Consider the following 54117-nt stretch of genomic DNA (forward strand, 5'->3'; position numbering starts at 1 on the left):
CGTAGGACTTCCCGTCCTGCGGCTCGGCGCCGTAGTGCGAGGGGTGCAGATCCTCCCCGCCGGAGAGCACCAGCCCGTCGAGCCGATCGAGGACCTCGTCGACACCGGCGGTCGGAGGCAGCAGCACGACGGCGCCGCCGGCGGCCTCGATCGGCGTGGCGTACTCGGCGCCGAGGGTGTGCGCGGGGCGACCCGTGCCGAGGTCGGTGTCGATGGCGCGGCGCCAGGTGGTGATGCCGATGAGCGGGCGGGTCACGACAGCTCGATCCACGTGGTCTTCAGGTCGGTGAACTTCTCCATCGCGTGCAGACTCTTGTCGCGACCGAAGCCGGAGCCCTTGACCCCGCCGAAGGGGATGGTCATGTCGCCTTCCTCGAAGCAGTTGACCCAGACGACACCCGCCCGCAGCCGGCGGGAGAGGGTGTGCACGGCGTTGAGGTCGGTGCTCCACAGTGCGGCGGCGAGGCCGTACTCGGTGCCGTTGGCGATGGCGAGGGCGTCCTCGACGTCGTCGTACGCGATGACCGACAGCACGGGGCCGAAGACCTCGCGCTGCGCCACCTCGTGCGCGGGGGTCACGCCGAGCACGGCGGGGGCGAAGTAGCTGCCGCCGTCGACGGCGGAGAACCGTTCGGTGCTGCCGGCCGCGAGCGCGGCGCCGTCGGCCACCGCGCGCTCGACGAACCCCGCGATCCCGGCGAGCTGCTTCTCGCTGACGATCGCCCCCATCGACGTGGACACGTCGAACGGGTCGGCCGGGAGAGCCCTACGGGCGACGTCGGCGGCGATCTCCAGGGCCCTGTCGTACTGCGCGCGGGGGACGAGCAGCCGGGACGAGGCCGTGCACATCTGCCCCTGGTTGTAGAAGCAGCCGTCGGCCGTGGCGCGGACCGCCCGCTCCAGATCGGCGTCCGGCAACACGAGGCTCGCGGTCTTGCCGCCGAGCTCCGGCCACACACGCTTGCCGTTCGACGCCGCGGCGTATCCGAGGAACCGGCGGCCGACCTCAGGCGAGCCCGTGAACGTGACGACGTCGACATCGGGGTGCTCGCCGAGTGCGCGGCCGGCGACGTGGCCGGCGCCGGGGGTGACGTTCAGCACGCCGGCCGGGATGCCGGCCTCGTGGGCGAGCTCGGCCAGGCGCAGGGCGGAGAAGGTGGTGTGCTCGGCGGGCTTGAGGACGACGCTGTTGCCGACGGCGAGAGCGGGGGCGAGCTTCCACGCCGTCATCGTGAGCGGGAAGTTCCACGGCACGACCGCGGCGACGACGCCGGCCGGCTCCCTGGTGACGAGGGCGAGGCTGCCCGGCGCGGTGACCGGGAGCTCGTCGAGCACCTTGTCGGCCGCCTCTCCGTACCAGCGGAAGCAGTTCACGACCGCGCGCAGCTCCGTCTGGAGCGCCTCTCGCACCGGCTTGCCCATCTCGAGCGAGATCGTGAGGGCCAGCTCTTCGGCGTGGTCGTGGATGCGCTGCGCGAAGGCGATCAGGCGCTGACCGCGCTCGCGCGGGGCGATGCGCGACCACACGCCGGAGTCGAACGCGGCACGGGCGGAGCGGACCGCGCGGTCGATGTCGGCGGCGGAGGCGGCCGCGATCCGGGGCAGTGCCCGGCCGTCGCGGGGACTGATCGGTGCGAGGGGCTCGGCGGTCCCGGCCTCCCAGGAGCCGTCGATGAACATGCGGGTGTGCAGCGACAGCGCCGCCGCGCGGTCCGCCCAGTCGTCTCCAGTTGCCGTGAACACGGTCGTCCTCTCCAGGGGTGAAGGCCCTGGAAGGGATACTCGCTCTATTTCGCCATTGCGTCAAGGCAATGCGAACGATCTCGCCATTTCTTTACACGTCCGTAACAGAATCGGTCTACAAGCGAATAGCACCCGTCGGCATGTCCTGCGCCAGCGCCGCCGGCGCCTCGTCCACGATCAGCGAGCCGCGCAGCACGGGCGTGATCACGACGAGCGACTCCACGACCTCCAGCCCGTCGTGGCCGGCGACCGCGGGACCGGTGAGGAAGTCGTAGAACTCGTCCGCGTCGCGCACGAGCACGTTCATGAGGAGCTGGGACGTCCCCGTCGTCGCGACGATGAACTTCACCTCGGGGGCGGCGGCGAGGGCGGATCCCACCTTCTCCAGCCGGTCCATCGGCACGCGCAGCCACACCAGAGCCTCCAGCCCGAGGCCGAAGAGGCTCGGCACGATCTCCGTGCGCGGGTGCATGAGCCCGCGGCGGTTGAGCGATTCCATCCGTCGGCGCGTCGTGGTGACGTTCAGTCCGAGCGCGCGGGCGAGCTGTGCGACGGGCATCCGTCCGTCCTTCAGCAGGAGTCGGATCAGCGCCTCCTCGTCCTCGCTCAAGGCGTCCGCCGGGTCGACCTCGGACCCGGAGGACTCGTCCAGCATCCGAACCTGCTCGTCGGACAGCACCCCCACCCGCCAGTCGTGTCCGGAGCGGAAGAACTTCAGCACGGTGGTGACGTTGATCGACGCGATGCCCTCCACCTCGGGGAAGTCGGTGAAGAGCAGTTCGCGGATCGATGCGTCGTCGTGGGGGAGGAGCATGCCGGCGATGTCGCTGCTGCCCTCGAGGACCGACACGGACGACGCGTCGGCACGACGGGCCAGGGTGCGGGCGACGTGCCAGAGCGCATGCGGTTCGGTCGTGATCCGGAACAGGACGGCGCGGGCATGGAGCACGCGGGCGGGGTCGACGTAGGTCGAGACGCGCACGAGGCCGCGGTCCAGAAGACGCTGTCCGCGGCGGGCGACCGTCCGCTCGGGGAGGTCGACCACACGGGCGATCTCCCCCCAGGACGCGCGGCCGTTCACCTGCAGGGCCGCCGCGACGATCCGATCGGTCTCATCGGCCAGGGCATCGTTCGCGGGCACGGGTTCTCCTTCGCGGGTCGGGCACGTGAAGGTTATCCCAGACCCGGAGGGACCGACGCATGGTGCGAGCCCCGATCCCGGGGGAGACGGCACGGGCGCCGCCGGGAGGACCGGCGGCGCCCGTGGAGGGAGGAGCGGGCTACTCGGCGTCCGTCGTCTCGACCACCGCGGTCGCACGCCGGCGCCGCATCGCGAACAGCCCGAGGCCGGCGGCGAGCAGCACGACCGCTCCGATGAGGAAGGGCATGCTGTCGGCACCGGTCGTCGCGAGGTCGCCGTCGGTCGACGCACCGGGCCTGCTCTCAATCTCACCGGGGACGACCGCTCCGCCGCCGGCCGCCGCGGTCACGGTGAGGGAGGCCGTCACCTCCGTGCCGTCGGGGAGGATCACGGCGAGCGTGTGCGTGCCCGCCGGGGTGCCCGCGGGGATGGTGACGGTGCGCGAGAACGTGCCGTCGGCCGCGACCGTGACCGTACCGAGCGAGACCGGGTCGGACCGCAGTTCGAGCGCGAGCTCCGCGTCGGCCGTGAAGCCGCTGCCCGACACCGCGAGCGTGCCGCCGGCGGCGACCGAGGACGCGCCCAGCTCGACGGCCGCCGGCTTCTCGGGCTCCGGCTCCTCGGTGACCGGCGGGGTGACGCCGGCCTCGGTGACCCACTTCTCGCCCGCGTCGGACTTCGTCACGGTGAACGTGTCGTAGACCGCGCCGAGGGGGAGGTCGGTCGAGGCGCCTGCGGTCTTCTCCGCGAGGTAGGAGCGGTAGACGAGCTGGTTCTTCGACACGTCGATGACCTGGTACGTCGTGACGCCCTCGCCGCGCAGCACCTGAGTGGCGCCGTTGTTGGTCCAGACGTTCTTCTCGGGGGTCTCCAGGTCGTAGTGCTTCGCGCCGGAGTTCGACACGACATACACCGGGCCCGTCGTGAGACCGGGGGTCTCGGTCGCATCCGTGTTCACGTATCCGCGGGCGTACGTGTGGTCGTGGCCCATGAGCACGAGGTCGATGTCGTTGCGCTGGAAGACCGGCAGCCACTCGGCGCGGAGCACCGGCTCGTCACGACCGGCCGAGGCCGAGAAGACCGGCTGGTGGAACGTGACGACGTTCCACTTCGACGGGCTGTTCTGCAGCAGCAGGTCGAGCCAGGCGGCCTGGAAGCGCGTCCACAGGGTGCCGATCTGCGAGGAGGGGCAGTCCGCCCCCGTGCAGGACGGGAGCCCGGCCGGGGTGAGGAAGGTCGTGTCGCGGGTCGCGTTCAGGGTGATGAAACGGACGCCCTGGTAGTCGGTGTAGTACGCGGTCTCGGCGGCGAACGAGCTCCAGTGGTCGAAGAACGCGCGGTACTGCTGCGCGACCTCGGAGTCGCCCTTCGCGAGGTTCGCCAGCTCGCCGATGGAGCTCGTCGACGGGTTGTTGTGCGGGTACTCGAACGCGGCCTTCCACGCCGTGAGCAGCTTGTCGCCGGAGTACTCATGGTTGCCGGGGGCGGCCATCACGTTGGTGCGCACGGCCGAGTCCTTCATGCCCTGGAACCAGTTCAGCCACTCGTTCTCGTTGCTGGAGGTGTTGATCAGGTCGCCCGCGTGCACGGAGCCGATCGAGCGGGGAGCCTGCGCCTCGGCCTGCTTCACGACGCTCGGCCACGTGGTGTCCAGGCCGATCTGGGCGTCGCCGTAGTAGATGAACTGGAAGTCGCTCGCCTTCGGGTCCGCCGTGCGGAACTCGTACCAGTCGCTCCAGCTCCCGGGGAGACCCACGCGGTAGCGGTAGGCCGTGGCGGGGGTGAGGTCGGTGACCGTGGCCGAGAAGTGCTTGTTCGGGTTGCCGTTCACCACTCCGGCGTCGTAGGCATCGACCGTGCGGGTGGCGCCGCCGACGGCAGGGCCGATCTCGACCTGGCCGACCGTGTGCGAGGCGTCGCCCGCGAGCCAGGAGAACGACTGCGACACCTCCGGCTTCTCGGTCGGGGTGAGGATGACGCGGGTCGGCGCGGCGACGACGGGGGTGCCGGGGTCGGAGGCCTTCACGAGGGTGAGCGACGACATGTCGAAGTAGATGTCGGAGCTCGACGCGCGGTCCTGGAACAGCGACACGGCGATCGTGTTCGTGCCGTCGCGGAGCAGGTCGCCCTCGGCGCTGAACGTGCTCGTGAGGGGGTCGCCGTTGGAGTCGCCGGCATACTCGACGTTGGTGGTGTCGGTGATCCGGCCGTCGACGTAGCGGGCCACCTCTTCGCCGTTGATCCACACGATGATCGCGTCGTCGAAGGTGACGGTGCTCTGCAGGGCGGCGACCTGCTCGGCGACGCCGGCCTCCAGCTCGAACGTCGAGCGGAAGAAGTAGGTCGGCACGGTCGGGGCCGCCGAGCCGTCGAGGTAGTGGTTGAGGAGCGTCTTCGGGGTGTGCGGCCCGACGGGGGCGAGCTTCCCGCTCTTCGCGCCGAACGAGCCGGGCGCGGTCTTCCACGCGCTGTCGTCGTAGGTGGGCAGGGTCCAGTCGCGCAGCGCGGCCGGGGCCGGTGACGGGTCGGAGCCGTCGTCGAGGTAGTGCCAGGGCGTGTCGCCGGTGACGAGCGATCCGGTCGGCACCTCGGGGTCGGGCGCGGCGAGGGCCGCGGGGGCGACGACGGCGCCGCCGAGCACGGCGAGCAGCGCGACGGACGTCAGTCCGCGACGCCGCCACCGCACCGCAGGGGTGGGGGAGGTCATGTCTGTCCTTCGTGGGTGGGTGTCCGTGCTCAGCCGCACGGGGCGCCCCCAGCCCAGCGGAGCCGGATGACCGCGGTCTGACATCGAGGCGACGGGGAGGTGAACGCGGGCCCGTCAGGGGGCGGCCGGTACGCTGGAACCCATGCTCAACATGGCCGACGGCCTCGCGCGTCTCGGCGCGCTCGCCGAGAATCCCGTCGTCCGCACCCTCGCGGAGGCCTTCGACGAAGCCGGTTTCGAGCTGGCCGTCGTGGGCGGCCCGGTCCGCGATGCCCTGCTCGGCCGGGAGACGCACGACCTCGACTTCACGACGAGCGCCTCGCCGGACGAGATCCTCGCGATCGTGAAGCCCGTCGCCTCCGCCCACTGGGACATCGGCCGGGCCTTCGGGACCATCGGCGCCCGGGTGCGCGGCGAGCAGGTCGAGATCACGACCTATCGCGCCGACAGCTACGACGGCGTGACGCGGAAGCCGACCGTGGAGTTCGGCGACTCGATCGACGGCGACCTCGTCCGCCGCGACTTCACGGTCAACGCGATGGCCCTCCAGGTGCCCGCGGTGAAGCTCGTCGATCCGACCGGCGGTGTGGAGGACCTCGTGGCGGGGGTGCTGCGGACACCGGCGGATCCCCGGGTGTCGTTCGGCGACGACCCGCTGCGGATGCTGCGCGCCGCCCGGTTCAGCGCGCAGCTCGGCTTCACGGTGGAGGAGGACACGGAGCGGGCGATCACCGAGCTCCGCGAGACCCTGACGATCGTGAGTCCCGAGCGCGTGCAGTCCGAGCTCGTGCGCCTCATGCAGACCGACGACCCCGTCCGCGGCATCCGGGTGCTGGTGGAGACCGGACTCATCGACGAGTTCCTCCCCGAGGTCAGCGCCCTCAAGCTCGAGGTCGACGAGCACCACCACCACAAGGACGTCTACGAGCACTCCCTCACGGTGCTCAGCCAGGCCATCGCGCTCGAGCACGCCAGGAACCCCGGGGCCGCGCCGGACGTGCCGCTGCGGATCGCGGCTCTGCTGCACGACATCGGAAAGCCCCGCACGCGCAAGCTGGAGCCGGGCGGTGCGGTGACGTTCCACCACCACGACGTCGTCGGCGCCCGGATGGCCCGCAAGCGGCTGCAGGCGCTGCGCTTCGACACGGCGACCACGGATGCCGTCTCCACCCTCATCGAGCTGCATCTGCGGTTCTTCGGCTATGCGGAGGGGGCGTGGACGGATGCCGCCGTGCGCCGCTACGTCCGCGACGCCGGCGACCTGCTGGAGCGGCTGCACATCCTCACCCGTGCCGACGTCACGACGCGGAACAAGCGCAAGGCCGCTCGGCTCGCCGCCGCCTACGACGACATCGAGTCCCGGATCGCGGCGCTCCGCGAGCAGGAGGAGCTCGACGCGATCCGTCCCGAGCTCGACGGCAACCGCATCCAGGAGGTCCTCGGCATCTCTCCGGGCCGGGAGGTCGGGGAGGCGTACAGGTTCCTCCTCGATCTGCGCCTCGACGAGGGCGTGCTCGGCGAGGCCGTCGCGGAGCAGCGTCTCCGCGAGTGGTGGGCTTCGCGCGGTTGATTCCTGCCGACCCACCCCTTTCCGCGCGTCCCGGCCCCTCACGGCCTCAGTCGATGATGGCGGCGGCGTCCGGGGGGAGAGTCAGGGACGCGGGGGTGCGCGATGCCGGGGTTGTCGTGAGGAGGATCCGGGACGAGGGGGGGACGGGGAAGGACGCGGGGGTGGGGGAGAGGTTCACGAGCACCGACACTCCTCCGCGATCGATGCGGTAGACACGGTGCTCGGGGCGGCCGTCCGTCTCGCGGACCTCGACCGCCGTGTGCGCGGAGTCCGGGTCGGTGAGCTCCGGTCGCGCTCGCCGCAGTCGTGCGAGGTCGCGGTACAGCGCCAGGAGCCGGGCGTGCGCCGGCGCCTCGGCCTCGGTCCAGTCGAGGTGCGAGCGGTGGAAGGTCGCGGGGTCCTGGGGGTCGGGGACCGCATCCGGGTCCCAGCCCATGCGGGCGAACTCCGCCGTGCGACCCTCGGCGACCGCGCGGCCGAGTTCGGGCTCGGCGTGGGAGGTGAAGAACTGCCACGGTGTCGTCGCGCCCCACTCCTCGCCCATGAAGAGCATCGGGGTGCCCGGCCCCGTCAGCGTGAGCACGGCGGCCACCGCGAGGCGGTCGGGGGACAGCGCGGCGGAGAGTCGATCCCCGGCCGCGCGGTTCCCGATCTGATCGTGATCCTGCGCGAAGGTCACCAGCCGCCAGCTCGGCACCTCGGCCGGGATCGGGGCCCCGTGCGGACGGTCGCGGAAGGACGAGAAGGTGCCGTCGTGGAAGAACCCGCCCTCCGTCACCTTGGCCACCGCCTCGGCCGCGGCGAAGTCGGCGTAGTACCCGGCGGTCTCTCCCGTGAGCGCGACGTGCACCGCGTGGTGCCAGTCGTCCGACCACTGCGCCGTGAGTCCGTATCCCCCGGCTTCCCGCGGCAGGATGAGCGTCGGGTCGTTGAGGTCGGACTCGGCGATGAGGGTCAGCGGCCGGTTCTGCTGCGCGGAGAGGGCGTCCACCCGTTCGGAGAGCTCTCGCAGCAGGTGCACGGGCCGCCGGTCGTGCAGGGCGTGCACGGCGTCGAGGCGGAGTCCGTCGACGTGGAAGTCGCGCAGCCACATCAGGGCGTTGTCGAGGATGTACTCCCGCACCGCGTCCTCGTCGAGGTTCACCGAGTCGCCCCAGGTGGTGCTCTCGCCCTCGCGCAGGTACGGGCCGAAGAGGGGGAGGTAGTTGCCGCTCGGGCCGAGGTGGTTGTAGACGACGTCCTGCACGACGGCGAGCCCGTGCGCGTGGGCGGCGTCGACGAAGCGCTGGTACGCCGCGGGGCCGCCGTACTCTTCCTGCACCGCATACCAGAGCACGCCGTCGTATCCCCAGTTCCAGGCGCCGTTGAAGGCGTTGACGGGCAGCAGCTCGACGTGGGTGACGCCGAGGTCGACGAGATGCGCCAGGCGGCCGATCGCCGCGTCCAGCGTGCCCTCCGGCGTGAAGGTGCCGAGGTGCAGCTCGTAGATCAGCCCGCCCGCGAGCTGCCGTCCGGTCCAGGAGGCGTCGGTCCAGGCGAAGGCTGCGGGGTCGAACGCCGCCGAGGCCCCGTGCACGCCGTCCGGCTGTCGCCGCGACCGCGGATCGGGTCGCAGGACATCACCGTCGTCGAGCAGGAAGCCGTAGCGCTCACCGTCCGCGAGGACGAGGTCGGCGGTCCAGTGCCCCTCAGCGGTCGCCGTGAGCTCGCGCTCCTCCACGGTCGCGCCCGCGTCGTCGAGGCGTCGTACCCGCACTCGGGCGGCCCGCGGCGCCCACACCGAGATCATCGGGCCAGCTCGATCAGGGCGACGGGGTAGGTGTCGAGCAGCTCTGCCAGCCGCACGGGTCCCGGCGGGATCCGCCGACCGGTGAGGAGGTCGGTCCCCGGCAGCTCGGGGCGCATCATGACGGTGTCGCCCCAGCCGCCGCGGCGCGCCAGCCCGACCGGCAGCCGCGTGGCCACGGCGGTCGCGCCGCCGCGATGCACGGCGACGGCGTGGTCGGCGGCCGCACCCTCGACGACGGCCGGCCGGTAGAAGCGGAACAGCTCCGGATTGTCCCGCCGCAGTCGCAGGGCCCGCGAGGTCACCAGGAGCTTCGCGGCACCGGAGTCGTCGATCAGGGGGAGCACACCGCGAGCGTGGTCCGCGTCGAGCTCCCGCAGCATCCGGACGCGCAGAGCGAAGTCGACGGGTCGACGGTTGTCGGGGTCGACGAGCGAGAGGTCCCACAGCTCGGTGCCCTGGTAGACGTCGGGCACGCCGGGACCGGTGAGCTGCAGCAGTTTGGCGGAGAGGGAGTTGGAACGGCCCGCATCGACGATCTCGGCCACGAAACGGTCGAGGATCGGCGCGGCCTCACCCTCGACGGACCGCGCGATCGCGGCCAGGCCCTCCTCGAAGGTCGCGTCCGGATGCTGCCAGGTGGTCCGCTCGGCGGCCTCGCGGGCGGCCTTCGTGGCGTAGGCGAGGAGCCGTTCGGAGGGGAGCGGCCAGGCTCCGACGGCGGCCTGCCAGATCAGCGCGTCGAGGGGACCGTGTCCGGTGGTCGCGACGGCACGCAGCTCGGCCAGCACCTCGCCCCAGCGCTCCGGGATCTCCGAGAGCACGGACAGGCGCGCCCGTACGTCCTCCGACCGCTTCGTGTCGTGCGTGGAGAGCGTCGTCATCGAGTGCGGCCATGCCGCCAGTCGTGCCCGCTGCGCGTCGTGGAACTCCTCGACCGACAGGGCGGGGATCGACGGGTCGGCGCCGACCTCGGTCAGCGTTCCGAGGCGGGTGAACCGGTAGAACGCGGTGTCCTCCACACCCTTCGCCATCACCGCGCCGCTCACCTGGGGGAACCGCTGCGCGACCTCGAGGGCGGGGTCGACCAGGAGCGGTTCGAGCGCGGTGAAAGCGGCGGAGAGGTCGGGGCGTCGGCGACGGGCCTCCGCGAAGGCGGCGCGCAGGTGCTCGCGGCCCTCCGGGAGATAGGAGCGGTACACGGGGAAGCAGGCGAGGAGTTCGGCGAGGGCGTCGTCGGCGTGCACGATCCCGTGGGGGAGTGTGCGGACCAGGCGGCGCACCTCGGCGGCCAGGAGCGTGTCGGCGATCATCCGCTTCGTGTCGTGGATGAGGTCGTGCCAGGGGAGCGCGTCCGGGAGGCCGGTCTCCGCACGGAGCCGGGCGTCCAGCCGGTCCAGCGCCGCCACGCCCTCCGCGTCGACGAACAGACGGTCGAGCTCGGCCAGCGCGTCGTATCCGGTCGTGCCGTCGGTCCGCCACCAGGCCGGCAGGGCCTCGCCGGGCTCCAGGATCTTCTCCACGAGCGTGTACGCGCGCCCGGTCGCGTCGGCGAGCTGCTCCAGATACGCACCGGGGTCGACGAGGCCGTCCGGGTGGTCCACCCGCAGCCCGTCCGCGAGTCCGGTCCGGAGCCAGCGGAGGATCTCCCGATGCGACTCCGCGAAGACCTCGGGGCGCTCCACCCGGATGCCGGCGAGCTCGGAGACCGCGAAGAACCGGCGGTAGGTGAGATCGGTGTTCTGGTCCTGCCAGAACCGCAGCTCGTAGTTCTGGGCGGCCAGGAGCGCCGGGAGGTCGTCGGCCAGCGCTGCGGTGCCGGGTGCGAGCGGAAGTTCGTGCTCGAAGTAGCGCAGCACGCCGTCCGGTGCATCGGCGGCCGGTGTCGTGTCGACGACGAGCTCGCCGTTCGCGACGACCTCCTCCGGGGTCCCGCCCAACAGCGGGAGCAGGAGGCGTCCGCCGCCCGCTGCCCAGTCGATGTCGAACGCCGCGGCGCGGCGGGTCTCCCGGCCGAGTCGCAGCACCTCCCACCACCACGGGTTCTGCCGCGGCACGGCGACCCCGACGTGGTTGGGCACGATGTCGGCGAGGATGCCGAGGCCCGCCGTGCGCGCCGCCGAGGCGAACCGCACGAGGCCTTGCTCGCCCCCTCGATCCGGATCGATGCGCCCGTGGTCGACCACGTCGTAGCCGTGGTTCGAACCGCGGGTCGCCGCCAGCAGCGGCGACAGATACGCCCACGATGCGCCGAGCTCGGCGAGGTAGCCGACCACATCGGCCGCCGCTTCGAGGGGGAAGCTGCCGCTGATCTGGAGGCGATAGGTCGACAGCGGCCTGTCGGTCATGAGGCGGCCGCCTCGCTCTGCGCGCGGAGCGAGGCGTCGACGGAGTCGTCGGTGTCGACGGGCTCGCCGTCGATCTCCTGCAGCACGAGCATGGCCTTGCCCTCGAGCGGCACGGTGTCGCGGGCGCGGAGGTTCCGGTCGCCCAGCTCGCCGGCGGTGTCCACCGCGACGAGCCAGTCCGTGCCGTGGCGGTCGTCGGGAAGCGCCAGATCGACGGGCTCGTCGCCGCTGTTGAAGTAGACGAGGAAGTTCACGTCCTCCACGGGACGCCCTCGCCGGTCGTTCTCGCGGATGCCGCGGCCGTTCAGGAACATGCCCACGGAGCGCCCGAAGCCCGAGTCCCAGTCCTCCGGGGTCATGCGGGCGCCGTCCGGTCGCAGCCACACGACGTCGGGGATGCGCTCGCCGTCCTCGTCCGCGACCGGGCGTCCGTCGAAGAAGCGGCTGCGGCGGAAGGTGGGATGCTCGTGCCGGAGCCGTGCCACCGCCGCCGTGAACTCCACGAGCGGCAGGTCGGCGGCCTCCCAGTCGATCCAGGTGAGCTCGTTGTCCTGCGCGTAGCCGTTGTTGTTGCCGTGCTGCGTGCGGCCGAGCTCGTCGCCGTGGGAGATCATCGGCACGCCCTGCGAGAGCAGCAGCGTCGCGAGGAAGTTCCGCTGCTGACGCGCGCGCCGCCGGTTGATGTCGATGTCGTCGGTCGGCCCCTCGGCGCCCATGTTGTCGGAGCGGTTGTGGGATTCGCCGTCGTTGTTGTCCTCGCCGTTGTCCTCGTTGTGCTTCTCGTTGTAGGAGACGAGGTCGCGCAGCGTGAAGCCGTCGTGCGCGGTGACGAAGTTGATGGAGGCGACAGGGCGCCGGCCGGAGTGCTCGTACAGGTCGGCGGAGCCGGTGAGGCGGGAGGCGAACTCGCCGAGCGCCTGCGGCTCACCGCGCCAGAAGTCGCGCACGGTGTCGCGGTACTTGCCGTTCCACTCCGTCCACTGCGGCGGGAAGTTGCCCACCTGATAGCCGCCGGGTCCGATGTCCCACGGCTCGGCGATGAGCTTCACCTGCGAGACGATCGGGTCCTGCTGCACGAGCTCGAAGAACGCCGCGAGGCGGTCCACGTCGTAGAACTCGCGGGCGAGCGTCGCCGCGAGGTCGAAGCGGAAGCCGTCGACGTGCATCTCGGTCACCCAGTACCGCAGCGAGTCCATGAGCAGTTGCAGGGCGTGCGGGTTGCCCGCGTTCAGGCTGTTGCCCGTGCCGGTGTAGTCCGTGTAGTAGCGCTTGTCCTCTTCGAGTCGGTAGTACGCCTCGTTGTCGATCCCGCGCATCGAGAGCGTCGGACCGAGGTGGTTGCCCTCCGCGGTGTGGTTGTAGACGACGTCGAGGATGACCTCGATGCCGGCCTCGTGGAGCGCGCGCACCATGGCGCGGAACTCCTGCACCTGCTGGCCGTCCTGGCCGCCGGCGGCGTACGCGTTGTGGGGGGCGAAGAACCCGAGGGTGTTGTAGCCCCAGTAGTTCGACAGGCCCTTGTCCTGCAGCACCGAGTCGTTCACGAACTGGTGCACCGGCATCAGCTCCAGCGCGGTGACGCCGAGGCGCTGGAGGTGCTCGACGACCGCCGGGTGCGCGATGCCGGCGTAGGTCCCGCGCAGCTCCTCCGGCACCTCGGGATGCCGCTGGGTGAGCCCCTTCACGTGCGCCTCGTAGATCACCGTCTCGGCGTACGGCGTCTTCAGGGGCCGGTCGCCGCCCCACTCGAAGAACGGGCTGACGACGACGCCCTTCGCCATCGCGGCCGCGGAGTCGTCGTCGTTGCGGGAGTCGGGGTCGCCGAAGTCATAGCCGAACAGGGACTGTCCCCAGTCGATCTCACCGGCGACGGCCTTCGCGTACGGATCGAGGAGCAGCTTGTTCGGGTTGAACCGCTGTCCCTGGGCAGGGTCGTAGGGGCCGTGCACCCGGTAGCCGTAGCGCTGTCCCGGCTGCACCGTGGGCAGGTAGCCGTGCCAGACGAACGCGTCGACCTCGGTGAGCGGCACCCGTGTCTCCGTGCCGTCCGCGTCGAAGAGGCAGAGTTCCACGCGCTCCGCGCCCTCGCTGAAGAGGGCGAAGTTGGTGCCCTGACCATCGAAGGTGGCCCCCAGTGGGTATGCGGACCCGGGCCAGACCTCGCGGCTCATCCGGCGAGGGCGTGGTCGCGCGAACCCGCGGCCATGGCACTGACGATGCTGACGGCATGGTCGTAGTCGTACACCTGAGCGATCTCCACAGCCCGAGGATACGGGTGTCCGAGGTAGCAGACATAGAGCGGCGGCACGACCTCGATGTATCCGACGGGAGCGTCGTGCGCGACGACGTACCGGTCGAAGTCGATCCGCTCGCAGGCCGGCTCGGTCGCGGCGGGGTGGGCCGCGTCGGCGCGCTGCGAGGAGCCAGTGCTGGTGGGGGTGTGGACGTTCATGGCGCCTCCTGACTCGTGATGGGACCACGATAGGAACCGGGAACGGATTCGAGAACGGTATTGCCATCCGGGCCTCGACCGGCTACGCACCCGCTGACGGCAGGATCACTCCCCGCGCCGTCGCACGTACTCCGTCACCACGACGCCCGATCCATAGGGGGTCGTCGCCACGGCCTCGAACCGTTCGGGACGGTAGGGGCGGTCGCCGAAGAGCGGGATGCCGGATCCGAAGAGCAGCGGCTGCCGTTTCAGGATGAGCCGGTCGATCTCGTCGGCCAGCGTCGCCGCGAGAGCGCCACCGCCGCACAGCCAGATCGCGCCGCCTTCCTCGCGCTTGAGGCGTCGCACGACGTCCACCGGGTCCTCCGCCGTCACCTCGAGGTTCTCGGCCGCGGCGGTGCGGGTGCGGCTGAAGACGATCTGCCGCAGGTGTCGGTACGGGCTCGCGAGCCCGCCCACCTCGTACGTGTTCCTGCCCATCAACACGGTGTCGAACACGTCGTTGCGCTGCGGGATGCCGAGGGCTTCGGCGGCCACGGTCGGCAGGGTGTCGGCGAAGCGGGCGTTGATGCCGTCCATGTGGTCGCCCTCGACGAGAAAGGCGTCGAACTCCCCGTCCGGCCCGGCGATGAACCCGTCCAGGGTCACTGCGGCGTAGTACACGAGCTCTCGCATGGTTCTCCAATCACTACATCTGTTGCGGTTGAGAGTACAACAGTCGTAGTGATCGCGCTAGGGTGGCGGCATGGTGAGGAACGAGCCGCGTCGGCGGCAGCTCGCGGATGCCGGGCTGGCCGTGCTCGCCCGCGAAGGATCCCGGGGGCTCACGCACCGCGCGGTCGACGCCGAGGCGGAGGTCCCCGCGGGGACGACATCGAACTACTTCCGCAGCAGGGACGCGCTGATCGAGGGACTCGTCGACCGCATCGGGGAGCGCCTCGCCCCATCGCCCGAGGACCTGGAGCGGAGGGCGGAGATCACGCCCAGCCGGGAGCTGTTCGCCGACTACATCCGGGACATCGTGCGCCGCCTCACCGCCGATCGCGATGTGACCCTCGCCCTGTTCGCCTTGCGGCTCGAGAGCGCTCGTCGTCCCGAGCTCGCCGCCGTGCTCGGGGCGTGGCAGCGCGCCGGCTTCGATGCGGACGTCGCCTTCAACGTCGAGGCGGGCCTCCCGGGAGGACGCCGCGAGATCGCCCTGTTCCACTACGCGATCGACGGTCTGCTGCTCGACCGGCTCACCACCCCGATCGACCCGGAGACCTCGACCGACGACGTGATCGACGATCTCGTGGCCGGCCTGCTGCCCTGACCGCCGCCGCCCGCTGTTCCCCCGGGTCGATCCTGCTCGTACACTGAGGGCACGCTCCCGGCTCCAGGAACGGAGAACGCGTGTCTGCGACGTGGCACGATCCGCGGGAGGCGTCGCCGACGGCGTCTCGCCTCCTCGTCGAGCGTGCGCACGAGGAGCTCATCGCCGGCAATCTCGACGATCACCGCCTCCGCGAGGTGCGTCCGCTCGTGCGCGAGTCGTGGGAGCGGTCCTGGCGTCGTCGCGTCGGGCCGGAGGGACTGCCGCCGCTCGATCTGCACGAGGACGAGCTCGACGCCTATCGCCTGGCCCATCCGCTCGCCTCCGCGATGGAGATGATCCGCGCGCTGCTGCTTCCCGGTGAGTCCGAGGACTCGGGGGTCGTGATCGCCGTCGGGGACCAGGCCGGGCGCCTGCTGTGGATCGAGGGCGACGCGCAGCTGCGGTCCCTCACCGAGGGCATGGGGTTCGTCGCCGGCGCGAACTGGGCGGAGGACGCCGTGGGCACGAGCGCCCCCGGCACCGCTCTCGCCCTGGAGCGGTCGGTGCAGATCCGTGGGGCCGAGCACTACAACCGGCTGGTGCACCCGTGGTCGTGCACCGCCGCGCCCGTGCGCGACCCGGAGACGCAGCGGGTCCTCGGTGTGATCGACATCACCGGGGGGCCGGAGGTGGTGACCCCGCAGGCGCGGCTGCTCGTCGACGCGACGGCGCGAGCGGTCGAGTCCGAGCTCCTCGTGGCGCGACTGCAACGGAGGGCGGAGCCTCCGGCCCGTCGACCGCCGAGTCGGCCGACACCGGAGGCCCTCGCACGCGCACGACTGCACGTGCTGGGACGCGACCGCGCCCGGCTGGAGACCGTGTCGGCGCATGAGGAGGCGGTCACCGAGCTCAGCGCCCGGCACGCCGCCATCCTGCTGATGCTGGCCGTGCACCGTCAGGGCCTCTCCGCCGACCGGCTCGCCGAGCTCGTGTACGGACCCGGAGTCTCGCCGGACACCTTGCGGCCGGAGATGGTGCGCCTGCGGAAGGTCCTGGAGCGGGCGGCCCCCGATCTCGTGCCGGAGTCCCGCCCCTATCGTCTTCCGGTGCCGCTGGAGACCGACGCCCACGACGTGCTGTCCCTGCTCGACCGCGGGGCGCACCGGGTCGCTCTGACGGCGTATCGGGGTCCGGTGCTGCCGGAGTCGGCCTCGCCCGGCGTCGAGGAGTTCCGCGACTCGGTCCGTGCGGCGCTGCGGGAGGTCATGCTGTCGGGGGCGAGTCTGGACGTGCTGCTCGCCTACGCGGACACCCCCGAGGGCAGCGAGGACGCGGAGGTGCTGCGGCTCGCGTTGGAGATGCTGCCGGCGCGCTCGCCGCGTCGTGCCGGCCTCGTGACCCGTATCGAGCGCCTCACCTGATTCGAATCGCCCGATTGGTCCCATTCCGGCCGCGGATGCAGCAAGGTGCGCGATTCGAACGGGGTGCAACCGGCTGCAACGTTGCGCACCGGGAGTGCAACGGGGAGCGGCCTAGCGTCGAGGGAACACCGCGGCATCGACGCCGCGGCGCCCCCGTCGAAGGAGACCCCCATGACCATCGTCGAAGAAGACGTGTCCCTCGCCTACGCGGCCCCCGGGCAGCCCGGAGCTGTCGCGGACTATCGGCCCCGCTACGGCCACTACATCGGCGGCGAGTTCGTCGAACCCGTGAAGGGCCAGTACTTCGAGAACATCAGTCCCGTCAACGGCAAGCCCTTCACCGAGGTCGGCCGCGGCACCGTGGAGGACATCGACCGCGCCGTCGACGTCGCCTGGAAGGCCTTCACCGCCTGGGGCAAGACCAGCCCCGCGGAGCGCTCCGTGATCCTGAACCGCATCGCCGACCGGATGGAGCAGCACCTGGAGGAGATCGCGGTCGCCGAGACCTGGGAGAACGGCAAACCCGTGCGGGAGACCCTCGCCGCCGACATCCCGCTCGCGATCGACCACTTCCGCTACTTCGCCGGGGTGCTCCGCGCGCAGGAGGGCGGCATCAGCCAGCTCGACGAGAACACCGTCGCGTACCACTTCCACGAACCGCTCGGCGTCGTCGGGCAGATCATCCCCTGGAACTTCCCGATCCTCATGGCCGTGTGGAAGCTGGCGCCGGCGCTCGCCGCGGGCAACTGCATCGTCATCAAGCCCGCGGAGCAGACGCCCGCGTCGATCCTGTTCCTGTTCGACATCATCGGCGACCTGCTGCCGGCCGGGGTCGTCAACATCGTGAACGGCTTCGGGATCGAGGCCGGCGCCCCGCTCGCCCAGCACAAGCGCATCCGCAAGGTCGCCTTCACCGGAGAGACCACCACCGGCCGGCTCATCATGCAGTACGCCTCGCAGAACCTGATCCCCGTCACCCTGGAACTCGGCGGCAAGAGCCCGAACGTCTTCTTCGAGGACGTCGCCCGCTCCACGAGCGACCCGTTCTACGACAAGGCGCTCGAGGGCTTCACGATGTTCGCGCTCAACCAGGGTGAGGTCTGCACCTGCCCGTCGCGGGCGCTCATCCAGCGCTCGATCTACGACGGGTTCCTCGCCGACGGCCTCGAGCGGGTCAAGAAGGTCGTGCAGGGCAATCCGCTCGACCCCGCGACGATGATCGGCGCGCAGGCATCGAACGATCAGCTCGAGAAGATCCTCAGCTACATCGACATCGGGAAGCAGGGCGGGGCCCGGCTGCTCACGGGAGGCGAGCGCGCCGACCTGGGCGGCGACCTCAGCGACGGCTTCTACGTGCAGCCGACCGTGTTCGAGGGGACGAACGACATGCGGATCTTCCAGGAGGAGATCTTCGGTCCGGTGCTCTCGGTCACCTCGTTCGACGACTTCGACGACGCGATCTCGATCGCGAACGACACCCTGTACGGCCTGGGCGCCGGGGTGTGGAGTCGCAGCGGCGACACGGCGTACCGCGCGGGCCGGGCGATCGAGGCGGGCCGCGTGTGGACGAACACCTACCACCAGTACCCGGCGCATGCCGCGTTCGGCGGGTACAAGCAGTCGGGGGTGGGCCGCGAGAACCACAAGATGATGCTCGACCACTACCAGCAGACGAAGAACCTCCTCGTCTCGTACGCGGAAGGCCCGATGGGCTTCTTCTGATCCGCCCGCGCCCGGGTGTCGGACGGCGCTCGCCGCCCGTCCGGCACCCGGCATCCCGGAAGGAGTCCCCATGGCCGCCGCCGCCCCGCCCGCCCGTGTCGCGGTGACCGAGACCGCCGCCGCGCTCGTCCGTGAACTCACCGCGCAGCACGGGCCGCTCATGTTCCACCAGTCCGGCGGCTGCTGCGACGGCTCCGCGCCCATGTGCTACCCGGTGGGGATGTTCCTCACCGGCCCCGGCGACGTGCTCCTCGGCGCCCTCGAGGTCGGGCTCGACGATCCGGTCGAGGTCTTCATGTCGGCCTCGCAGTTCGAGTACTGGAAGTTCACGCACCTGACGATCGATGTCGTGCCGGGACGCGGCGCCGGGTTCAGCGTCGAAGGTCCGACGGGGATGCGGTTCCTCATCCGCTCGCGGATGCTCGACCCCGGAGAGCTGTCGTATCTCGGCCTGCGGTGAGCCCGCGGTGCCGACGGTTCACCGGAGATGAGCGCAAGATGTTTGAACTCCGTGGATGTGCTCCCGTAGAGTCGGGGTCGTGCCCCGGGAGGGGTGGCAACGACGCTGAGGGGGGAAGCGGACGATGGGCGGAGACATCAAGATCGGTGGCACGCAGATCGACGTCGCCGTGAGCGGGATGACCCGCGGGGTGAATGAGATCGAGCGGATCCTGGTCGAGCTGACGGCGTCACTCGACGTCTTGTCGAGCCAATGGACCGGTGAAGCGCAGCGCGCATATCTTCGCGCCCAGACCGACTGGAACCGCAGCATGGAGGAGATGCGGGCCGAGCTCCGACGCCTCCGTGACAACACCCAGCTCTCCAACGAGACGTTCACGAGCGCCGAGCAGTCGGTCCGCCGGATGTGGAGCGAGTGATGCCCGAACCGGAGACCGTGCAGGAACGCCTGACCGCTCTCGTCGAAGAAGATCCGAACATCTGGCTGGTGTCGGATGACAGCGACACGGTCAGCGCATCCGTCGATGTCGATGGAGTGCTTCGCACGCTCCGTCTCGCTCCGTCCTGGTGGCGCCAGATCCCGGCGAGGGAGCTGGGCCCGATCGTCCTCCGTCTCCGTCAGGCCAGCGCGGCTGCCAGGCTGAACACGATCGCCGAGCTCGAGGACGAGGGGCTCGTGTTCGCGGCGTCCGATGAGCCCACCGTGCCGCCGATCCCTTCGCCGGACGCGGATTCCCTCGACATGTCCGCCCTGCGGGCAGAGCTCGGCACCTTGCTCTCAGGCTTCTCCGAGCTCCGGGTCTACCGGGAGGCCGTGAGGTCTGCGACGACGGAGGTCACGGTGCTGCGCAGTCCGTCCGGCAACGTGAGCATGGAGCTGGTCGGCGGCGCACCGAGGGCGCTCGCGATCGACCCGACCAATGTGCAGTTCGTCTCCGAGCAGGCCATTGCAGGGGAGATCGTCGAGCTGTTCACGCGAGCCAGGGGCTGGCTCGGCGAGCGGCGTGCGTCGCTCCTCAGAGACCTTCCCGATCTCACCGGGGTCGTGCGCTCGGTACGCGCCGCCCGCTGATCGCCCACGGAACACAGCGAAGGACGGAGAGCTGCACGATGAGCTACGAAGACTACGAAGCCGCGCTGGAGGATCTGCGCGCCGACGCGCTGGCGTGGAGCGACCTCGCCGAGACGTTCAGCGCGACGAAGACCCTCGTCGCGGGGTGCCGGTTGGCCCGATACCAGATGGACGGCGTCGGCCACATGCTCGGCGCGGAGGAGAACTACAACGAGGCCCACGCGACGATCCTGGGTCTGGCTGATCGCGCGCCGACGGTCTTCACCGAGATCTCGGAAAAGCTGCTCGACACCAAGAGGCGCTACGAGGAAGCCGACGGCTATTCGCAGTGGCTGCTGGACCAGGGCTGAGTTTGACGCTCACAACCGCCGGCGACATACCGGAGAGGACACGATGATGGTAGGAGCATTCGTCACGCCGACCGACGAGGGATCGTTCACGACCCTGGTCACGAACATCAGGGACGGCATCGAAGAGGCGAGGGTCGGCCTCGACGACTGTGCGAACGCCTACAACTCCCGGAAAGACGACATGAGCCTCTGGGACAGGTTCATGGACTTCTTCCGAAGGGCCATGGAGGAGGTCGTCAAGAAGCTCAACGAGGCGGTCGAGCAGTTCAACGCGTTCATGCAGACGATCGCGGAGTACCTGAGCCCCGGCAACCCGTTCGCCATGTACTCCAAGCGCGACGACTGGCTCGAGGTCAAGCGGAAGGTGACGTCGTCCAAGACCACGATCACCGACAGCTACCTCAAGGCCGACACCTCGTGGAAGGGTTCCACGGGCGACGGCTACTCGGACCTCGCGGCCCGCCAGCTGATGGCCATCGACACCCTCGCCGGCTACACGGACTCGATGATGAACTTCCTCGCCGACTACGCGAAGAAGATCCTGGATGCCTGGATCGAGTTCGGAGCTCGACTGCTCACCTATCTGCTCGATCAGGTGGATGCGGCGGCGAGCTTCGTCACCGCCGACCCCCTGGAGTGGCTGGACGCGGTTCCCAAGATCACCACCGTCTGCACCAACCTGGCCCGGGTCGCCGTCGACCTCGGCGAGCAGCTGGGAAAGAACTTCACGGCATCGAAGGATCTCTCCGACCAGCTCAAGCAGGATATGGCCAACCTGACCGGCTTCCCCAGTGGCTCGTGGCCCACGGCGACGATCTGAGGTGCATGTGAGTTCATCCCCGTCTCGATGGAGGCGTCTGCCGATCATCCTCGCGCCGGCTCTCGGCCTCGCTCTGGTGCTGGCGGGCTGCGGGCCCTCGTCGCCGCCGACTCCGGCGCCGTCGTCGACCGATTCCGAGCTCTTCTCCGCGGAGGACGGTGTCCGGTCCTCCGTGCAGTCCTTCTTCGCCCTTCTCGCCGCCGGGGACGAGAAGGGTGCGGCCGAGGAGCTCTCTCCCGCCGTGGACCTCGCCCAGCCGTTGGCGCTGCTACTCACCCCGAGCGGCGTCTATCCCCAGATCGAGGACCGGCCGAAGATCCTCTCCGTCGATGACGTGGCCGCGTCGGACGACGGCGAGAGCGGCACCGCGACCGTGACCTACGAGATGGCGGGCACCGAGCACACCGACACGGTCGAGCTCCGACGGACCAGCCAGGGCGAGGGGGGCGCGGACGAGTACGCCATCGTCACCTCCGAGGACGACTTCGGGCTGGACGCGAGCGGTGTCGAGCTGCTGCCTGCCGACACCGTGTACCGGATCCACGGGGTGGACGTCAGCGCGGCGTTCCTCGCGGCCCGGTCGCTCGCGGATGGCGAAGACGTGCCGCGGATCCCCGCTTTCGGCGGTACGTATCCGCTGGAGATCACGGTCCCCGGTCCGAACGGCTTCACCGACACGGTGACCCTGCAGACCTCGACCTTCCTCGGTGGCGACGGCACCGACGGCACCCTCCGGGCCTTCGCCGCCGAGCACGGTTTCTGACTTTTCGAATCGCCTGATTGGCCCCATTTCGGCCGGAGATGCGGCCATTCACGCGACTCGAACGGGATACGCTGGGCCCGTGCGGCCCTCCGTCCTCTTCGTCTGCGTCCACAACGCGGGGCGCTCGCAGATGGCGGCCGGCTTCCTCCGGCACCTCGCCGGCGACCGCATCGAGGTGCGCTCCGCCGGGTCGATGCCGGCCGCTGAGATCAACCCCGTCGCGGTGGCGGCGATGGGGGAGCTCGGCATCGACATCACGGCCGAGCAGCCGAAGGTGCTCACGACCGGGGCCGTGCAGGCGTCGGACGTCGTGATCACGATGGGCTGCGGTGACGCGTGCCCGTTCTTCCCCGGCAAGCGCTACGAGGACTGGGTGCTCGACGACCCCGCCGGCCAGGGAATCGACGCCGTCCGGCCGATCCGCGACGATATCCGCCGCCGCATCGAGACCCTCGTGGCCGAGCTGCTCTGACCCGCGCTCAGCCCGCCCCGTCGAGCACCTGTCAGGGGGAGAGCTTCGGCCTGGAGCTCTCTGGCAGCGACGGCACCCGAGTGCTCTGGACCCGGACTGCGGAGTTCAGGTAGAGAGCTGCCACTGCGAGCGCCACCAGGCCACCGATCACGGCCAGCACCGGACTCGGTGAAGCGAATGCTCCGAAGGAGGCCATGATCCCTTGGATCAAGAACATTGCGCTGAGGAGGATTCCGCTCCCTCGTGTGCTGGTCATCTTCCACCAGGGGCGTGGGGCGTCCGACTCTCCGGGGCTACGGAACGTTCGTGCCGCCACGACGACGGCCGCCACGGTAACCACGGTGGCCCACACGAATCCGAGTTCGAACCTGAGGACCGTGAGCGGTACGACGGTGAGCACGATCCCGACGATGACGACGAGCAGATACCCGACCTTGGCGATCGGTGTCTTGATGCGCATGAGTAGCATGTTACGCGTTGGTTGAGGAATCGGACAACGAAACTCCTCGCCGACCTGAGTCGTCACGCCGACGGAGAGGCCGCGGCGAGCACAGCGCTCCGCAGCCAGGAGCGATAGCGATCCGGCGACCACCCGGACTGCACGACGAGCTGCTGGTGGCTCTCCGGTGAGAGCATGAACGACAGCACGTCGGCGAGGGCGTCGTCGTCGTGGTCCGAGGGGACGATGCCCCGGCGCTGAAGTTCCGCCGCGAACCCCCGGTAGTCCGCCGCCCGGTTCGCGAGGATGCGCTGGAGGGCGGCGTCGACGACCGGGTCGGAGAGCGCCGCGCCCAGGAGGACCGTCCAGAGCGCATGCCCCCGCTCGTTCGCGGCGGCGATCTGCGTGATGACCGCGTCGAGGAAGACGTCGTCGGGAAGGGTCGTCAGCCCGGAGCCGGCCTCGGTGTCGGCGAGGGTCTCGGCGGCCTCCGAGCCGGAGAAGGTGACCTCGAAGGCGGCGATGAGCAACTCCGCCTTCGCCGCCGTGGTCTTCACCGTCTCCGCGGAGACCCCGGCCTCCTTGGCGATCGCGGAGATCGTCGTCGCCTGGTATCCCTGCGCGGCGAACAGGCGGGCGGCTGCCGCGACGATGCGCGCACGGGTCTCCTCGGCCTGTCGGGTCCGCAGGGCGGATCGGTAGGGACGTGCACTCGACATCATTGACTTTCCTCAAGGGGTGATGAATACTTCAACGGTACAACCAACCCTATCGAGAGAGCCGCCATGTCCCGTTACCTCCTCACCTGCACCCCCGCCCACGGGCATGTGCTCCCGCTGCTGCAGGTCGCCAGGCACCTGGTCGCCGGTGGGCACGAGGTCCTCTTCCTCACCAGCACCCGCTACGAGGAGCAGGTGACCGCGGCGGGTGCCCGGTTCCGTCCGCTGCCGGCGGAGGCCGACGTCGACCTCGACGACGCGAACGGCGCGTTCCCCGAGCGTGAAGGTCTCACCGGGGTGGCCGCGCTCCGTTTCGACATGAGCACTCTGTTCATCCGTCCGGGGCGGGCTCAGCTCGAGGCCGTGCGCGGGGAGCTGGCGCGGAACCGCGTCGACGCCGTCCTCACCGAGCCGCTGTTCGTCGGTGCGGCGCTGCTGCAGCGGCTGCCGAAGGCCGAGCGGCCCCCGGTCGTGGTCCTCGGGATCTTCCCTCTCGGCGCCCGCAGCGTCGACACGGCCCCGTTCGGGCTCGGAGTCACGCCGATGCGGGGGCCGTTCGGACGGGTGCGCAACGCCTTCCTGCGTCTGGTGGCGGAGCGCGTGATCTTCGGGGGCGTGCAGAAGGAGGCCGATGCCATGGCGGGCGAGGCGGTCGGCCGCGATCTCGGCGGATTCGTGCTGGACTGGGCGGGCCGCGCCGACGCGTACGTGCAGTTCTCCGTGTCCGCGTTCGAGTACCCGCGCCCCGACCTCCCGGCGTCCGTGCACTTCGCCGGACCCCTGCCCGCGGCGGCGTCGGCTGTGCCGCTGCCCGAGTGGTGGTCCGACCTGGACGGCCGGCGGCCCGTGATCCATGTCAGTCAGGGCACCATCGCCAACGCCGACTTCGGTCAGCTCGTGCTTCCCACGATCGCCGGGCTCGCGGCAACGGACGCCCTCGTGGTCGTCTCCACCGGCGGACGTCCTGTCGACGCGCTCCCGGCGGAGCTCCCGGCGAACGTCCGCGTCGCCGAGTACCTGCCCTACGACCGGCTGCTGCCGGAGGTCGACGTGTTCGTCACGAACGGTGGTTTCGGCGGCGTGCAGCAGGCCCTTGCCCAGGGCGTCCCGCTGGTGGTCGCGGGGCAGACGGAGGACAAGGTCGAGGTCTCCGCCCGAGTCGGGTGGACCGGCGTGGGCATCAACCTGCGGACGAATGCGCCGAAGCCCGGGCAGGTGGCCGAGGCTGTGCGCCGGGTGCTGGCCGAGCCGACGTTCCGGGATCGCGCACGGCAGGTCGGAGAGGCGATGCGCGCTGCGGACGCCTGGCAGACGCTCGACACGGTCCTGGCCGCGGAGACCGCGAGCGGGGCCGCGGCCGACAGCTCGATGCACCGCTGAGAGCCGCGCGGGAAAGTGCATTCCCGCGCATGAACGCAACCGGGTGCAACGTCCGCCGGTATACCATCCGGATATCGCCACGCAGCGTCAGTCCCCAGCTGACCACGGGCGGGACGGTCGAACCGTCAATGCGGAGGGAACGTCGAATTCCTTTCGATCCCGAGGGGGGATGGGGTGGGCGTCGGTTCCCCAGAACGGCACCCACCCCCACATCGGGGTCGTCGTCAGTTCCAGCGGCTGAGCATCCAGAAGACCGCGAATCCGATCACCACGATGATCGGCACCCAGGTGCCCGTGCGCTTGAGGCGCCGACCCTGCGGCGCGACTCCCGGCGGTGGGGTGATCATCCCGGCCGGCGGAGCGAAGGGGAGAGCGTGGCCACCGGGCGTCGCGGCGGCGAGGCGGTCGTCGCGCCACCGCGCCCACTGGTCGAGCTTGGTCAAGAGCGCCCCCACCGTCCCGAACAGCCACGCCCAGGTCGCCGGGTCGAGCGTCGAGGCGCGGCGGGGCGTGTAGAGGAACAGCCAGTCGTCGACGATCTCGACGTCGAGCTGCGCGGCGTTGTCGATGAAGCGCGCCATGATGTCGGGCGTGAAGAGGTAAAGCGCGTCCTGCTCGTAGCCGTCCGGGCAGTACAGGGTGAAGTGCTGGTCGAAGTCGCCCTCGAGCGACAGACGCTGCGCCCGCTGGAACGAGGCCGGCAGGTTGGAGCCGAAGCCGTTGTTGCCCTTCGCGTCGAGCACGATGTTCGGCAGGGGCACATCCAGCTTCACGGCCACATAGCCCCAGCGATACGTCGTCGAGTTCTTCCCGGACTGCACCGTGTACTGGTAATTGCCGAACTCCACGAACCGCGGGCTCGTCCCGCGGACCAGGTCGGTCGCCATGCGCGAGCGGCCGAGATGGAAGATCATGCCGGGGAGCGGCGGATCGTCCACACGCGGCTCGTAGGTCATGCCGTTGGCCTGGGCGAACCGGTGCAGGCGATACCGCGCGGTGCGCGCGTTGCGGACGCCCATCCAGACGAGCACGCCCACCCCCGCCGCGACCAGCAGGAGGAGGACGAGCGGAATCGCCGCCGCGGCGGGGGACCCGCTGCTCGCCGCCAGCGCCACCACCACGGAGGCGAGGATCGGGAGCATCACGAGGCCGGCGATCGCCACCGCGACGATGGCGATGATCGACGACACCGCCATGCCCGTCGTCCGGCGGGACCGGAGCTCCGCCGTGAAGGCGCGCACCGCGGACGGGTCGACCGGATCGGTGAGCGGGCGCGCGTCGAACGACGCCGATGCCTGCGGAGCGGTCATCGGTTGGCCTCGTCGGCGTCCCACGTGAGGTCGGCGCCCTCGCGCAGGGCCTTCGCCTCCAGCCGCTCGTCGGTGCAGATCGCGCGGATGAGGTCGGGCGAGCCCGCCACGATGGTGGAGTCGTAGTCGATCTCCGAGACCATCACCCAGGCGCGATCGGCGGGCCAGAGGATGTTCGGGCTCTGGGCGGCGGGCGGGAAGCCGTGCTCCTCGCCGACCCGGTCGCGCCACGGCACGTCGAGCACCCAGTCCGGATCCGCGAAGGCCTGGGCGCCCCCGGAGAACAGCACGTAATCGCGCCCGGGGAGCTGCAGCCGGGGCCCTTCGGAGATCTCGCGGGAGAGGATGCCGTCCTGCCAGGTGGGCTTCCGGAAGACGTTGTTGAAGGGGTCGTGCGTGCTGCGGTCGAGCATCGCCTGATGGTGCGGGTCTGCGCCGAACGTGAGGAAGACACGGGACGGTCCGCCTCCGAAGAAGCCGACCAGACCGCCGAACCCCTCCCAGAGCGCGACGACCCCTTCGTGCGGCGTCGCGGTGTGGGCGGCGAGGTGCCCGGCGAGGATCGCCACGAGGTCGCTGTCGAGCGCGCCCTCCATCGGTGCCGTGAACTCGCGGCCGTCCGGGGCGATGCGCGTCCGCCAGTCGGCGTCGACGGGAGTGCGCACGATCCGGTGCCACTGCGCCTCTGCGTGCATCGTCGTGCCGAAGGCGGCGGCGGTGTCCGCCCAGCTGACACGTACCTCGGAATCCGCCGCCGTGGGACTCTCCCGCACCGTGGCGGGATGGAACACACGGGCGTACGCGGGGAAGCCGCGGGGGACGACCGCGTGCATGCTGCCCAGACCGTCGTCGAGGGTCTCCCGCAGCCACGCGCCGACGCCGGGGTCTGCGATCCACTCCATGCGACCACGGTACCCGCCGGGTCCGACGACGCGGGCCCCGGCCGTCGATCCCCCATAATCGAGGGGTGACTGCCACCGCCACTCTCCCCTCCCTCGACGGCCGACGTTTCCGCATGGTCTCGTCCACGACATCGGCCGTCGACCCCGACGCCCCCAGCGTCTTCGAGTACTTCGAACGCGACGGCGCGATCTGGGGCGGCTACGAGGGCGACACGGTCACCTTCGGGAAGTTCGTGGGCACGCGCACCGGCGACACGATCTGGGTGTCGTTCGTCCACGTGCTCCGGGCGGACGGCACGGTCGTCACGGGAGACGGCGAGAGCGAGCTGGAGCTCACCGACGACGGTCGCATCCGGCTGGTCGAGCACTACGAGATGCACGGCCTCCCGCAGCTCAGCGTCGTCGAGGAGATCCCGGCCGCCTGACCTCAGCGTGGCGGCAGCGCGTCCCGACCGGGGGAAGCCGGCGTCCACCGGGTCATCCCCAGCGGCACCTCGGTCTGCCGCTCGGGCAGGTCTCCGGGAAGCAGGTAGGGGCGCCGGATCACCTCGTCGAGCACGACGACGCTGACCACCGTCCGCACCTCGGGAAGCTGCGCGATGACCCCCGTCGAGAACTCGTGCACACCGCTCACGTCGACGGCGCGGATGAGCAGCATCGCGTCGTGCTCGCCGGTCGTGATCGCGCACCACTCCACGTCCGGCATCTCGATGATGCGCTCCCGGAAGGACGCCCAGGCCTGCGGCATGACCGTCACGAAGACGAGGGCCCCGATCGACAGCCCCGCCTTGGCCTGGTCCACGCGCGCGCTGAACCCGGTGATGACGCCGTCGTGCACGAGCGACTCCACCCGCGTGTAGGCGCTGGCCCGGGAGATGCCGACCTTCTCGGCGAGAGCGGCGATCGAGACGCGACCGTTATCGCGGAGCACATCGAGGATTCTGTACGCCGTCTCATCCAAAGGGGCGGCACTTCGTCCAGATTGCTTCGACGGATCCGCGTCCTTGCTGGACATATTGCTCCTCACATCCGAGCTTCTCGACAATGCGTGCCTGTGTGACGCGCACTTGCTGGACACATCGTCGCATATGATGCGAATCTGATCCCCGGTCGTCCACATCGGTGGCGGCCGCACCCGAATGTACTCCTCGCCCTTGGAGGCCCTGATGTCGTCACGCCGTTTCACGCCGGTCCTCGCGCTCGGAGCCGTCGCGCTCCTGGCGCTCGCAGGTTGCTCGGGAGGGAACTCCGCGAACAACTCCGAGTCGTCCCAGGGGTCCGACTCCCTCGTCATCGACACCGCGTTCTCGATCGAGACGACCGACCCGGGTCACACCTACGACCCGACCGGCAACATGATCGCGAAGGCGCTGTACGAGACCCTCGTCGACTTCGAGGGCTCCGACGTCTCCACTCCGGTCCCGGGCCTCGCGTCCTGGGAGCAGAACGACGAGGCGACCGAGTTCACCTTCACGCTCGAAGGCGACCGCGTGTTCTCCGACGGCTCGCCCATCGAGGCGAAGGACGTCGTGTTCTCGCTGCAGCGCATCCAGGGGATGGAAGACGCCAAGCCGAACTTCCTGCTCGGTGGCCTCACGATCGAGGAGGTCGACGACAAGACCATCCGGTTCACCTCGGAGACCCCGCTGCTGCAGCTCCCCGCGATCCTCGCGAACCCGGCGCTCGGCATCGTCAACGCCGACGTCGTCATGGAGAACGGCGGGACCACCGACGGCTCGGACAGCGCCCAGGGCTTCCTCGACGGCGAGTCCGCCGGATCCGGCCCGTTCGTGCTGGACACCCTCGACCTCAGCTCGCAGGTCGTCCTCACGCGCAACGACGAGTACAACGGCGACGAGGAGTCGGCCTACAGCCGCGTCGTCGTGCGCAACGTCTCGGAGAGCGCGACCCAGCTCGCCAACCTCAAGGGCGGCGACTCGATGGTCGCGATGGACCTCAACGGCGACCAGGTCGCCGGTCTCGGCGACGACATCAGCGTCGACTCGGTCCCGTCCGGCCAGACCATCTTCCTGCTGCTCAACCAGGGCGAGGCCGGCGGTGACCTCGCGAACGTGAAGATCGCGGAGGCCATCCGCTACGCGCTCGACTACGACGCGCTGCTCGAGCTCGCCGGTGCCGGTGCCGTCCAGGCGACCGGCGTCATCCCGCCCGGGTTCGAGGGTGCCCTCGACAGCGGCGTGGAGCAGGACCTGGACAAGGCGAAGGCCGCGCTGGAGGAGGCCGGGTACACCGGTCAGACCCTCAAGCTCCAGTTCCCGAACGACTACCCGGTCGGCGGCGTGGAGTTCACCCCGCTCGCGGAGCGCATCCAGGCGCAGCTCGAGGACGCCGGTATCGCCGTCGACCTCGCTCCTGCACCGTTCGCGACCGAGCTCGACGCGTACGTCAACGGCACCGAGGGCTTCGGCCTGTGGTTCTGGGGTCCGGACTACGCCGACTCCGCGAACTTCCTGCCCTTCGCCCCGGGTCTGAAGGTCGGCCTCCGCGCCGGCTGGGCGGCCGAGGCCAACCCCGAGATCGCGGGCATCGCCGCCGGTGCGGCCGCCGCCACCGACGCCGAGCAGCGCACCGAGGCCTTCACCGAGTTCGCCGAGGCCATGCAGGCCGAGGGCCCCTTCGTGCCGCTGATCGTCCCCGGTCGCAACATCTCCTCCGCCTCCAGCGTGTCCGGCGCCGTCTACAACTCCGTGTGGGAGATGGACATCGCCGAGATCCAGCCGGCCGGCTGAGCGGATCGCCATGACGACAGTGGCCGTGCAGAGGCAGGCGCAGCGGCGCCGCTCGCCTCTCGTCGGATACCTGCTGCGGCGGGCCGGGACCTCTCTGCTCCTGTTGGTGGGCGTGACCATCGTCACGTTCGCGCTCACCAACCTGGTGCCGGGAGACCCGGTCTCGGCCGCGCTCGGTGAGGGCGCGTCGCAGAACCCCGCGACGCGCGAGGCGTTCATCAAGGCGAACGGACTCGATCAGCCACTGTTCGTGCAGTACTTCATCTATATGGGGAACCTGCTCCGCGGGGACCTCGGCACGTCGCTGGTGACCGGACGCCCGGTCACCAGCGACCTCGCCACCGCCGTGCCCGCGACGATCGAGATCGCGATCGGCGCGATCATCGTCAGTCTCGCGGTCAGCATCGTGCTCGGCACTCTTGCGGCCTACCGCCGCGGCCTCATCACCGACCAGGTCATCCGCGTCGTCACGCTCGTCGGGCTCAGCGTCCCGACCTTCTGGCTCGCGCTGGTCAGCTTCTACGTGTTCTTCCTGGAGCTGCGCATCGCCCCGGGCTCCGGACGCATCTCGCCGTCGATCACCCCGCCGCCCCGCGTGACCGGGCTCTACACGGTCGACTACCTGCTGAACGGCGACGCGGTGGGCTTCTTCGACGCCCTCGCGCACCTCGCGCTGCCGGTCATGGTGCTCTCGCTCGTGACCATCGGACTGCTCACCCGCTTCATCCGCACCTCGGTGCTCGAGGTCCTCGGCAGCGACTACGTGCGCGCGGCCCGGGCCAAGGGCCTGCCGGCCATGCGCGTCATCCTCGACTACGTGCTCCGCGGTGCCTCGCTCCCGATCCTCACCGTGGTGGGTGTCGCGTTCGGGGCCCTGCTCTCCGGAACCGTGCTCGTCGAGTCGGTGTTCGCCTGGCCGGGGCTGGGCACGTACGCCTACAACTCCGCCGCGAACCTCGACCTGCCCGGCATCATGGGCGTGGGTCTCGTGGTCGGTGTCATCTACCTCCTCATCAACTTCATCGTGGACCTGCTCTACGGCGTGCTCGACCCGAGAGTGAGGATCGCATGAGCCGCATCGCCGCAGCGACCCCCGCCGGACGCTTCCGCTTCCGCTGGCCGCGCGCCTGGCGCACCCCGCTCGGCATCATCGGCACCGTCATCGCCGGTGCGTGGATCATCGTCGCCTTCACCGCGCAGTGGTGGGTGCCCTACCCGCCGAACGCGCAGGTGCTGCCCCGTCTGCAGCCGCCGGGAATCGACACGATCCTCGGTACCGACGGCAATGGCCGCGACATCTTCTCCCGGTTGATGACCGGCGCGACGGTGAGTCTGCCGCTCGCGCTCATGCTCGTGATCGCCGCCCTCATCATCGGCACGCTCGTCGGCGCGGTCGCCGGGTACTTCGGGCGCGCCGTCGACGAGACGCTCATGCGCATCACCGACCTCTTCATGGCGTTCCCGACCGTGATCCTCGCCATGGTGGTCGCGGCCTCGCTCGGCCCCTCGCTGTTCAACGCCGTCATCGCCGCGATCGTGGTCTCATGGCCGCAGTACGCCCGCGTCACCCGCAGCATCGTGCTCGGTCTCCGCGGGCAGAACTATGTGATCGCCGGCCGCCTGCTCGGCCACTCGCCGCTGCGCACGCTCTTCGTCGACATCCTGCCGAACATCGCCGGCCCGGTCCTCGTGCTCGCGACGCTCGACATCGGAGCGGCGATCCTGCTCCTCTCGGGACTCTCCTTCCTGGGTCTCGGCGCGCAGCCGCCGACGGCGGAGTGGGGGTCGATGATCTCCGGTGCGATGCAGAACTTCGACGCCTGGTGGCTCGGAGTCTTCCCCGGCCTCGCGATCCTCACCGTGGTGCTCGCGTTCAACTTCCTCGGCGACGCGATGCGCGACGTGCTCGACCCGACCGCCGAGATCACACACGAGAAGCAGGCGGAGCACACCGCCTCCGCGACGGGGGTGCCCGCATGACCGCGCAGAGCACGGCGACGCTGAGCATCCGCGACCTCACGATCGACATCGGCCGCCCGCTCGTGAAGGGCGTGTCCCTGGAGCTCGAACCCGGGCGCATCCACGGTCTCGCGGGGGAGTCGGGCTCCGGCAAGACGCTCACCTCCCTGGCGGTGCTCGGCCTCCTGCCGCGACAGGCGAAGACCGGCGGCTCGATCCTGCTCGCGGGGGAGGAGCTCGTCGGTCGCAGCCGCCGGGGTCTCAACCGCGTCCGCGGGAAGCGCGTCGCGATGGTCTTCCAGGACCCGTCGGCCTCGCTGCAGCCGCAACTGCCGGTCGGTCGGCAGCTCACCGATCACATGCGCGTGCACCTCGGCCTCAAGGGCGCCGCTGCGCGCGAACGGGCGGTGGAGCTGCTCGAGACCGTCCAGGTGCCGAACCCGGCCGAGGCGCTGAAGCGGTATCCGCACCAGTTCTCCGGCGGACAGCGGCAGCGCATCGCGATCGCGTGCGCCCTCGCGTGCGACCCGGAGGTGCTGCTCGCGGACGAGCCGACGACCGCCCTCGACGTGACGGTGCAGGCCGGCATCCTGAAGCTCTTGCGCGACCTGGCGATCGAGCGGAATCTCGCCGTCCTGCTCGTGACCCACGACCTGGGCGTGATGAGTGCGATCGCGGACACGGTCGCCGTCATGAAGGACGGCCGCATCGTCGAGCTCGCCGATCGGGAGACGCTCTTCCGCGCCCCGCAGCACGAGTACACCCGCATGCTGCTCGCGGCCCTGCCCGGGTCGCGCATCGACGAGAGCCCCGAGGAGGCCGCGGATGAGTGAGGTCAGCGTCCTCGACGCCCGCGACGTGGTGGTGCGGTACCCGGGCACCCCGCCCGTGATCGCGGTGAACGGCGTCTCGCTGAGTGTGGCGGCGGGAGAGACGGTCGCCCTCGTGGGCGAGTCCGGCAGTGGCAAGTCGAGCCTGGCCCGCGCCGTCGTCGGCATCGAGAAGACCGCCGCCGGGATGGTGTCGTTCCGCGGAGCCCCCGTCGCGCCGCTGGGGATCCGTCGTCGTGACACGGCGCTCACGGGCATCCAGATGGTCTTCCAGGACCCGGCGACCTCACTGAACCCGCGCCGGCGGATCGGCGACCAGATCTCCGACGGCATCGCGACCGCCCGCGCGCGCGGTGCCGCCGGTTCCACCGTGCAGGAGTGGCTGGAGCGGGTCGGACTGCCCGCCGAGGTGCGCACCCGCTTCCCGCATCAGTTCTCCGGCGGCCAGAAGCAGCGCATCGCGATCGCCCGAGCGCTCGCGGCGCGGCCCTCGCTGCTCGTCGCCGACGAGCCCATCTCCGCCCTCGACGCCTCCACCCAGACGAGTGTCGCGGGTCTCATGCGCGATCTCGTGGCCGAGTCCGGCGCGGGGATGCTCTTCATCTCCCACGACCTCGCCGTCGTGCGCCGCATCGCCGACCGCACGTTCGTGATGTTCGGCGGGAGGGTGCTCGAATCGGGGCCGACCGACGAGCTCTGGGCGGCGCCGCGGCATCCCTACACGCAGGCGCTGCTCGCCGCGATCCCGGAGCCCGACGGAACCGGTCGGATCCCCGACGCCCCCTCCGCCGACGACCGCGCGGTCTGGGCCGAGGTGCCTCCCGTCGCCTACTAGACGGACACGGCGACCCGCGCCGACATGCTCCGTCAGGGAGACTCGTTCGAGATGCGTCGGGCCCGATCGAGGTCTTCGGCCCGGAGGAGCTTCGACGCCTGAAGGATCTCGACTCCGAGAAGGTGCCCGTCGGCGTCGAAATCGAGGATGATCTCCCCGGCCCCGTGCGGATTGCGTATCTCCGGTACCTGCGCGACGGATTCACCTGCGTGGAGCGCGCGCCCGACCGGGAGGTAGGCGGCATCCGCTTCGGGGTCATACCTGAGGTGCATCGACGGCCTCCGTTCGTTCCTCCGCCACCGGTCGTGGTGACGGCGAAGGGCCGGAGCGTGCGCTCCGGCCCTTCACGTGTCTCGTCCGATCAGACCGGCGCGACGATGTCCTGCTTCACGTCCCACTCGGTGATCTCGAGGGCGACGTCGACCGACTGCCCCTGGATGGTCGCGGAGCTGGTCGAGGCGAGGTTGACGTAGTCCTCGGTGACCTCGAAAACGACCTCGACCGGCGTGCCCGCCTGCTCGACGGTGCCGCTGACGAGGTAGACCTTCTGGCCGAGGCGCTCGCCGGTGCCGGTCACGGTGAAGTCGCCCGTGATGGCCTTCGCCGTCTCGGCGGGGTCCATCGCGGTGACGTCCTTCGCGGTGGTGCTGAGGCCGGCGATGATGGGGTCGCTCGACGACGGGTCGGCGGCCTGCCAGTCGCTCGAGGGCGACTTCACCCAGACGTCGTCGTCGATCGCGACGATCGAGCCCATCGGGGAGAGCGACTCCAGCGCCTTCTCGGCCGGGTTGAAGCGCGTGGTGGACTCCATGCCCATCACGACGGTCTTGGCGGCGTAGCCGGCGGTGTCGGTCATGGCCTCGGCGATGCAGGCGCCGAGGGCCGAGCCGTCGACGGTGGCGCCGTCGGCCAGTTCGGGGCAGTCGCTGGACGGCGCTTCGGCCTCCTGCGACGCGGCCCCGGTCGGCTTCGACGCGGCCGGCTTGTCCGCAGCCCCCGCCGAGCATCCGGTGAGCATGACGGCGGCGGCGAGCACGACGCCGACCCCCCACTTGTTGACGCGCATGGCGCCCCCCTCCAGGTCCGTGCCGATGACCGTCACCAGGCACGCCCTCCAGCATGCCAAGGCCGGGCGGGAAGTGCGGGAGGCAGCTCCGAGGAAACTCCGCTAGACTGTCGAGGTTGTCTGCCTTCCGGCGTCCACTCGGTCGCCTGGGGCGGGCACGTGCACACACCCTCCTGCTCCCGGGAAAGTCCCGAGAGCCGTTCTAGTCCGAAGGAGGTGGGTAAGTGACGCACCAGTACGAACTCATGGTCATTCTGACCCCCGAGATCGACGAGCGCCAGGTCGCCCCGACGCTCGACAAGTTCCTGAAGGTCATCACCAACGATGGTGGCTCTATCGAGAACGTCGACATCTGGGGCAAGCGCCGTCTCGCCTACGAGATCCAGAAGAAGACCGAGGGCATCTACGCCGTCGTCAACTTCACCGCGACCAGCGCCGCCACGCAGGAGCTCGACCGTCAGCTCAAGCTGAACGAGCAGATCATGCGCACCAAGGTGCTCCGCGCCGAAGAGGCTCAGGCGATGATCGCTTCCGAGGCCAAGCGCTCCGAAGAGAAGGCTGCCCGCAAGGCCGCCAAGGCTGCGAAGGCCTAAGTCTCATGGCCGGCGAAACCGTCATCACCGTGGTGGGCAACCTCACCGCCGACCCCGAGCTGCGCTACACGCAGAACGGGCTGCCGGTGGCGAACTTCACCATCGCATCGACGCCTCGCAACTTCGACCGTGCCGCGAACGAGTGGAAGGACGGCGAAGCGCTGTTCCTCCGCGCCTCGGTGTGGCGTGAGTTCGCCGAGCACGTGGCGGGCTCGCTCACCAAGGGCATGCGCGTGATCGCGCAGGGTCGTCTGCGCCAGCGTTCCTACCAGGACCGTGAGGGCAACCAGCGCACCGCGATCGAGCTGGAGGTCGACGAGATCGGCCCCTCGCTGCGGTACGCGACCGCGCAGGTCACCCGTGCGGCCTCGGGCGGTGGCGGCGGGGGACAGTCCCGTCCCGCGCAGCAGCAGCAGGTGTCGGAGGAGCCGTGGTCCACGCCCGGCTCGTCGACCAGCGCCGACGCCTGGAGCACTCCGGGCAGCTTCGGCGACGACACCCCCTTCTGAAAACACTTCTTCACGGGTGGGTCCCTGAGCTTGTCGAAGGGCCGCACCCCGCTCATCACTAAGGAAAAGCAATGGCTGGAAAGTCGAGCGGCGACCGCCGCAAGCCGCGGAAGGGCGCGAAGAACGCCGCCCCCGCGAAGTCCATCCGGGTCGGCGTCATCGATTACAAGGATGTCGCCACCCTCCGCAAGTTCGTCTCGGAGCGCGGCAAGATCCGCGCCCGTCGCATCACCGGTGTGTCGGTGCAGGAGCAGCGTCTGATCGCCACCGCGATCAAGAACGCGCGCGAGATGGCGCTCCTGCCCTACGCTGGCGCCGGCCGGTAAGGGGTACTGAGATGGCAAAGCTGATTCTCACGAACGAGGTCGCCGGGCTGGGTAGCGCCGGTGACGTGGTCGAGGTCAAGAACGGGTACGCCCGCAACTACCTCATCCCCCAGGGCTTCGCTACGGCGTGGACCCGTGGTGGCGAAAAGCAGGTCGCGTCGATCCAGGCCGCGCGTCAGGCACGCGCGATCCACGACCGCGACGAGGCTGTGGCCCTGAAGAACACCCTCGAGGGCACCAAGGTGCGTCTCGCGGTGAAGGCCGGCAAGGAAGGCCGTCTGTTCGGCTCGGTGAAGACCGCCGACGTCGCAGAGGCCGTCACGGCTGCGGGCCTCGGCTCGATCGACAAGCGCAAGGTGCACATCCCCTCGCCCATCAAGGCGACCGGTGAGCACGAGGCGACCGTGCGTCTGCACGAGGACGTCACTGCCGTCATCACGCTGCAGGTCGTCGCCGCCAAGTAAGGCACCCGACGGGCCACGCCTGTCGAACGGAACGCCCCCTGTCCTCCGGGACAGGGGGCGTTCGTGCATCCGGACGCGGGTCAGACGAGGGCGTCGCCCTCCGACACGGATGCCGGCTCGGTGAACCGGTTCCGCCGCCGCCGGTGCGCGATGAGCGCCCACACGAACGCGGCGATGCCCAGGGTGAAAACCGCGCCGCCGACGAGGAGCGGGACGTTCAGCGGCGCGGCGTCGTCGGCCGCGGCGGTGAGGGTGCATCCCGGGGCGTCCGCGTCGAACACCGACCCTGCCGCGATGCAGTCGTTGAGACCGGTGACCTGCTGCCCGTAGGCCTGCCCGGGGCGGATCGAGGTCGTCCCGTCTGCCGAGACCTCGCAGGGGTTGTCCTCCGCGCACGCCTCGCCGCCGTCGTTGTGGGAGCTGTTGATGCCGACGACCGTCTTCCCGTCGCCCGCGACGAGCGCGGCACCCGACGTTCCCGGGTACGTCTCGCACGTCTTCTCCGTCGCCATCCGCAGCAAATCGTGCAGTTCATAGCCCTCTTCGCGCAGGGTGGGGACGACGGCCTCGATGGTGCAGGTCAGGGGTTCGGTGGTCATCAGGCGGACGCTGTCGCCGACCCTGGGCGATGCTGCGGCGAGACGGAGGACGGTCGCGCCGCGCGCTTCGAGCTCGGCGAAGGACGCGTCGAGGCGGTACACGGCGACATCGGTGCCCGTCATCGTGCCGAAGAGGAGACGGTCGACACGCGCGGTGGTCAGTCCGTAGCCCTGCGCGTCGGCGAAGGGCACCTCGCCGTCGGCCGGAAGGTTCTGGAGGAACGCGCCGCGCCGCGGGACATCGCGGGTCTCCTCGACCGCGGGAATGCAGTGGCCGTTGGTCAGAAGCAGGGCCGGGTCGTCCCGGCGGGAGTGCTCGGCCATCACCAGGGACGACGCGCATTCGGACAGTGCCGGGTAGCCTCCCAACCCGAGGTCGACCTCGTCGTCCGGGATGGTGGCGTGGTCCCGCATGATCATGCGCATCCACTCCGCGTGCCGGGTGACGTCCGTGTAGAGCCCAGCCGCCTTGTCGTTGTCCTGCTCCGGTCCGCTGAGCACGCCGGCCAGCGTCCAGCCCGCCCCTTCACGGATCACGAGGGGGCCGCCGGAGTCCGCGTTGCCGGCCTTCGCCGCGCCGCCGCCCACGCAGAGCTCCCCGTCGGACGCGTTCGGGCACGTCTTCGGATCGAGGACGTCGACGTCGGTCTCCTGCAACATCGACGGGTAGACCGCGGGCGATGTCGTCGCCGTGTTCCCCCAGCCGAGGATCCGTCCGGTCGTCCCCACCGCAGGGGAGGCTCCGGCGACGGGGATGGGCGTCTGGTCCACGGCCTCGTCGAACCGCAGGAGCATGAGGTCCTTGCCGAAGAAGCCCTCCCGGGACTTCGGGAGCTGGAAGAACCGGCTGACCGTCGCCACCTCTCCGCCTCGGGTGACGTCGGCGGAGCCGAACTGCACCGTCCAGCCGATCGGCGAGCCGACCTGGGCGAAGTTGTTCTTGCGGCAGTGAGCGGCGGTGAGCCCCCAGTGCGGGTCGATCAGGGTGACGCCGCAGCCGTTCCCTCCCGGGCCGGGCGGCGTCGGGAAGCCCGGTTTGTAGGCGCCCATGAAGGGGTAGCTCTCCGTCGCGTCGCTGCCGTCGCTGATCGCGAGCGCCGGCGCGGCGCCGGCGAGGACGAGGAGAGCGGCGAGGACGGCGGCGACGAGGTATCTGATGCGTGTCATCCGAAGGACGGTACGGACACGACTGTTGCAGCAGTGTCGGCGGATTCGCATACGCTCTCGCAACATCCGGCGGGATGGACTGGGGTCATGACCGCACCCACGACATCGCGCGCGCCTTGGGGTGATGCCGCGAAGGGGCTGCTGATCGTCCTCGTGGTGTTCTGGCACGTCGTCCTGAAGACCTACCTGCAGGTCGACTGGCGGCTCGGCATCCCCCTCCCCGGAGCCTGGGGTCTCGCGAGCGACCTCATCTGGCCCTTCCTCATGCCGTTGTTCCTGTTCCTGTCGGGGTACTTCGCCTCGGCAGCCTTGGCCCGGCCCTGGGCCGTCGTGTTCCGTCCCCGCGTGGCCCGCTTCCTGTATCTGTACCTGCTGTGGAGCCTCATCCACGCCGCCGCGATGTGGGCATTCCCGGACTTCCCGACGTTCGTGCCGCGCAGCGTCTCCGCCTTCGTGGAGGGGGTGACGATCAGCCCGCCGAACACCTGGTACCTCTACGCGCTCGCGCTGTACTTCGTCGTCGCGAAGGGATTGCAGCGACTGCCGCGCGGTGTCCTGCTGGCGGGCGCCGGGGTGCTCTCGGTGGCGGTGGCCGCCGGACTGGTCGACGTGGTGAGCAACCGCGGATCGCTCCTCTACAACCTCTTCTTCTTCCTCGGAGGTGCGTATCTCGCGCCGCGCATCCGCCGCTTCACCGCGAAACCACGACCGGCACTCGCCGGGGCGCTGATCCTCGGGTACCTGGCCGCCTACGCCGTCATGCGCGTGACGGGCACGGAGACCGTTCCGGGGGTGTGGCCGGCGGTGTCCGTCCTCGGGGTGGCGATGGGACTCGCCGCCGCGCCCATCCTCGCCGCCCTCCCTCTCGTCGGGCGGGGACTGCAGGCGCTCGGCGTCCGGACGCTGCCCATCTACCTCCTGCACATGCCGCTGCTGGCCCTTGCCGACGCCGCGCTCGTGGGGGTGCTGTCCGACGCGGGGCAGGCCGTGCAGCTGCTCGCGGCCGTCCTGCTCCCGGTCGTGCTCACGGCGGCTCTCGTCGCCGCGTGCATCGGCCTCGATCGCCTCACCGCTCGCGACGGACTCACCTGGCTGTGGGATCTCCCTCGTCGGCGGGCCGCGGTCGACGGTGCGCCTCGCAGAGTCCCCTGGCGGACCTCGGTCGCGGTGCTGAGCCTGGTGGGGGTCGGCCTCGCCGTCAGCGCGGCGGCGGCGATCCCCGCCCGCCCCGCCGCGATCGCCGACCGCGCCGGCACCCGCGCGGGAGAGGTCGGCATCGGCGCCGTCGGCGACATCCTGTTGTACGACGCGTCTCGCGGGATCCCGGCGGACCGCGGGCGATCGACCTTCGACGAGGTGCGCCCCTGGTTCACCGAGGACATCGTCACCGGCAACCTGGAGCAGGTGATCGCCGCGGACACCGGCGTCGACAAGTGCGGCGGGAGCGACCACTGCCTCGCGTTCCGCAGCGAGCCGGATGCCGCTGCGGCGCTGCACGGCTTCGACGTGCTCAATCAGGCGAACAACCACAGCCACGACTTCGGCCGGCAGGGCGTCGACGAGACGAGGGCCGTGCTGCGCGCGGAGGGCATGGACGCCGTCGGGGACCGGAACGAGGTCGTCGTGACGAGGGTGGGGGAGACCACCGTGGCCCTGGTCGGTTTCGCGCCCTATGGGGGATTCAACCGGGTCACCGACCTCCGTCACGTCGGTCAGGTGGTGCGCGCGGCGGCGGAGCAGGCCGATCTCGTCGTCGTCCACGCGCACATGGGTGCCGAGGGACCGGAGGCCGACGCGGTCACCGGGGGGACCGAGCACAGCTTCGGGGAGAACCGGGGTGATCCGCAGGCGTTCGCGCACGCGGCCGTCGACGCCGGGGCCGATCTGGTGGTCGGGCACGGTCCGCACGTCCTCCGGGGCGCGGAGTTCTACCGCGGCCGCCTCATCGCCTACAGCCTGGGCAACTTCGCGGGAGGGGGTGTCTTCGGGGCGGAGGAGGAGACCCGCTTCGGCGCCTACCTGTCGGTCCGTCTCCGTGCGGACGGCACCTTCCTCGGCGGACAGGTCCGCTCTGTCCGTCTTGACGCAGAAGGCGGTGCCCCGGCGCCCGATCCGACCGGTCGCGCCGGCGCACTGATGGACGAGCGCGCGCGGCGGGACTTCCCGGGCACGGCCGCTGTCATCGCGGCCGACGGATCGATAGTCCTGCCGTGAGGATAGGCTGCTGGCCATGACGGACGACGTTCGCAATGTGCACGAGGCCCTGTCCACCATCCACGAGCACTGGCAGCCGCACCGGCTGACGAGCGTGAACGACTACGACGTCAAGGTCGTGAAGCTGCAGGGCGAGTTCGTCTGGCACACGCACCCCGACACCGACGAGCTGTTCTTCGTGGTGAGCGGACGCCTGACGATCCAGCTCCGCGACCGCGACGTCATCCTGAACCCGAACGACGTGTTCGTGGTGCCCCGGGGCGTCGAGCACTGCCCGAAAGCCGAGGAAGAGGTGCAGGCGATCCTCTTCGAGCCGAAGGGCACGGTCAACACCGGAGACGCAGGCGGCGACATGACGGCGGATCTCCAGGAGCTCGGCTAAGCCCATCACGTCCCGTGCGTCCGTAGAACGGGCGCACGGATGCCCCGCGGTGGGGGGACCACGGGGCATCCGCCGTTCGCGCGGCGGTCACGCTCGGCAGAGGAAGCGCAGCGAGGGCTGCACCGCACGGGCGGACGCTGCCGCGCACCGGCGGGGGCGAGTCTCCTCCCCCGAGGACATCGCCACCGCCGGGGCTCAGCGCCTACGCCGTGCGACGGCGCAGCAGACCCGCACCTCCCAGCAGCAGGAGAGCGGCGAGGGCCCACAGCCACGGGGCCGAGGCGCCACCGGTCATCGCGAGGCCGGTGGCCTCACCCGTCGCGGCGGCACCCGCAGCCCACGGCATGCTGGTCATGCCGGCTCCGGTGCTCGGCGTCGTCCCCGGGTTCGCTCCGGGGTCGGTTCCGGGGTCGGTGCCGGGGTTGGTGCCCGGGTCCGTGCCGGGGTCCGTTCCAGGATCAGTGCCCGGGTCCGTGCCCGGGTCCGTGCCGGGGTTGGTGCCGGGATCGGTCACCGTGCTCTCGCCGACGACGGAGATCGCGTTCCCGCCGATCGTGATGGGAAGCGTCACCGGGAGTTCCAGCTGAGTCCCGCCGAGGGTGCTGTCGTCGCCGCCGGTGGTGCTGCCTCCGGCCGCGGGTGCGGTCGGAGTCGCGGTGCCGCCGGTGGTGCCGGTGACGGTGGCGTCGTCGGTGACGGAGATGGCGTTGCCGGTGACGCCGATGGGGGCCGTCACGGGGGCGACCACCTGGGTGCCGCCGAGGGTGCTGTCGTCGCCGCCGGTGGTGCTGCCTCCGGCCGCGGGTGCGGTCGGAGTCGCGGTGCCGCCGGTGGTGCCGGTGGCCTCGCTGTCGCCGAGGAGCGAGATGGCGTTGCCGCCGACGGTGACGGGGGTCGTCACGGGGACGACCACCTGGGTGCCGCTCGCGGTGCCGTCCTCGCCCGAGGTGCTCGACCCGGTCGCGGGCGCAGCCGGTGCCGGGCTGGTGCCGCCGGAGGTGCCGGTGGCCTCGCTGTCGCCGAGCAGCGAGATGGCGTTGCCGCCGACGGTGACAGGCGCCGTCACGGGTGCCACGGCCTGCGTGCCCCCGAGGATGCTGTCGTCACCGCCGGTGGTGCTCCCGCCGGCCGCGGGTGCGGTCGGGGCCGCGGTGCCGCCGGAGGTGCCGGTGGCCTCGCTGTCGCCGAGGAGCGAGATGGCGTTGCCGCTCACCGTGACGGGGGCCGTCACCGGCGCGACGACCTGGGTGCCGCTCGCGGTGCCGTCCTCGCCCGAGGTGCTCGACCCGGTCGCCGGGGCAGGCGCCGGTGCTGCGGCGCTCTCTCCCTCAGCGGCCGACTCGGAGTCGCCGAGCAGCGAGATGGCGTTGTCGGACACGGTCACCGGGGCGTTGACCGCCACCAGAGCCTGGGTGCCCGAGAGCACGCCCTCCAGGCCGTCCGTGTCGAGGGAAAGCACCCCGGCCGCGTCAGGGGCCTGGGGAGCCGCGCTCTGGGGAGGAGCGGCGGCCGGGGTGCTGGTCGTGGAGTCTTCGGTGAGACTGATGGCGTTGTCCGTCACCGTGACGGGAAGGTTGACGGTCACCACGGCTTGGGTGCCGGATGCCGTGCCCTCCTCGCCGCTCGTCTGCGGAGCGGGGGCGGGTGCCGGTGCGGGTGCCGGGGCGGGAGCCGGGGCCGGAGCAGGTGCCGGTGTGGTGGATGCCGCGTCGCCGAGCACGGAGATCGCGTTGTCGACGACCGTGATCGGGGCGGTGATGGGTGCTACCGCCTGGGTGCCGGAAAGCAAGCCGTCGTCTCCGGATGTCTCGGCCGCATTGGCGGCCGTCGCGCCGAGCAGGGTGATCCCGCCGGCGATGAGCGTGCCCCAGAGGACGCGCTTCGCGTAGGTACGCATGATGGTTCTCCTGACGTGACTGGTCTGTCTGATGGGATGCGCGCGAGGAAGTGCGCGCGCAGCACGGCATCTGTCATCCCGGTGGGATGACGCGACAGTCCGTCAGTCAGGCGAGACGTCGGTGTCGGCGACGGGGGCGCCCGGAAGGGCGTCGTCCCGTGCGCCGGCGACCCGCTCCCAGGCACGGAGCGGGGTCGCGCCGATCTCGCTGAGGCGAGCGGGGGCGCTGGTGGAACCTCCGGCCGAGGTGGCGGAGGAAGAAGCGGGGGTGGCCGGGGCGGCCGGAGGAGCACCGAACGGCACCGGAGCGATGTCACCGGCACCGGCGTCCGAGGAGTCGGGCGCGGAAACCACGGCCGTGGCGGAAGCCACGGTACGGAGCACAGAGTCCTGGCCTGTGCTCGGCGACGCCGACGGTGCGGGCGCAGCCTCGGGAAGCGCGGCGATGTCGTCGCGCACAGGGGGGACGCCCGCGGGGACGGAGCCCTCCGGGGTCTGCGGTGAAGTCGGGTCGCGGGGCGTGAGCGCCTCGACGACCGGCGGAACGGTCTCGTCGACGACGCCGCCGATCAGACCGGTCGTGCCGTCAACGACGCCGACGACGTTCTCGACCAGGTCGATGGCGCCGGAGTCCACGACGATGCCGCCGACCAGCGGAAGACCGCCGACGAGGTCGAGCACGGGCGCGGTGATCTGCGAGACCGGTGCAGAGCCGAGCACGTCGGTGACGGGCTCGACGATCGTCTCGGTGGTCTCGGCGACCGCCTCCAGCACAGGAGCCGCAGTGTCTCCGACGACCGGGACCTGCGTCACCGTCTCGGTCACCGTCTCGACGACGGCGGGAGCCGCCTCCTGGACGGGAGTGACGGTGTGAGTCACGACCGGAGCGACGACCTCGTGCACCACGGGAGCGACCACCTCGTGGACGACGGGCGTCGCCACCTGGTTCACCACCGGAGCCACGACATCGGTCACGACGGGCTTCGTCACAGCGGTGACGGTCTCGGAGACGACAGAGGTGAGGCCGTCGAGCGGACCCTTCGGCTGCTCGTCCGCGTGCGCGGAACCGCCGCCGGTGAGGACGGTCAGGGCCGCCCAGGCGAGCGCGCCGATGCCACCCCAGAGGACGGCGTGGGGTACGCCGCGTCGGGTGGTCCGAGCGTCCACGTCGTCCTCCCCCTCCGAAGGTCCACGGGTGTGTCGATGGGAGGCAGAATACTCGCGCACCCCCTCTCTGTCCAGGGGCGTTTACATCCGATTCGTCTCGTGTCAGATCGTGACGCGCCCGGCGGATTTCCGGCTTGACTTTCCCCAGGTTCTACACATGCCCCCTCCGGAGGGGAAACCTTCAACGCGCAATTTAAACTCGTTTTCATCCACAGGGTGGGGAAACGGTAAATCCCAGTTCATAGACCTAAAAAAAGTTCGGTGTTCACACCGTCCACGGGGTTATCCACACCTGTTCTGCACAGACACTCCGAGATTGTCCGCACGCTGTCCACATGGTTATCCACAGGCCATGTTGCACCGTGTGGAGACCGCTCATAGCGTGGTCGAGCGACCGAATGTCGGGGGCACCTGCTTGTCTGGGGATGGCCGCCGCGCGGCCGCGGTCCCCCGCACCGGCATCCGCGGATGCGCGCGCGGGGCCCGCCTCAGAACCGTCGCATCGAAGGGAACACAGTGTCGATCGCCGACATCTCCGAGGAGCGCCTGGGAGGGCAGCGTCCGCCCGAGCGCACCCCTCCGCACGACCTCCTCGCCGAGCAGAGCGCCCTGGGCGGCATGCTCCTGTCGAAGGACGCGGTCGCCGACGTGATCGAGACGCTCAAGGGCGCCGACTTCTACATCCCCAAGCACGAGCTCATCTTCGAGGCGATCCTCTCGCTGTACTCCCACGGCGAGCCGACCGACGTCGTCGCGGTCACCGACGAGCTCATCAAGACGGGGGAGCTGAACAAGGCCGGTGGCGCCGACTACCTGCACACCCTCACGTCGATCGTCCCGACCGCGGCCAACGCCGGCTACTACGCCGGCATCGTCTCCGAACGCGCGATCCTCCGCCGCCTCGTCGACGCCGGGACGCGGATCGTCCAGCTCGGCTACGACGGGCAGGGCGACGCGACCGACATCGTCAACAACGCGCAGGCCGAGATCTACTCGGTGACCGGCTCGGAGACGGCCGAGGACTACGTGCCGCTCACCGTCGCCGTCGACGCCGCGGTCGAGGAGATCGAGGCGGCCAACGGCCGCGACGGCTCCATGACCGGCATCCCCACCGGCTTCCGCGAGCTCGACGAGCTGACCAACGGCCTGCACGGCGGGCAGATGATCGTCGTCGCCGCGCGACCCGCGATGGGAAAGTCCACGCTCGCCCTCGACTTCGCCCGTGCGGCCTCGATCGGGCACGACTTCCCTTCGATCTTCTTCTCCCTCGAGATGGGCAAGAGCGAGATCGCGATGCGTCTGCTCAGCGCCGAGGGGGCGATCCCGCTGCAGAACATGCGTAAGGGAACGCTCGACCCGCGGGACTGGACGACGGTCGCCGCCACCCGTGGCCGCATCAACGACGCCCCGCTCTACATCGACGACAGCCCGAACATGACGCTCGTCGAGATCCGGGCGAAGTGCCGACGGCTGAAGCAGCGTGCCGGTCTGCGCATGGTCATCATCGACTATCTCCAGCTCATGACCTCCGGCAAGCGCGTCGAGTCCCGTCAGCAGGAGGTCTCGGAGTTCTCCCGAAGCCTCAAGCTCATCGCCAAGGAGCTGCAGGTGCCGGTCATCGCGCTGTCGCAGCTGAACCGTGGTCCCGAGCAGCGCCAGGACAAGAAGCCCGCCATCAGCGACCTGCGAGAGTCCGGATCGATCGAGCAGGACGCCGACATGGTCATCCTGCTGCACCGCGACTCGGTCTACGACAAGGACGTCCGTCCCGGCGAGGCCGACCTCATCGTGGCCAAGCACCGTAACGGTCCGACCGCGACCATCACCGTCGCCTTCCAGGGGCACTACTCCCGGTTCGCCGACATGGCGCCGGGCGGCGACTTCAACTGAGCCGCGGCGTCAGCGTCCCGCGTCGGACGTCGACTCCTCGCGGAGGCTGAGCCGGACGTGGCAGGAGTGCGCGCTCGTGAACGGGATCACGCGTTCGATCTCCACCGGGCCGCCCGCTCTCGCCAGCACCGACTTCATGAGCTCCTCGTGCACGCGGCAGACCACGGTCTGGTCATCGGTCAGCAGCGTGTGGAAGCGGCAGGGGGAGAGGTCGACGGTCATCGCCTTCTCGTCGATGTCCGGTTGCAGGCCCACGTCGTCGAGGTGGTGGAACAGCGCGTCGAGCTGATGCGTCGCGGCCTCCGGGAGCCCGGATCGCGTCGCCGGGAGCACCGCGCGCATGAGGTCGCCGTGACGGATCGCCTCCTGGACCCGCCGTTCCTCGATCTCGTTCGGCTCGCTGGGCAGCACGGGGGAGAAGCGCAGCCGCGGTCTTCCGCGCCGACCGGTGTGCTCGACCTCGGACCGGGCGAGACCCTCACCCTCGAGCACGCGGAGGTGGTCGCGCAGCGTGTTCACGTGGAGGCCCATGCGGAGGGAGAGCTCGGCGAGGCCGATCCCCGGAGTGTCCATCAAGGCGGCGAGAACCCGTAGCCGGCTGCTCTGCATGAGCCCGCGATAGGCGTCGGTAGGACGTGGCATGTTACCCATTATCCCCTGAGTGCGGGACGAGGGGTCGATTTCCACGGTCACCCGCCGTCGCGGGTGTGGACAGCCCGGTTAGCCTGAGGCCATGACGGGTGGACGCACGGTGACGGCGCTGCGCCTGCTGCTGCCCGCATTCCTGCTCGGGGCGATCATCGCGATCTCGTTCCTGGAGGCGCCGCTGAAGTTCCTGGCGCCCGGGATCACGATCCCGCTGGGGCTCGGCATCGGTCGCCTCGTGTTCACCGCCCTCAACGTCCTCGCGGGAGCGGTGCTCCTCGTGCTGACGGCGGTCAGCATCCGCGCCCGCGCCGGGCGCTCCTCGGCGCTGCTGCTCGGCGGGCTGTGGCTGGTGTTCCTCGTCGAGGTCGTCGTCATCCGCCCGATGCTCAACCGACGCAGCGACCTCGTCATCGCAGGGCGGGGGGCTCCAGGAACGGATGGCGCGCACTACGCCTACATCGTCGCGGACGTGACGATGGTCGTGCTGCTCGTGGCGTTCCTCGTGGTCACGGTGCGCGCCGTGCTGCCGCCGCGCGCGTCCTCGCCGGCGACCGACGGCTAGGACGCGTCGGACGCAGCGGATTCCAGCAGTCGACGGGCGCTGTCCCGAGCGGTCGCGAACGGCTCCGCGAACGTGCCCATGCCGACGGTGACGATCGCGCCTTCATAGAGCAGCATGAGCGTCTCGGCGAGCCGGTCCGGGTCGTGGAGGCCGGCCTCAACGCAGAGCTCTGCGAAGACCCCGAGCAGCCACTCCTTCTCGCGGCGGGCTTCGGCGAGCACCAGCGGGGCGTCCCCGGGGCCGTCGATCTCGGCGCGCGCGTTGATGGCGCTGCATCCCTTGGTGCTGTGGTCCGGCACCCAGGAGATGGCGGCATCGAAGATCGCGAGCACGCGGGCGGGCCCCGGCTCCGGGACCCGTGCGAGGTGGACCGCGACGTGATCCCGCCAGCGGGCGTCCCGGTGCTGCAGGTACGACACGACGAGCGCCTCCTTCGACCCGAACCGGTCGTAGAGCGTCTTCTTCGTCACGCCCGCGGCGGCGGCGATGGTGTCGACCCCGACGGCGTGGATGCCGCGCTCGTAGAAGAGGTCGGAGGCAGCGTCGAGCACGCGGCGCGCCCCGGGGGTCAGCGGCGGGAGCTCCGGCACGGTTGTCGACATGCGGCGAGTATACCAACCTGTATAGTGACGGGATGAGTAAACAGATCGGTATACTCTCTCGGGTCGTGACCGTGGGTGCGGCGGTGGCCTTCGTCCTCACGTGGAGCTCGGGATTCCTCATCCCCGCGGTCGCCACCGCGGACGTCGACCCGCTGACGCTGCTGGTCTGGCGGTTCGCGCCGCTCGCCGTCCTGCTCGTCGTCCTCACTGCGTTGTCCGGAGCGGCGAAGGGGATGACCGCGCGGGAACTCGGCATCCAGGCGGTCATCGGCGCGCTCGCCCAGTTCGGATACTGCGCCGCCGTGTACGCCGCCGTCGCGACGGGGATCGCCACCGGCACCGTCGCGCTGATCGACGCCGTCCAGCCGCTGCTCGTCGCCGTGCTGGTCGGGCCGGTGCTGGGCCTCCGTGTGCGCGGTGCCCAGGTGGCGGGACTGGTGATCGGGGCGGTGGGGGTGCTGCTCGTCGTGCAGTCGCAGTTCGGCGCCGGCTCCGCGCCGCTCGTCGCCTACCTGCTTCCGGCGGCGGCGATGGTCTGCCTCGTGATCGGCACGCTGGTGCAGCGGCGGACGGCCGTGCGCACGGGGGTGCTGCTGACCCTGACCATCCACGTGAGCGTGACCGCCGTGCTGCTCCTCGTCATCGGCGCGCTCGCCGGGGCGCTCGTGCCACCGGCGCGACCGTCGTTCTGGATCGCGGTGGTCCTGACCGCCGTCTTTCCCACGCTCGGCGCCTATGGCCTCTACTGGTGGCTGCTGCGCCGGGTCGGCATCACCGCATTGCAGGCGCTGCTCTTCCTCGTCGCCCCGGCGACCGCGATCGGCGGGGCGCTGCTGCTCGGTGAACCCCTCACCGCGATCACGCTCGGCGGGTTCGCACTGTGCGGCGCCGGCGTGACCATGGTGCTCGTGAGCGAGGCACGGAACCGCGGCGCGGAGGCGGCGGGCGGCTCCGCGACGCCGGGTCAGGGCCGGACGCGGACCGCCCGGCCCTCGAAGGTGACCACATCGCCGTCGCGGAGCTGACGCCCGCGGCGCCGGTCCACTTCGCCGTTCACGGTGACGTAGCCGTCGATGATGACCTCTTTCGCGTCGCCGCCCGAATCGAGCAGTCCCGCGAACTTGAGGAACTGCCCGAGGCGGATGACCTCGCCGCCGATGGAGACCTCGTCGATCGGATCGGAGTTCGTCATCCTTGCATGCTAGCCGTCAGGGCCGCGGTCACTCGTCGATGTCGGTGCCGACGACCGCGAACGAGGCGTCGAAGGAGATGTCGATCGAGCGGTTGTCCGTCGTGAGGACGGAGGCGTCGTAGGGGCTCACGTCGTCGGAGTCCACATCGAGGTCGGTGATCATCCCCTCGGCCTCCGCGAGGGCGGCGTCGACGAGGGTGCGGATGGTCTCCTCGTCGAGCGTGACCGTCGGTCCCTGGTCGTCGTCGTCCGCGGCGTCGGTCGACACCACGGTCGCGGTGAGGTCGTCGTCCACGCGCACCTCGGTCTCGTCCCCGGCCGACGTGGTCAACTGCACTTCCCACGTTCCGTCGCGCTTCGCGTCGATCGAGGTGACCTCGCCCTCGGCGGCGTCCTGGGCGGCGGCGGCGATCGCGAGGATCTCGTCGACGTCGTCCGTGCCGATGCCGGTCACCGGGCCGCGGTCGCCCCGGTCTCCGCTCGGGCGGGCATCCTCGTCGCCGCGGTGGTCTCCGCGCGGGCCATGGTCGCCCTCGTGTCGGGGGCCCTCCATCGCGGGGCGGTCCTCGTCGTCGCCGAACTCGTCGCCGATCGCGGCACCCACCGCGACGCCTCCACCGGCGAGCAGCACCGCGGCCGCGATCCCGCCGCCGATCAGGAGCGCGCGCTTGCGTCCGGGCGTGGCGGGGGTCGCTGCGGCGGCCGGTGCCTCAGGGGCGGTGTCCGGGGCGGCAGCAGGGCCGGGGGTCGGTGCGACCGGCACCGTCGGGGCGTCGGGGGTCGTGCCGTGGCCGGCGGGGGAGCCCGTTCCGGCGTTCTGGTCCTGGCCTGCGTTCGGGACCGCGGGTGCCGGGTTCTGACCCGCGGCGTCGTTCTCGTCCGGCGTGGGGTTCTGGTCGGGGGCAGGAGTCTTGTCGTTCATGTCTCGATGGTCTCCCGACGCCGCTGAAGCCACCCTGAAGCCTCCTGAAGCCCCGTTCAGGAACCGATATCTCGGGTGGGGCGATCAGGTCAGGAGAGAGGGCCGGCCGAGGGGAGGGTGACGGTGAAGCGGGCGCCGCCCCACCGGGACGTGTCCACCGCGATCGCGCCGTGGGCGGCGGTGGCGATGCCGTGCGCGATCGCGAGACCGAGCCCGCTGCCTCCCGCGTCCCGACTGCGGGCCTCATCGAGTCGGACGAAGCGCTCGAAGATGCGGTCCCGCTCCTCCGGCGGGATGCCGGTGCCGTCGTCTTCGACCGTGAGGACGACGTGATGGGGTCGCGGCTCCACCCCGATCGCCACCCGGCCGTTGCTGTGCCGGGCGGCGTTGTCCGCGAGGTTCCGCAGCAGCTGGCCCAGCAGCCGGGGGTCGCCGACGGTGCGGGCCGCACGGATGCCGGAGCCGTCGACGTCGAGCCCGGCGGCCCGCAGCCGACGCACCTCCGCGAGGGCCAGGTCGTCCAGGTCCACCGGTTCGGTGCTCCCGCTGACCCCCTCGTCGAGGCGGGCGAGGAGCAGCAGCGACTCCACGATGCCCTGCAGCCGCAGCCCCTCCTCGGACACCACCTCGGCGAGCTCATCGATGCTCGTCACCTCCGGGTGCGCCTGGGCGAGCTCCGCGTGCTGACGGATCGTCGCCAGGGGGGAGCGGAGCTCGTGGGAGGCGTCGGAGACGAAGCGGCGCTGCGCGGTCGCCGCCGCGTCGAGCCGGTCGAGCATCCCGTTCATCGTCACGGCGAGGGAGTGGATCTCGTCCGCGGTGTCGGGGACCGGCACCCGGTGATCGAGACGCTCGGCGGTGATGCCCTCGACCTCCTGGCGGATGCGGGTCACCGGGCGCAGCGCGCGCCCCGTGACGAGCCAGGTGGTGACGGCCACGAGCAGCAGCAGCGCGGGGACGGCGATCACGAGCAGCGTCGCCACCGTCGATAGGGTCTCCGCATCCTCGTCCATCGGCACCGCGAGGACGAGGGTCTGGTCGCCCTCGACGTCTTCCGACACCACGACCATCGGCTCGCCGTCGATCCGGACGACCTGCGGATCGTCGTCGACGGGCAGCGGCGTGGTGCCGAGCGCATCGGCGGCCTCCTCGCTCGCCGCGCGCACCGATCCGTCCCGCCCGAGCAGCTGCACGAGGTCGTCGTCGAGCTGGTCGGGGCCGCGGCGTCCCGGCCCGTCGAAGCGGCTGACGAGCTCCTCCAGCCGCTGCTCCGCCGCGCGTTCGGTGCTGCCGTGGATGCTCGCGCTCAGCACCCCGTAGAAGGAGAAGGCCCCGAGGAGCAGCGCGACCGCGACGACGAGGGTGGCGCCCAGGGTCGTCCGGCCGCGGACCGACCGCCAGAGCCGCCTAGCCACCGTTCGCCGCCAGCCGATAGCCCGCGCCGCGGATGGTCTCGATCGCCTCGCGTCCGAACGGCTTGTCGACCTTGCGGCGGAGGTGACCGATGTACACCTCGACGATGTTCGGGTCGCCGTCGAAGTCGTCGTCCCAGACGCCGGCGAGGACGTCGCGCTTCGACAGCACCTGCCCGCGGTGCCGCATCAGATGCTCGAGCACCGCGAACTCGCGGGCTGTGAGGGAGATCGGCGTCTCGCCGCGCCACACGTGGTGTCCGGCGGGATCCAGTCGCAGGTCGCCGGCCTCCAGGATCGTCGGTCGCGCCACGGCGCCGCGGCGCACGAGCGCCCGCAGTCGGGCCACGAGGATCGCGAACGAGAAGGGCTTCGTGACGTAGTCGTCGGCGCCGCTCTCCAGCGCCTCCACCTGATCCCATTCGCCGTCCTTGGCGGTGAGCATCAGCACGGGAGTCCAGTTCTCCTCGGCGCGCAGGGCCTCGCAGACCTTCCAGCCGCTCATGCCGGGCATCATCAGGTCGAGCACGATGGCGTCGTACCGGGTCTCGCGGGCCCGCCACAGGCCGTCGACGCCGTTGTGGGCGACGTCGACCGCGAAGCCCTCCGCCTCGAGTCCGCGGCGCACGCCCTCGGCCAGACGCACCTCGTCGTCCACCACCAGGATCCGCATCCCCCCAGTGTGGCGGGTCGTCGCTGAATCGGGGCTGAAGCGGTCGGACCCGCTTTCGAATCGCGCACCTGGCTCCATTTCGGGCTCGGATACAGCCAGTTGCGCGATTCGAAGGAGGGTCCTAGCCGGACGAGAGGTGCGTCTGGATCTCGCGGATCACCTCGCCGAGGGGGCCGGAGGAGAGGAGCCCGGGGCCGAGGGGGCCGGCGGGATCGGTGCCCACCGGTGGGAGAGCGCGCAGGACCGCAGCGGCTTCGGGGGAGAGGTGCGCGAGTTGCCAGCGCACCTCTGCGGCACGGGCGTCGGGGGCGTCAGGGTGTGCCCGCTCGACGGCTCGCGCGGCGTAGGCGGCTGCCCCGAGAGCGTGCGCTCCCATGTGCGCGACCCCGGCGGCCTGTGCCGCGGAGCGGGCGGCCGCGGTGCCGGCAGGGGTCACGGCGCTGCGGGCAGCCCTGCCCGCGACGAAGCGACGACGGATCTCGCCCGCAGCCGTGATCTCGCCCCGGGCGAAGGCGCGCGTCCTGGCGATGGCATCGCGCGCACGGTCGTCGTCCGGGGCCTCGCTCTCGAACAGCGGCAGCACGCGCTCGGCGCAGTCGGCCGCCCACACCGCGACGATCCGACGGTCGGCCTCGGTCATGCCCTGCGGAGTCGACATGGGGGTCACCTCGCCCGTCGTCCGGTGCGAGCGCGCGCGGCCTCGTGCGCCTCGCGGAGAAGGGCGAGCACGGCGCCCTCCGTCGCCGCTGCGGGGTTGATCACGCACACCCAGCCGGCGGTGCCGTACAACGGGTGAGGCCGGAAGACGTCGACCGCCGTCGGGTCGGTGTCGCCGCCCGTGAGAGACCCCGCCGCGATGATCGACGCCGCGCGCTCGCGTCCGACGTGGATGTTCACCCGGAAGCGCCCTGGAGCGTCCAGCGCCGAGGACGTGTCGTCGGGATAGTCCTTCGTGATGATCGTCCCGTACGGCTGCGTGCGCTCCGGCATCCGGCCGTCGGGCGCGTGGTAGAAGTACGCGTCTCCCCATGACAGTTCGGGGAAGTCGCTGCCCGCCTCCGGGGCGACGACGAGCACGCCGTCGAACGAGCGGACCTCTTCGATGATCTCCTGCATTTCCATCCTTCAATGCTGAGGCTGATGTGCTTATGTGGACTCAAGAACCGGAAACACGAGGAGAAGCGTGCAGAACCCTCAAGAGCAGGTGATGACCACTGCGGCGCTCGGACGGCTGGTCGGCTACTCGACGCAGCAGGTGCGCGACCTCGAGCGCCTCGGTGTCCTCCCCTCCGCGGAGCGCGGTGCGAACGGGTACCGGCGGTATCGGAGGCCGCATGCCCTGGCGCTGCACGCCTATCGCGCGTTGGCGACGGCGCTCGGTCCGGTGCCCGCGCGTCGACTGATGCCCGCTCTCATCGGCGGATCGGTCGAGCAGGCGGCGGAGCGGATCGACACCCTGCACGCGGATCTCGCCCTCGAACGCTCACGGGTGCGCGCGGCCCTGCGCGGACTCGAGGACGCGGTGGCGGAGGCCGGCGATCCGTTCGTCGAGGACGATGCGATGGCCATCGGCGAACTCGCCCAGGCGCTCGGCGTCCGTTCCTCCGCACTGCGGCACTGGGAGCGAGAAGGGCTCGTGCGCCCTCTTCGGCGTGCGGGATCGGTCCGCTCCTTTGACTCCCTCGCGATCACCGAGGCGCGGATCGCCGCCGCCCTGCGCTCGGGCGGCTACGGCATCCCCGCGGTCTCCCGGATCATCGACGAGGTGCGCGCGCACGGTGACACCGAGCAGGTGCAGCGCATCCTCGCGGAGCGGCTGGCCGACCTCACGCGCCGCAGCGTCGCGCTTCTCGCGGCGGCAGGACACCTGCACGTCCTGCTCGCGGAACGCCTCGCGGGAGAAGACGGATCGTCGCTCACTCCCGCGCCGGGATCTGCGCCAGCACCTCCGGGATCAGCGGATTCTCGTCGAGCGGGTCGGTGATGACCGCGGCGACCGCCTCGAACGGCAGTACCGGGTAGCGCGAGGCGGCGCCGATCTTCTCGTCGCTCGCGAGCACGACGGTCGCGGCGCATCGGGAGGCGATCGCCCGCTTGGTGACGGCATCGTCGAGGTCGCCCGTCGTGAGACCGTGGCGCGGGTCGACGCCCGTGACGCCGACGAAGAACACGTCGGCGGCGAGGTGCTGGATCGCCTCCATCGCGAGTCCTCCGCCGGCGACGAGGGAGTGCCGGGTGAGCTCGCCGCCGATCATGATCACGCTCGCATCCGAGTGCTCGGCGACGGCGAGGGCGACGGCGGGACTCGGGGTGATGACGGTGATGCCGGTGCCGGAGGGCAGCAGCCGCGCCATCGCGAGCGTGGTGGTGCCGGCATCCAGCACGATCGTCGATCCGGGGCGGATGGTCGTGACCGCCTGGCGGGCGACCCGCTCCTTGCTCTCGGTCGCCAGATCGTGACGCTCACGCACCGGGCGATCGGCCGCGGCGATGGGCAGCGCGCCGCCGTACACCCGCTGGAGCCTGCCCTCCTCGGCGAGCTCGCGGAGGTCGCGGCGGATGGCGTCTTCCGAGACTCCGAGGTCATC

At 70.7% G+C, this 54117-nt stretch carries 56 protein-coding genes (2 of these 56 only partly in view); 28 read left to right on the plus strand and 28 right to left on the minus strand.

Annotated elements, in window-relative coordinates; translation table 11 throughout:
* The 4 genes from ACIQID_RS10745 to ACIQID_RS10760 all read right to left on the minus strand — a co-directional run.
* Positions 1–256 carry the start of a gamma-glutamyl-gamma-aminobutyrate hydrolase family protein gene (locus ACIQID_RS10745; protein ID WP_400284691.1) on the minus strand. Its footprint begins 503 nt before the window's first position, so the window shows 256 of its 759 coding nt (coding positions 1–256); its start codon is at positions 254–256; its stop codon lies beyond the left edge, outside the window.
* A complete protein-coding gene (locus ACIQID_RS10750) occupies positions 253–1743 on the minus strand; it encodes an aldehyde dehydrogenase family protein (RefSeq protein WP_400284694.1) in 1491 nt (496 codons plus the stop codon). The genes ACIQID_RS10745 and ACIQID_RS10750 overlap by 4 nt, the downstream gene beginning before the upstream one ends.
* A gap of 115 nt (positions 1744–1858) precedes the next feature.
* Positions 1859–2884, minus strand: coding sequence for an Lrp/AsnC family transcriptional regulator (locus tag ACIQID_RS10755; RefSeq protein ID WP_025102843.1), 1026 nt, complete (start codon positions 2882–2884; stop codon positions 1859–1861).
* A 139-nt stretch (positions 2885–3023) separates the two neighbouring features.
* Positions 3024–5591, minus strand: coding sequence for a fibronectin type III domain-containing protein (locus ACIQID_RS10760; protein WP_400284698.1), 2568 nt, complete (start codon positions 5589–5591; stop codon positions 3024–3026).
* A gap of 142 nt (positions 5592–5733) precedes the next feature.
* Here ACIQID_RS10760 and ACIQID_RS10765 point away from each other — a divergent pair, with 142 nt between their 5' ends.
* Positions 5734–7161, plus strand: a complete 1428-nt coding sequence (locus ACIQID_RS10765) for a CCA tRNA nucleotidyltransferase (protein WP_312674445.1) — start codon at positions 5734–5736, stop codon at positions 7159–7161.
* 46 nt (positions 7162–7207) lie between these two features.
* On the opposite strand, the gene treZ is transcribed toward ACIQID_RS10765, so the two are convergent.
* From treZ to ACIQID_RS10790, 5 genes are all read right to left on the minus strand, one after another.
* Positions 7208–8950 carry a malto-oligosyltrehalose trehalohydrolase gene (gene treZ, locus ACIQID_RS10770; RefSeq protein WP_400284701.1) on the minus strand — a complete coding sequence of 581 codons (1743 nt, stop codon included), beginning with the start codon at positions 8948–8950 and terminating at the stop codon, positions 7208–7210.
* Positions 8947–11295, minus strand: coding sequence for a malto-oligosyltrehalose synthase (gene treY, locus ACIQID_RS10775; RefSeq protein WP_400284704.1), 2349 nt, complete (start codon positions 11293–11295; stop codon positions 8947–8949). Before treY ends, treZ begins: the two co-directional genes overlap by 4 nt.
* Positions 11292–13466, minus strand: coding sequence for a glycogen debranching protein GlgX (gene glgX / locus ACIQID_RS10780; RefSeq protein WP_331201513.1), 2175 nt, complete (start codon positions 13464–13466; stop codon positions 11292–11294). The genes treY and glgX overlap by 4 nt, the downstream gene beginning before the upstream one ends.
* On the minus strand, positions 13463–13747 hold the full coding sequence (locus ACIQID_RS10785; RefSeq protein ID WP_060922071.1) for a hypothetical protein: 285 nt from the start codon (positions 13745–13747) through the stop codon (positions 13463–13465). Before ACIQID_RS10785 ends, glgX begins: the two co-directional genes overlap by 4 nt.
* 105 nt (positions 13748–13852) lie before the next feature.
* Positions 13853–14422 carry a dihydrofolate reductase family protein gene (locus ACIQID_RS10790; protein ID WP_400284708.1) on the minus strand — a complete coding sequence of 190 codons (570 nt, stop codon included), beginning with the start codon at positions 14420–14422 and terminating at the stop codon, positions 13853–13855.
* Between the two features lie 70 nt (positions 14423–14492).
* Between ACIQID_RS10790 and ACIQID_RS10795 the strand changes: the two genes are divergently transcribed.
* The 10 genes from ACIQID_RS10795 to ACIQID_RS10840 all read left to right on the plus strand — a co-directional run bounded on the left by ACIQID_RS10795 (position 14493) and on the right by ACIQID_RS10840 (position 22120).
* A complete protein-coding gene (locus ACIQID_RS10795; RefSeq protein ID WP_400284711.1) occupies positions 14493–15059 on the plus strand; it encodes a TetR/AcrR family transcriptional regulator in 567 nt (188 codons plus the stop codon).
* 80 nt (positions 15060–15139) lie between these two features.
* The gene (locus ACIQID_RS10800; RefSeq protein WP_400284714.1) at positions 15140–16462 is read left to right on the plus strand and encodes a GAF domain-containing protein; all 1323 of its coding nucleotides are present in this window, start codon (positions 15140–15142) and stop codon (positions 16460–16462) included.
* 171 nt (positions 16463–16633) lie between these two features.
* Positions 16634–18184: an aldehyde dehydrogenase family protein gene (locus ACIQID_RS10805; RefSeq protein WP_400284717.1), complete on the plus strand. Its 1551-nt coding sequence runs from the start codon at positions 16634–16636 to the stop codon at positions 18182–18184.
* A gap of 70 nt (positions 18185–18254) precedes the next feature.
* Positions 18255–18644 carry a DUF779 domain-containing protein gene (locus ACIQID_RS10810; protein WP_400284720.1) on the plus strand — a complete coding sequence of 130 codons (390 nt, stop codon included), beginning with the start codon at positions 18255–18257 and terminating at the stop codon, positions 18642–18644.
* Between the two features lie 124 nt (positions 18645–18768).
* Positions 18769–19062 carry a WXG100 family type VII secretion target gene (locus tag ACIQID_RS10815; protein WP_400284723.1) on the plus strand — a complete coding sequence of 98 codons (294 nt, stop codon included), beginning with the start codon at positions 18769–18771 and terminating at the stop codon, positions 19060–19062.
* Entirely contained in the window at positions 19062–19715 is a 654-nt protein-coding gene (locus ACIQID_RS10820; RefSeq protein ID WP_400284726.1) for a hypothetical protein, read from the plus strand. The genes ACIQID_RS10815 and ACIQID_RS10820 overlap by 1 nt, the downstream gene beginning before the upstream one ends.
* A gap of 38 nt (positions 19716–19753) precedes the next feature.
* Complete coding sequence (locus ACIQID_RS10825) at positions 19754–20065, plus strand: hypothetical protein (protein WP_312674457.1); 312 nt, start codon at positions 19754–19756, stop codon at positions 20063–20065.
* A gap of 43 nt (positions 20066–20108) precedes the next feature.
* Entirely contained in the window at positions 20109–20885 is a 777-nt protein-coding gene (locus tag ACIQID_RS10830) for a hypothetical protein (protein WP_331201507.1), read from the plus strand.
* Between the two features lie 7 nt (positions 20886–20892).
* Positions 20893–21648, plus strand: coding sequence for a hypothetical protein (locus ACIQID_RS10835; protein WP_400284730.1), 756 nt, complete (start codon positions 20893–20895; stop codon positions 21646–21648).
* Positions 21649–21727: 79 nt separating this feature from the next.
* Complete coding sequence (locus ACIQID_RS10840; protein WP_312674462.1) at positions 21728–22120, plus strand: arsenate reductase ArsC; 393 nt, start codon at positions 21728–21730, stop codon at positions 22118–22120.
* Positions 22121–22151: 31 nt separating this feature from the next.
* On the opposite strand, the gene ACIQID_RS10845 is transcribed toward ACIQID_RS10840, so the two are convergent.
* Positions 22152–22580, minus strand: coding sequence for a hypothetical protein (locus ACIQID_RS10845; RefSeq protein ID WP_400284733.1), 429 nt, complete (start codon positions 22578–22580; stop codon positions 22152–22154).
* A gap of 62 nt (positions 22581–22642) precedes the next feature.
* The gene (locus ACIQID_RS10850) at positions 22643–23281 is read right to left on the minus strand and encodes a TetR/AcrR family transcriptional regulator (protein WP_400284736.1); all 639 of its coding nucleotides are present in this window, start codon (positions 23279–23281) and stop codon (positions 22643–22645) included.
* Between the two features lie 63 nt (positions 23282–23344).
* Between ACIQID_RS10850 and ACIQID_RS10855 the strand changes: the two genes are divergently transcribed.
* A complete protein-coding gene (locus ACIQID_RS10855) occupies positions 23345–24658 on the plus strand; it encodes a glycosyltransferase (protein ID WP_400284739.1) in 1314 nt (437 codons plus the stop codon).
* 224 nt (positions 24659–24882) lie between these two features.
* Here ACIQID_RS10855 and ACIQID_RS10860 read toward each other — a convergent pair whose 3' ends face one another.
* On the minus strand, positions 24883–25968 hold the full coding sequence (locus ACIQID_RS10860) for a hypothetical protein (RefSeq protein ID WP_312674466.1): 1086 nt from the start codon (positions 25966–25968) through the stop codon (positions 24883–24885).
* A complete protein-coding gene (locus ACIQID_RS10865; RefSeq protein WP_400284742.1) occupies positions 25965–26870 on the minus strand; it encodes a hypothetical protein in 906 nt (301 codons plus the stop codon). The genes ACIQID_RS10860 and ACIQID_RS10865 overlap by 4 nt, the downstream gene beginning before the upstream one ends.
* Before the next feature lie 65 nt (positions 26871–26935).
* Between ACIQID_RS10865 and ACIQID_RS10870 the strand changes: the two genes are divergently transcribed.
* Entirely contained in the window at positions 26936–27295 is a 360-nt protein-coding gene (locus ACIQID_RS10870; RefSeq protein WP_312674470.1) for a hypothetical protein, read from the plus strand.
* A 2-nt stretch (positions 27296–27297) separates the two neighbouring features.
* Here the strand turns inward: ACIQID_RS10870 and ACIQID_RS10875 are convergent, their stop codons facing one another.
* Complete coding sequence (locus ACIQID_RS10875; protein ID WP_234024180.1) at positions 27298–27885, minus strand: Lrp/AsnC family transcriptional regulator; 588 nt, start codon at positions 27883–27885, stop codon at positions 27298–27300.
* A 151-nt stretch (positions 27886–28036) separates the two neighbouring features.
* Here ACIQID_RS10875 and ACIQID_RS10880 point away from each other — a divergent pair, with 151 nt between their 5' ends.
* The 5 genes from ACIQID_RS10880 to ACIQID_RS10900 are packed head-to-tail and all read left to right on the plus strand — an operon-like array spanning position 28037 to position 33244.
* Positions 28037–29620 carry an ABC transporter substrate-binding protein gene (locus tag ACIQID_RS10880; protein WP_400284746.1) on the plus strand — a complete coding sequence of 528 codons (1584 nt, stop codon included), beginning with the start codon at positions 28037–28039 and terminating at the stop codon, positions 29618–29620.
* 10 nt (positions 29621–29630) lie between these two features.
* Complete coding sequence (locus tag ACIQID_RS10885) at positions 29631–30692, plus strand: ABC transporter permease (protein WP_400284749.1); 1062 nt, start codon at positions 29631–29633, stop codon at positions 30690–30692.
* Complete coding sequence (locus ACIQID_RS10890) at positions 30689–31600, plus strand: ABC transporter permease (RefSeq protein ID WP_025102819.1); 912 nt, start codon at positions 30689–30691, stop codon at positions 31598–31600. The genes ACIQID_RS10885 and ACIQID_RS10890 overlap by 4 nt, the downstream gene beginning before the upstream one ends.
* The gene (locus ACIQID_RS10895) at positions 31597–32412 is read left to right on the plus strand and encodes an ABC transporter ATP-binding protein (protein WP_400284753.1); all 816 of its coding nucleotides are present in this window, start codon (positions 31597–31599) and stop codon (positions 32410–32412) included. Before ACIQID_RS10890 ends, ACIQID_RS10895 begins: the two co-directional genes overlap by 4 nt.
* Positions 32405–33244: an ATP-binding cassette domain-containing protein gene (locus ACIQID_RS10900; RefSeq protein WP_312674480.1), complete on the plus strand. Its 840-nt coding sequence runs from the start codon at positions 32405–32407 to the stop codon at positions 33242–33244. Before ACIQID_RS10895 ends, ACIQID_RS10900 begins: the two co-directional genes overlap by 8 nt.
* A 32-nt stretch (positions 33245–33276) precedes the next feature.
* Here ACIQID_RS10900 and ACIQID_RS10905 read toward each other — a convergent pair whose 3' ends face one another.
* Entirely contained in the window at positions 33277–33516 is a 240-nt protein-coding gene (locus ACIQID_RS10905; RefSeq protein WP_400284757.1) for a DUF2283 domain-containing protein, read from the minus strand.
* An 89-nt stretch (positions 33517–33605) separates the two neighbouring features.
* Positions 33606–34310 (minus strand): hypothetical protein, encoded by a 705-nt coding sequence (locus ACIQID_RS10910; protein ID WP_400284760.1) that lies wholly within the window; start codon positions 34308–34310, stop codon positions 33606–33608.
* A gap of 224 nt (positions 34311–34534) precedes the next feature.
* Here ACIQID_RS10910 and rpsF point away from each other — a divergent pair, with 224 nt between their 5' ends.
* The 4 genes from rpsF to rplI all read left to right on the plus strand — a co-directional run bounded on the left by rpsF (position 34535) and on the right by rplI (position 36202).
* Positions 34535–34903 carry a 30S ribosomal protein S6 gene (gene rpsF / locus ACIQID_RS10915; RefSeq protein WP_021201450.1) on the plus strand — a complete coding sequence of 123 codons (369 nt, stop codon included), beginning with the start codon at positions 34535–34537 and terminating at the stop codon, positions 34901–34903.
* A 5-nt stretch (positions 34904–34908) separates the two neighbouring features.
* Positions 34909–35412 carry a single-stranded DNA-binding protein gene (locus tag ACIQID_RS10920; RefSeq protein WP_025102815.1) on the plus strand — a complete coding sequence of 168 codons (504 nt, stop codon included), beginning with the start codon at positions 34909–34911 and terminating at the stop codon, positions 35410–35412.
* 71 nt (positions 35413–35483) lie between these two features.
* On the plus strand, positions 35484–35738 hold the full coding sequence (gene rpsR / locus ACIQID_RS10925) for a 30S ribosomal protein S18 (RefSeq protein WP_017203799.1): 255 nt from the start codon (positions 35484–35486) through the stop codon (positions 35736–35738).
* An 11-nt stretch (positions 35739–35749) separates the two neighbouring features.
* Positions 35750–36202 carry a 50S ribosomal protein L9 gene (rplI, locus tag ACIQID_RS10930; protein WP_025102814.1) on the plus strand — a complete coding sequence of 151 codons (453 nt, stop codon included), beginning with the start codon at positions 35750–35752 and terminating at the stop codon, positions 36200–36202.
* A gap of 80 nt (positions 36203–36282) precedes the next feature.
* Here rplI and ACIQID_RS10935 read toward each other — a convergent pair whose 3' ends face one another.
* Positions 36283–37968, minus strand: a complete 1686-nt coding sequence (locus tag ACIQID_RS10935) for a trypsin-like serine protease (protein WP_400284766.1) — start codon at positions 37966–37968, stop codon at positions 36283–36285.
* Positions 37969–38055: 87 nt separating this feature from the next.
* Between ACIQID_RS10935 and ACIQID_RS10940 the strand changes: the two genes are divergently transcribed.
* Both ACIQID_RS10940 and ACIQID_RS10945 read left to right on the plus strand, forming a co-directional pair.
* Positions 38056–40182: a CapA family protein gene (locus tag ACIQID_RS10940; RefSeq protein ID WP_400284769.1), complete on the plus strand. Its 2127-nt coding sequence runs from the start codon at positions 38056–38058 to the stop codon at positions 40180–40182.
* 16 nt (positions 40183–40198) lie between these two features.
* On the plus strand, positions 40199–40564 hold the full coding sequence (locus ACIQID_RS10945) for a cupin domain-containing protein (RefSeq protein WP_400284772.1): 366 nt from the start codon (positions 40199–40201) through the stop codon (positions 40562–40564).
* Positions 40565–40766: 202 nt separating this feature from the next.
* Here the strand turns inward: ACIQID_RS10945 and ACIQID_RS10950 are convergent, their stop codons facing one another.
* Entirely contained in the window at positions 40767–42461 is a 1695-nt protein-coding gene (locus ACIQID_RS10950; protein ID WP_400284775.1) for a beta strand repeat-containing protein, read from the minus strand.
* Positions 42462–42563: 102 nt separating this feature from the next.
* Positions 42564–43628, minus strand: coding sequence for a hypothetical protein (locus tag ACIQID_RS10955; protein WP_400284778.1), 1065 nt, complete (start codon positions 43626–43628; stop codon positions 42564–42566).
* Positions 43629–44144: 516 nt separating this feature from the next.
* Between ACIQID_RS10955 and dnaB the strand changes: the two genes are divergently transcribed.
* On the plus strand, positions 44145–45518 hold the full coding sequence (dnaB, locus tag ACIQID_RS10960; RefSeq protein ID WP_025102810.1) for a replicative DNA helicase: 1374 nt from the start codon (positions 44145–44147) through the stop codon (positions 45516–45518).
* A gap of 9 nt (positions 45519–45527) precedes the next feature.
* Here the strand turns inward: dnaB and ACIQID_RS10965 are convergent, their stop codons facing one another.
* A complete protein-coding gene (locus ACIQID_RS10965; protein ID WP_312674494.1) occupies positions 45528–46160 on the minus strand; it encodes a winged helix-turn-helix transcriptional regulator in 633 nt (210 codons plus the stop codon).
* A gap of 91 nt (positions 46161–46251) precedes the next feature.
* On the opposite strand from ACIQID_RS10965, the gene ACIQID_RS10970 reads away from it, so the two are divergent.
* Positions 46252–46728, plus strand: a complete 477-nt coding sequence (locus tag ACIQID_RS10970) for a hypothetical protein (RefSeq protein WP_400284782.1) — start codon at positions 46252–46254, stop codon at positions 46726–46728.
* Here the strand turns inward: ACIQID_RS10970 and ACIQID_RS10975 are convergent.
* Entirely contained in the window at positions 46725–47330 is a 606-nt protein-coding gene (locus tag ACIQID_RS10975; protein ID WP_331201491.1) for a TetR/AcrR family transcriptional regulator, read from the minus strand. The two genes, ACIQID_RS10970 and ACIQID_RS10975, sit on opposite strands and share 4 nt — an antisense overlap.
* 32 nt (positions 47331–47362) lie before the next feature.
* Between ACIQID_RS10975 and ACIQID_RS10980 the strand changes: the two genes are divergently transcribed.
* Complete coding sequence (locus ACIQID_RS10980) at positions 47363–48355, plus strand: DMT family transporter (protein ID WP_331201490.1); 993 nt, start codon at positions 47363–47365, stop codon at positions 48353–48355.
* Here ACIQID_RS10980 and ACIQID_RS10985 read toward each other — a convergent pair.
* The 6 genes from ACIQID_RS10985 to ACIQID_RS11010 form a co-directional block, all read right to left on the minus strand.
* Complete coding sequence (locus tag ACIQID_RS10985; protein WP_025102805.1) at positions 48295–48522, minus strand: RNA-binding S4 domain-containing protein; 228 nt, start codon at positions 48520–48522, stop codon at positions 48295–48297. The genes ACIQID_RS10980 and ACIQID_RS10985 overlap by 61 nt on opposite strands.
* Before the next feature lie 28 nt (positions 48523–48550).
* Positions 48551–49444, minus strand: coding sequence for a hypothetical protein (locus ACIQID_RS10990; protein ID WP_400284787.1), 894 nt, complete (start codon positions 49442–49444; stop codon positions 48551–48553).
* 89 nt (positions 49445–49533) lie between these two features.
* Positions 49534–50859, minus strand: coding sequence for a sensor histidine kinase (locus tag ACIQID_RS10995; RefSeq protein WP_400284790.1), 1326 nt, complete (start codon positions 50857–50859; stop codon positions 49534–49536).
* On the minus strand, positions 50852–51529 hold the full coding sequence (locus tag ACIQID_RS11000; protein WP_071329395.1) for a response regulator transcription factor: 678 nt from the start codon (positions 51527–51529) through the stop codon (positions 50852–50854). The genes ACIQID_RS10995 and ACIQID_RS11000 overlap by 8 nt, the downstream gene beginning before the upstream one ends.
* Before the next feature lie 121 nt (positions 51530–51650).
* On the minus strand, positions 51651–52187 hold the full coding sequence (locus ACIQID_RS11005) for a putative immunity protein (protein ID WP_400284793.1): 537 nt from the start codon (positions 52185–52187) through the stop codon (positions 51651–51653).
* A 5-nt stretch (positions 52188–52192) separates the two neighbouring features.
* A complete protein-coding gene (locus ACIQID_RS11010; protein ID WP_400284796.1) occupies positions 52193–52651 on the minus strand; it encodes a DUF6194 family protein in 459 nt (152 codons plus the stop codon).
* A 61-nt stretch (positions 52652–52712) separates the two neighbouring features.
* Here ACIQID_RS11010 and ACIQID_RS11015 point away from each other — a divergent pair, with 61 nt between their 5' ends.
* Entirely contained in the window at positions 52713–53513 is an 801-nt protein-coding gene (locus tag ACIQID_RS11015; RefSeq protein ID WP_400284799.1) for a MerR family transcriptional regulator, read from the plus strand.
* Here the strand turns inward: ACIQID_RS11015 and ACIQID_RS11020 are convergent.
* A protein-coding gene (locus ACIQID_RS11020; protein ID WP_400284802.1) for a DeoR/GlpR family DNA-binding transcription regulator crosses the window boundary here: on the minus strand, positions 53446–54117 show its 3' portion. Its footprint extends 78 nt past the window's final position; the window shows 672 of its 750 coding nt (coding positions 79–750); its start codon lies off the right edge, out of view; it ends in the stop codon at positions 53446–53448. The genes ACIQID_RS11015 and ACIQID_RS11020 overlap by 68 nt on opposite strands.

Origin of the sequence: Microbacterium sp. NPDC091676 (assembly GCF_044756645.1) — a bacterium.
Lineage (GTDB): Bacteria > Actinomycetota > Actinomycetes > Actinomycetales > Microbacteriaceae > Microbacterium > Microbacterium paraoxydans_D.

What these genes read in the sequence shown, in the direction of transcription:
- ACIQID_RS10760 (WP_400284698.1), bottom strand. Translation starts at nt 5,591, where the DNA reads ATGACCTCCCCCACCCCTGCGGTGCGGTGGCGGCGTCGCGGACTGACG.
- ACIQID_RS10765 (WP_312674445.1), top strand. Translation starts at nt 5,734, where the DNA reads ATGCTCAACATGGCCGACGGCCTCGCGCGTCTCGGCGCGCTCGCCGAG.
- treZ (WP_400284701.1), bottom strand. Translation starts at nt 8,950, where the DNA reads ATGATCTCGGTGTGGGCGCCGCGGGCCGCCCGAGTGCGGGTACGACGC.
- treY (WP_400284704.1), bottom strand. Translation starts at nt 11,295, where the DNA reads ATGACCGACAGGCCGCTGTCGACCTATCGCCTCCAGATCAGCGGCAGC.
- glgX (WP_331201513.1), bottom strand. Translation starts at nt 13,466, where the DNA reads ATGAGCCGCGAGGTCTGGCCCGGGTCCGCATACCCACTGGGGGCCACC.
- ACIQID_RS10785 (WP_060922071.1), bottom strand. Translation starts at nt 13,747, where the DNA reads ATGAACGTCCACACCCCCACCAGCACTGGCTCCTCGCAGCGCGCCGAC.
- ACIQID_RS10790 (WP_400284708.1), bottom strand. Translation starts at nt 14,422, where the DNA reads ATGCGAGAGCTCGTGTACTACGCCGCAGTGACCCTGGACGGGTTCATC.
- ACIQID_RS10795 (WP_400284711.1), top strand. Translation starts at nt 14,493, where the DNA reads ATGGTGAGGAACGAGCCGCGTCGGCGGCAGCTCGCGGATGCCGGGCTG.
- ACIQID_RS10805 (WP_400284717.1), top strand. Translation starts at nt 16,634, where the DNA reads ATGACCATCGTCGAAGAAGACGTGTCCCTCGCCTACGCGGCCCCCGGG.
- ACIQID_RS10810 (WP_400284720.1), top strand. Translation starts at nt 18,255, where the DNA reads ATGGCCGCCGCCGCCCCGCCCGCCCGTGTCGCGGTGACCGAGACCGCC.
- ACIQID_RS10815 (WP_400284723.1), top strand. Translation starts at nt 18,769, where the DNA reads ATGGGCGGAGACATCAAGATCGGTGGCACGCAGATCGACGTCGCCGTG.
- ACIQID_RS10820 (WP_400284726.1), top strand. Translation starts at nt 19,062, where the DNA reads ATGCCCGAACCGGAGACCGTGCAGGAACGCCTGACCGCTCTCGTCGAA.
- ACIQID_RS10825 (WP_312674457.1), top strand. Translation starts at nt 19,754, where the DNA reads ATGAGCTACGAAGACTACGAAGCCGCGCTGGAGGATCTGCGCGCCGAC.
- ACIQID_RS10830 (WP_331201507.1), top strand. Translation starts at nt 20,109, where the DNA reads ATGATGGTAGGAGCATTCGTCACGCCGACCGACGAGGGATCGTTCACG.
- ACIQID_RS10845 (WP_400284733.1), bottom strand. Translation starts at nt 22,580, where the DNA reads ATGCGCATCAAGACACCGATCGCCAAGGTCGGGTATCTGCTCGTCGTC.
- ACIQID_RS10850 (WP_400284736.1), bottom strand. Translation starts at nt 23,281, where the DNA reads ATGATGTCGAGTGCACGTCCCTACCGATCCGCCCTGCGGACCCGACAG.
- ACIQID_RS10855 (WP_400284739.1), top strand. Translation starts at nt 23,345, where the DNA reads ATGTCCCGTTACCTCCTCACCTGCACCCCCGCCCACGGGCATGTGCTC.
- ACIQID_RS10860 (WP_312674466.1), bottom strand. Translation starts at nt 25,968, where the DNA reads ATGACCGCTCCGCAGGCATCGGCGTCGTTCGACGCGCGCCCGCTCACC.
- ACIQID_RS10865 (WP_400284742.1), bottom strand. Translation starts at nt 26,870, where the DNA reads ATGGAGTGGATCGCAGACCCCGGCGTCGGCGCGTGGCTGCGGGAGACC.
- ACIQID_RS10875 (WP_234024180.1), bottom strand. Translation starts at nt 27,885, where the DNA reads ATGTCCAGCAAGGACGCGGATCCGTCGAAGCAATCTGGACGAAGTGCC.
- ACIQID_RS10880 (WP_400284746.1), top strand. Translation starts at nt 28,037, where the DNA reads ATGTCGTCACGCCGTTTCACGCCGGTCCTCGCGCTCGGAGCCGTCGCG.
- ACIQID_RS10885 (WP_400284749.1), top strand. Translation starts at nt 29,631, where the DNA reads ATGACGACAGTGGCCGTGCAGAGGCAGGCGCAGCGGCGCCGCTCGCCT.
- ACIQID_RS10890 (WP_025102819.1), top strand. Translation starts at nt 30,689, where the DNA reads ATGAGCCGCATCGCCGCAGCGACCCCCGCCGGACGCTTCCGCTTCCGC.
- ACIQID_RS10895 (WP_400284753.1), top strand. Translation starts at nt 31,597, where the DNA reads ATGACCGCGCAGAGCACGGCGACGCTGAGCATCCGCGACCTCACGATC.
- ACIQID_RS10900 (WP_312674480.1), top strand. Translation starts at nt 32,405, where the DNA reads ATGAGTGAGGTCAGCGTCCTCGACGCCCGCGACGTGGTGGTGCGGTAC.
- ACIQID_RS10905 (WP_400284757.1), bottom strand. Translation starts at nt 33,516, where the DNA reads ATGCACCTCAGGTATGACCCCGAAGCGGATGCCGCCTACCTCCCGGTC.
- ACIQID_RS10910 (WP_400284760.1), bottom strand. Translation starts at nt 34,310, where the DNA reads ATGCGCGTCAACAAGTGGGGGGTCGGCGTCGTGCTCGCCGCCGCCGTC.
- ACIQID_RS10920 (WP_025102815.1), top strand. Translation starts at nt 34,909, where the DNA reads ATGGCCGGCGAAACCGTCATCACCGTGGTGGGCAACCTCACCGCCGAC.
- rpsR (WP_017203799.1), top strand. Translation starts at nt 35,484, where the DNA reads ATGGCTGGAAAGTCGAGCGGCGACCGCCGCAAGCCGCGGAAGGGCGCG.
- rplI (WP_025102814.1), top strand. Translation starts at nt 35,750, where the DNA reads ATGGCAAAGCTGATTCTCACGAACGAGGTCGCCGGGCTGGGTAGCGCC.
- ACIQID_RS10935 (WP_400284766.1), bottom strand. Translation starts at nt 37,968, where the DNA reads ATGACACGCATCAGATACCTCGTCGCCGCCGTCCTCGCCGCTCTCCTC.
- ACIQID_RS10940 (WP_400284769.1), top strand. Translation starts at nt 38,056, where the DNA reads ATGACCGCACCCACGACATCGCGCGCGCCTTGGGGTGATGCCGCGAAG.
- ACIQID_RS10945 (WP_400284772.1), top strand. Translation starts at nt 40,199, where the DNA reads ATGACGGACGACGTTCGCAATGTGCACGAGGCCCTGTCCACCATCCAC.
- ACIQID_RS10950 (WP_400284775.1), bottom strand. Translation starts at nt 42,461, where the DNA reads ATGCGTACCTACGCGAAGCGCGTCCTCTGGGGCACGCTCATCGCCGGC.
- ACIQID_RS10965 (WP_312674494.1), bottom strand. Translation starts at nt 46,160, where the DNA reads ATGCCACGTCCTACCGACGCCTATCGCGGGCTCATGCAGAGCAGCCGG.
- ACIQID_RS10970 (WP_400284782.1), top strand. Translation starts at nt 46,252, where the DNA reads ATGACGGGTGGACGCACGGTGACGGCGCTGCGCCTGCTGCTGCCCGCA.
- ACIQID_RS10975 (WP_331201491.1), bottom strand. Translation starts at nt 47,330, where the DNA reads ATGTCGACAACCGTGCCGGAGCTCCCGCCGCTGACCCCCGGGGCGCGC.
- ACIQID_RS10980 (WP_331201490.1), top strand. Translation starts at nt 47,363, where the DNA reads ATGAGTAAACAGATCGGTATACTCTCTCGGGTCGTGACCGTGGGTGCG.
- ACIQID_RS10985 (WP_025102805.1), bottom strand. Translation starts at nt 48,522, where the DNA reads ATGACGAACTCCGATCCGATCGACGAGGTCTCCATCGGCGGCGAGGTC.
- ACIQID_RS10990 (WP_400284787.1), bottom strand. Translation starts at nt 49,444, where the DNA reads ATGAACGACAAGACTCCTGCCCCCGACCAGAACCCCACGCCGGACGAG.
- ACIQID_RS11000 (WP_071329395.1), bottom strand. Translation starts at nt 51,529, where the DNA reads ATGCGGATCCTGGTGGTGGACGACGAGGTGCGTCTGGCCGAGGGCGTG.
- ACIQID_RS11005 (WP_400284793.1), bottom strand. Translation starts at nt 52,187, where the DNA reads ATGTCGACTCCGCAGGGCATGACCGAGGCCGACCGTCGGATCGTCGCG.
- ACIQID_RS11010 (WP_400284796.1), bottom strand. Translation starts at nt 52,651, where the DNA reads ATGGAAATGCAGGAGATCATCGAAGAGGTCCGCTCGTTCGACGGCGTG.